Source organism: Pseudomonas sp. 313 (genome assembly GCF_000316965.1).
GTDB classification, from domain to species: Bacteria; Pseudomonadota; Gammaproteobacteria; order Pseudomonadales; family Pseudomonadaceae; genus Chryseomonas; species Chryseomonas benzopyrenica.
This window is the reverse complement of sequence record NZ_ANBZ01000071.1, coordinates 55,226-110,939: the sequence shown is the minus strand read 5'-3', so window position 1 is coordinate 110,939 and position 55,714 is coordinate 55,226. Positions and strand designations below refer to the sequence as shown.

53 protein-coding genes and 2 pseudogenes (2 of these 55 cut by a window edge) are annotated in these 55,714 nt (G+C 67.5%); 28 read left to right on the top strand and 27 right to left on the bottom strand.

Annotated elements, in window-relative coordinates; genetic code table 11:
* Positions 1-43, top strand: the end of a protein-coding gene (locus C722_RS0114950) for a UxaA family hydrolase (protein WP_017641276.1). It extends 1,514 nt beyond the left edge of the window; the window shows 43 of its 1,557 coding nt (coding positions 1,515-1,557); its start codon lies off the left edge, out of view; the stop codon is at positions 41-43.
* A gap of 167 nt (positions 44-210) precedes the next feature.
* On the opposite strand, the gene C722_RS0114945 is transcribed toward C722_RS0114950, so the two are convergent.
* Positions 211-756: a ProQ/FinO family protein gene (locus C722_RS0114945; RefSeq protein ID WP_017641275.1), complete on the bottom strand. Its 546-nt coding sequence runs from the start codon at positions 754-756 to the stop codon at positions 211-213.
* Between the two features lie 325 nt (positions 757-1,081).
* Positions 1,082-2,527 (bottom strand): aldehyde dehydrogenase family protein, encoded by a 1,446-nt coding sequence (locus C722_RS0114940; RefSeq protein WP_017641274.1) that lies wholly within the window; start codon positions 2,525-2,527, stop codon positions 1,082-1,084.
* 278 nt (positions 2,528-2,805) lie between these two features.
* Here C722_RS0114940 and C722_RS24985 point away from each other — a divergent pair.
* Positions 2,806-3,402: pseudogene (locus C722_RS24985) on the top strand (transferase); the annotation flags it as partial.
* A 34-nt stretch (positions 3,403-3,436) separates the two neighbouring features.
* Here C722_RS24985 and C722_RS0114930 read toward each other — a convergent pair.
* Positions 3,437-3,985 carry a cysteine hydrolase family protein gene (locus C722_RS0114930; protein WP_017641272.1) on the bottom strand — a complete coding sequence of 183 codons (549 nt, stop codon included), beginning with the start codon at positions 3,983-3,985 and terminating at the stop codon, positions 3,437-3,439.
* Positions 3,986-4,092: 107 nt separating this feature from the next.
* Between C722_RS0114930 and C722_RS0114925 the strand changes: the two genes are divergently transcribed.
* The 8 genes from C722_RS0114925 (at position 4,093) to C722_RS0114890 (ending at position 12,757) form a co-directional block, all read left to right on the top strand.
* Positions 4,093-5,079: a GlxA family transcriptional regulator gene (locus tag C722_RS0114925; protein WP_017641271.1), complete on the top strand. Its 987-nt coding sequence runs from the start codon at positions 4,093-4,095 to the stop codon at positions 5,077-5,079.
* 239 nt (positions 5,080-5,318) lie between these two features.
* Positions 5,319-6,545: an SfnB family sulfur acquisition oxidoreductase gene (locus C722_RS0114920; protein WP_017641270.1), complete on the top strand. Its 1,227-nt coding sequence runs from the start codon at positions 5,319-5,321 to the stop codon at positions 6,543-6,545.
* A gap of 4 nt (positions 6,546-6,549) precedes the next feature.
* Entirely contained in the window at positions 6,550-6,906 is a 357-nt protein-coding gene (locus tag C722_RS0114915) for a hypothetical protein (RefSeq protein ID WP_017641269.1), read from the top strand.
* 15 nt (positions 6,907-6,921) lie between these two features.
* Positions 6,922-7,887, top strand: coding sequence for a sugar ABC transporter substrate-binding protein (locus C722_RS0114910; protein ID WP_017641268.1), 966 nt, complete (start codon positions 6,922-6,924; stop codon positions 7,885-7,887).
* Positions 7,884-9,422, top strand: a complete 1,539-nt coding sequence (locus C722_RS0114905; protein WP_017641267.1) for a sugar ABC transporter ATP-binding protein — start codon at positions 7,884-7,886, stop codon at positions 9,420-9,422. The genes C722_RS0114910 and C722_RS0114905 overlap by 4 nt, the downstream gene beginning before the upstream one ends.
* On the top strand, positions 9,406-10,395 hold the full coding sequence (locus C722_RS0114900; protein WP_017641266.1) for an ABC transporter permease: 990 nt from the start codon (positions 9,406-9,408) through the stop codon (positions 10,393-10,395). Before C722_RS0114905 ends, C722_RS0114900 begins: the two co-directional genes overlap by 17 nt.
* Positions 10,392-11,345 carry an ABC transporter permease gene (locus tag C722_RS0114895; RefSeq protein WP_017641265.1) on the top strand — a complete coding sequence of 318 codons (954 nt, stop codon included), beginning with the start codon at positions 10,392-10,394 and terminating at the stop codon, positions 11,343-11,345. The genes C722_RS0114900 and C722_RS0114895 overlap by 4 nt, the downstream gene beginning before the upstream one ends.
* Before the next feature lie 8 nt (positions 11,346-11,353).
* The gene (locus C722_RS0114890) at positions 11,354-12,757 is read left to right on the top strand and encodes an LLM class flavin-dependent oxidoreductase (protein WP_017641264.1); all 1,404 of its coding nucleotides are present in this window, start codon (positions 11,354-11,356) and stop codon (positions 12,755-12,757) included.
* Between the two features lie 9 nt (positions 12,758-12,766).
* Here C722_RS0114890 and C722_RS0114885 read toward each other — a convergent pair whose 3' ends face one another.
* The 5 genes from C722_RS0114885 to C722_RS26740 form a co-directional block, all read right to left on the bottom strand.
* Positions 12,767-13,324: a histidine phosphatase family protein gene (locus tag C722_RS0114885; RefSeq protein ID WP_017641263.1), complete on the bottom strand. Its 558-nt coding sequence runs from the start codon at positions 13,322-13,324 to the stop codon at positions 12,767-12,769.
* A gap of 250 nt (positions 13,325-13,574) precedes the next feature.
* Positions 13,575-14,285 carry an SOS response-associated peptidase family protein gene (locus C722_RS0114880; RefSeq protein WP_017641262.1) on the bottom strand — a complete coding sequence of 237 codons (711 nt, stop codon included), beginning with the start codon at positions 14,283-14,285 and terminating at the stop codon, positions 13,575-13,577.
* Positions 14,286-14,442: 157 nt separating this feature from the next.
* Entirely contained in the window at positions 14,443-14,610 is a 168-nt protein-coding gene (locus C722_RS26565; RefSeq protein WP_218186739.1) for a hypothetical protein, read from the bottom strand.
* A 63-nt stretch (positions 14,611-14,673) separates the two neighbouring features.
* Positions 14,674-14,841 carry a hypothetical protein gene (locus tag C722_RS26560; protein WP_017641260.1) on the bottom strand — a complete coding sequence of 56 codons (168 nt, stop codon included), beginning with the start codon at positions 14,839-14,841 and terminating at the stop codon, positions 14,674-14,676.
* A 15-nt stretch (positions 14,842-14,856) separates the two neighbouring features.
* Positions 14,857-14,982, bottom strand: a complete 126-nt coding sequence (locus C722_RS26740) for a hypothetical protein (protein WP_017641259.1) — start codon at positions 14,980-14,982, stop codon at positions 14,857-14,859.
* A 190-nt stretch (positions 14,983-15,172) separates the two neighbouring features.
* Here C722_RS26740 and C722_RS0114860 point away from each other — a divergent pair, with 190 nt between their 5' ends.
* Positions 15,173-17,374 (top strand): OsmC domain/YcaO domain-containing protein, encoded by a 2,202-nt coding sequence (locus tag C722_RS0114860; protein ID WP_017641257.1) that lies wholly within the window; start codon positions 15,173-15,175, stop codon positions 17,372-17,374.
* Between the two features lie 40 nt (positions 17,375-17,414).
* Here C722_RS0114860 and C722_RS0114855 read toward each other — a convergent pair whose 3' ends face one another.
* The 12 genes from C722_RS0114855 to C722_RS0114800 form a co-directional block, all read right to left on the bottom strand.
* The gene (locus tag C722_RS0114855) at positions 17,415-19,031 is read right to left on the bottom strand and encodes a gamma-glutamyltransferase family protein (protein ID WP_017641256.1); all 1,617 of its coding nucleotides are present in this window, start codon (positions 19,029-19,031) and stop codon (positions 17,415-17,417) included.
* A gap of 16 nt (positions 19,032-19,047) precedes the next feature.
* A complete protein-coding gene (locus C722_RS0114850) occupies positions 19,048-20,136 on the bottom strand; it encodes a polyamine ABC transporter substrate-binding protein (protein ID WP_017641255.1) in 1,089 nt (362 codons plus the stop codon).
* 13 nt (positions 20,137-20,149) lie between these two features.
* The gene (locus C722_RS0114845; RefSeq protein WP_017641254.1) at positions 20,150-20,926 is read right to left on the bottom strand and encodes an amino acid ABC transporter ATP-binding protein; all 777 of its coding nucleotides are present in this window, start codon (positions 20,924-20,926) and stop codon (positions 20,150-20,152) included.
* Positions 20,927-20,928: 2 nt separating this feature from the next.
* Complete coding sequence (locus tag C722_RS0114840) at positions 20,929-21,696, bottom strand: amino acid ABC transporter permease (RefSeq protein WP_017641253.1); 768 nt, start codon at positions 21,694-21,696, stop codon at positions 20,929-20,931.
* Between the two features lie 12 nt (positions 21,697-21,708).
* Positions 21,709-22,515 (bottom strand): ABC transporter substrate-binding protein, encoded by an 807-nt coding sequence (locus tag C722_RS0114835; protein ID WP_017641252.1) that lies wholly within the window; start codon positions 22,513-22,515, stop codon positions 21,709-21,711.
* A 40-nt stretch (positions 22,516-22,555) separates the two neighbouring features.
* The gene (locus C722_RS24975; RefSeq protein ID WP_017641251.1) at positions 22,556-23,242 is read right to left on the bottom strand and encodes a GntR family transcriptional regulator; all 687 of its coding nucleotides are present in this window, start codon (positions 23,240-23,242) and stop codon (positions 22,556-22,558) included.
* Between the two features lie 179 nt (positions 23,243-23,421).
* Complete coding sequence (locus tag C722_RS0114825; RefSeq protein WP_017641250.1) at positions 23,422-24,249, bottom strand: phosphodiesterase; 828 nt, start codon at positions 24,247-24,249, stop codon at positions 23,422-23,424.
* 12 nt (positions 24,250-24,261) lie between these two features.
* Positions 24,262-25,293 (bottom strand): ABC transporter ATP-binding protein, encoded by a 1,032-nt coding sequence (locus C722_RS0114820; RefSeq protein ID WP_017641249.1) that lies wholly within the window; start codon positions 25,291-25,293, stop codon positions 24,262-24,264.
* Positions 25,290-26,084 carry an ABC transporter permease gene (locus C722_RS0114815; RefSeq protein ID WP_017641248.1) on the bottom strand — a complete coding sequence of 265 codons (795 nt, stop codon included), beginning with the start codon at positions 26,082-26,084 and terminating at the stop codon, positions 25,290-25,292. The genes C722_RS0114820 and C722_RS0114815 overlap by 4 nt, the downstream gene beginning before the upstream one ends.
* On the bottom strand, positions 26,081-26,938 hold the full coding sequence (locus tag C722_RS0114810) for an iron ABC transporter permease (protein WP_017641247.1): 858 nt from the start codon (positions 26,936-26,938) through the stop codon (positions 26,081-26,083). Before C722_RS0114810 ends, C722_RS0114815 begins: the two co-directional genes overlap by 4 nt.
* A gap of 1 nt (position 26,939) precedes the next feature.
* Positions 26,940-27,953 (bottom strand): ABC transporter substrate-binding protein, encoded by a 1,014-nt coding sequence (locus C722_RS0114805; protein WP_017641246.1) that lies wholly within the window; start codon positions 27,951-27,953, stop codon positions 26,940-26,942.
* On the bottom strand, positions 27,950-28,951 hold the full coding sequence (locus tag C722_RS0114800) for a LacI family DNA-binding transcriptional regulator (RefSeq protein ID WP_017641245.1): 1,002 nt from the start codon (positions 28,949-28,951) through the stop codon (positions 27,950-27,952). The genes C722_RS0114805 and C722_RS0114800 overlap by 4 nt, the downstream gene beginning before the upstream one ends.
* 271 nt (positions 28,952-29,222) lie before the next feature.
* Between C722_RS0114800 and C722_RS0114795 the strand changes: the two genes are divergently transcribed.
* The 7 genes and pseudogenes from C722_RS0114795 to C722_RS0114770 all read left to right on the top strand — a co-directional run bounded on the left by C722_RS0114795 (position 29,223) and on the right by C722_RS0114770 (position 37,270).
* Complete coding sequence (locus C722_RS0114795; RefSeq protein ID WP_017641244.1) at positions 29,223-30,977, top strand: ABC transporter permease subunit; 1,755 nt, start codon at positions 29,223-29,225, stop codon at positions 30,975-30,977.
* Between the two features lie 13 nt (positions 30,978-30,990).
* A complete protein-coding gene (locus C722_RS0114790) occupies positions 30,991-32,298 on the top strand; it encodes an AAA-associated domain-containing protein (RefSeq protein ID WP_017641243.1) in 1,308 nt (435 codons plus the stop codon).
* A gap of 96 nt (positions 32,299-32,394) precedes the next feature.
* The gene (locus C722_RS0114785; protein WP_017641242.1) at positions 32,395-33,453 is read left to right on the top strand and encodes a sensor histidine kinase; all 1,059 of its coding nucleotides are present in this window, start codon (positions 32,395-32,397) and stop codon (positions 33,451-33,453) included.
* Positions 33,450-34,091 (top strand): response regulator transcription factor, encoded by a 642-nt coding sequence (locus tag C722_RS0114780; protein ID WP_017641241.1) that lies wholly within the window; start codon positions 33,450-33,452, stop codon positions 34,089-34,091. Before C722_RS0114785 ends, C722_RS0114780 begins: the two co-directional genes overlap by 4 nt.
* A 140-nt stretch (positions 34,092-34,231) precedes the next feature.
* A pseudogene (locus tag C722_RS27095) lies at positions 34,232-35,002 on the top strand (MCP four helix bundle domain-containing protein); the annotation flags it as partial.
* Entirely contained in the window at positions 34,976-35,860 is an 885-nt protein-coding gene (locus C722_RS27090) for a methyl-accepting chemotaxis protein (protein WP_371099791.1), read from the top strand. The pseudogene C722_RS27095 and the gene C722_RS27090, both read left to right, overlap by 27 nt.
* 183 nt (positions 35,861-36,043) lie before the next feature.
* Positions 36,044-37,270, top strand: a complete 1,227-nt coding sequence (locus C722_RS0114770) for an HD-GYP domain-containing protein (protein WP_017641239.1) — start codon at positions 36,044-36,046, stop codon at positions 37,268-37,270.
* A 41-nt stretch (positions 37,271-37,311) separates the two neighbouring features.
* Here the strand turns inward: C722_RS0114770 and C722_RS0114765 are convergent, their stop codons facing one another.
* The 3 genes from C722_RS0114765 to C722_RS0114760 all read right to left on the bottom strand — a co-directional run bounded on the left by C722_RS0114765 (position 37,312) and on the right by C722_RS0114760 (position 39,664).
* Positions 37,312-37,935 carry a VOC family protein gene (locus C722_RS0114765; RefSeq protein WP_017641238.1) on the bottom strand — a complete coding sequence of 208 codons (624 nt, stop codon included), beginning with the start codon at positions 37,933-37,935 and terminating at the stop codon, positions 37,312-37,314.
* Between the two features lie 370 nt (positions 37,936-38,305).
* The gene (locus C722_RS26250; RefSeq protein ID WP_157225835.1) at positions 38,306-38,755 is read right to left on the bottom strand and encodes a hypothetical protein; all 450 of its coding nucleotides are present in this window, start codon (positions 38,753-38,755) and stop codon (positions 38,306-38,308) included.
* 75 nt (positions 38,756-38,830) lie between these two features.
* On the bottom strand, positions 38,831-39,664 hold the full coding sequence (locus C722_RS0114760) for an IclR family transcriptional regulator (protein ID WP_017641237.1): 834 nt from the start codon (positions 39,662-39,664) through the stop codon (positions 38,831-38,833).
* An 82-nt stretch (positions 39,665-39,746) separates the two neighbouring features.
* On the opposite strand from C722_RS0114760, the gene C722_RS0114755 reads away from it, so the two are divergent.
* From C722_RS0114755 to C722_RS0114720, 8 genes are all read left to right on the top strand, one after another.
* Positions 39,747-40,559 (top strand): enoyl-CoA hydratase/isomerase family protein, encoded by an 813-nt coding sequence (locus tag C722_RS0114755; protein WP_017641236.1) that lies wholly within the window; start codon positions 39,747-39,749, stop codon positions 40,557-40,559.
* Positions 40,556-42,643, top strand: a complete 2,088-nt coding sequence (locus tag C722_RS0114750; RefSeq protein WP_017641235.1) for an acetate--CoA ligase family protein — start codon at positions 40,556-40,558, stop codon at positions 42,641-42,643. The genes C722_RS0114755 and C722_RS0114750 overlap by 4 nt, the downstream gene beginning before the upstream one ends.
* 217 nt (positions 42,644-42,860) lie before the next feature.
* On the top strand, positions 42,861-43,688 hold the full coding sequence (locus C722_RS0114745) for an ABC transporter ATP-binding protein (RefSeq protein WP_017641234.1): 828 nt from the start codon (positions 42,861-42,863) through the stop codon (positions 43,686-43,688).
* 26 nt (positions 43,689-43,714) lie between these two features.
* The gene (locus tag C722_RS0114740) at positions 43,715-44,482 is read left to right on the top strand and encodes an ABC transporter permease (RefSeq protein ID WP_017641233.1); all 768 of its coding nucleotides are present in this window, start codon (positions 43,715-43,717) and stop codon (positions 44,480-44,482) included.
* Between the two features lie 42 nt (positions 44,483-44,524).
* Positions 44,525-45,523 (top strand): ABC transporter substrate-binding protein, encoded by a 999-nt coding sequence (locus tag C722_RS0114735; protein ID WP_017641232.1) that lies wholly within the window; start codon positions 44,525-44,527, stop codon positions 45,521-45,523.
* A gap of 64 nt (positions 45,524-45,587) precedes the next feature.
* Positions 45,588-46,838 (top strand): OprD family porin, encoded by a 1,251-nt coding sequence (locus tag C722_RS0114730; protein WP_017641231.1) that lies wholly within the window; start codon positions 45,588-45,590, stop codon positions 46,836-46,838.
* Between the two features lie 18 nt (positions 46,839-46,856).
* Positions 46,857-48,938, top strand: a complete 2,082-nt coding sequence (locus C722_RS0114725; RefSeq protein WP_017641230.1) for a 3-hydroxyacyl-CoA dehydrogenase NAD-binding domain-containing protein — start codon at positions 46,857-46,859, stop codon at positions 48,936-48,938.
* 148 nt (positions 48,939-49,086) lie between these two features.
* On the top strand, positions 49,087-50,412 hold the full coding sequence (locus tag C722_RS0114720; RefSeq protein WP_026083867.1) for a M20/M25/M40 family metallo-hydrolase: 1,326 nt from the start codon (positions 49,087-49,089) through the stop codon (positions 50,410-50,412).
* Positions 50,413-50,466: 54 nt separating this feature from the next.
* Here the strand turns inward: C722_RS0114720 and C722_RS0114715 are convergent, their stop codons facing one another.
* The gene (locus C722_RS0114715) at positions 50,467-51,591 is read right to left on the bottom strand and encodes an MFS transporter (RefSeq protein ID WP_017641228.1); all 1,125 of its coding nucleotides are present in this window, start codon (positions 51,589-51,591) and stop codon (positions 50,467-50,469) included.
* Between the two features lie 264 nt (positions 51,592-51,855).
* Here C722_RS0114715 and C722_RS0114710 point away from each other — a divergent pair, with 264 nt between their 5' ends.
* Positions 51,856-52,284, top strand: coding sequence for a DUF2231 domain-containing protein (locus tag C722_RS0114710; protein WP_017641227.1), 429 nt, complete (start codon positions 51,856-51,858; stop codon positions 52,282-52,284).
* Positions 52,281-53,576 (top strand): sorbosone dehydrogenase family protein, encoded by a 1,296-nt coding sequence (locus tag C722_RS0114705; protein ID WP_026083866.1) that lies wholly within the window; start codon positions 52,281-52,283, stop codon positions 53,574-53,576. The genes C722_RS0114710 and C722_RS0114705 overlap by 4 nt, the downstream gene beginning before the upstream one ends.
* A gap of 45 nt (positions 53,577-53,621) precedes the next feature.
* Here the strand turns inward: C722_RS0114705 and C722_RS0114700 are convergent, their stop codons facing one another.
* The 3 genes in view from C722_RS0114700 to C722_RS24970 are tightly spaced (each overlapping or abutting the next) and all read right to left on the bottom strand, a layout consistent with a single transcriptional unit that may run on beyond the window.
* Complete coding sequence (locus C722_RS0114700) at positions 53,622-53,930, bottom strand: cytochrome o ubiquinol/quinol oxidase subunit IV (protein ID WP_017641225.1); 309 nt, start codon at positions 53,928-53,930, stop codon at positions 53,622-53,624.
* Positions 53,927-54,556, bottom strand: coding sequence for a cytochrome (ubi)quinol oxidase subunit III (locus C722_RS0114695; RefSeq protein WP_026083865.1), 630 nt, complete (start codon positions 54,554-54,556; stop codon positions 53,927-53,929). The genes C722_RS0114700 and C722_RS0114695 overlap by 4 nt, the downstream gene beginning before the upstream one ends.
* Positions 54,553-55,714: the 3' portion of a cbb3-type cytochrome c oxidase subunit I gene (locus C722_RS24970; protein ID WP_017641223.1), read on the bottom strand. Its footprint extends 902 nt past the window's final position; 1,162 of the gene's 2,064 nt are visible here — the last part of the coding sequence; its start codon lies off the right edge, out of view — the gene reads right to left on this strand; its stop codon occupies positions 54,553-54,555. The genes C722_RS0114695 and C722_RS24970 overlap by 4 nt, the downstream gene beginning before the upstream one ends.

The following is a 55,714-nucleotide window of genomic DNA, read 5'->3' as shown; positions in this document are numbered from 1 at the left end:
GCAGAACGAGTTCGTGCCCTGGCAACTGGGTGCCACGACCTGAGAGCAGCCTATGGGGGCGGTGGTCACATCGACGTGACCCAGGTGCGGCTCGGGGCTGCACGGGTCAATCAGGCGAACGGCAACGGCCGCCCCGGTCCTGCTGACTGGGGCGCCTGTCAGGTCGCGCGCCGTCGGGAGCCGTGTCCCGGATCAGGCGCGGAGCTGCCGTCAGGCCGAGGCGTCATCCACCGGAGCGGCGACGGCTGCGGCCGCTTCACCCTCGGCGGGCGCGGCGGTTTCCGCCTTGGCCTTGGCCTGCTCACGGCGGGCCTGGGCGCGCTGGCGGCGTGCCTGCTGCTTGGCATAGACCGCCTGGGACGCGGTCACGGTGCCGGCCGGCTGGCCATCCAGATCCAGGCGCGGGGCATTTTCGGTCATGGCCGCCCAGTAGCGGGTGCCGCGACACCAGGTGGCGATCGACTGCTTGAGCTGGTCACCGGTGATGCCCAGGCGCTCCAGGTGCTGCTCGGCGTCCTTGAGGATGCCTTCCTTGAGCGGCACCTTGGGTGCGGGATTGACCGGGAAGGCCAGCGGGAAGTGCTTTTGCAGCCGGCGGATGCCTTCGACCACCGGATCCTGCTCGCGGGGCTTCTGCTCGCGGGGCTTGGCTTTCGGTGAAGGTCTCCGCGCCGGCCGCTCATTGCTCTCGGTCTTTACCTGCGCTTTTTCGGCCCGCAGGCGGTCGCGTAGTTCAGCTAGTTGCTCAAAGCCCATCGTTCAGCTCACCGCTCCAAATAGAATTCACGTGCAAGGGTAACCCATGCCGGGCTTGGACCGCGCCGATTGCAGATTGGCACGGCCAAGGCTGGCGGTCCGTCATTCTAAGGGGTGGTTCGCCACTCGTGCATCCTTGGAAGCGTCATTCCCGGCGGATGGTGTGCCCTGCTGGGCGTTTTCCGGGTCCTGTACGAAAGTCGCCGAGCGAAGGGGAGGCGAGGCGAAAAAGGCTGAGGAAGCGCAGTTTACGTGCGGTAAATGAGCATTTCGAAGCGTTTTTCAACGAAGCATCGCCAATGCGCAGGCACTTCTCGTACTGGGCCTAGCCGCCTCCGGTCAGGCGCGACACCCATTGCGCCAGCCGCAGCTTGAACGGCGAATAGGGCGGCAACAGCAGACGAACGGCCAGCAGCGGACCGGCGGCGAGCACGCTACGCTCGTGGGAAAAGGTGCGAAAACCCGCCTGGCCATGGGCGCTGCCGCTGCCGGAGTGATTGACACCGCCAAAGGGCAGGTGCAGCTGGGTGTACTGCTGCATGCACAGATTCAGGCCGACGCTACCGGAGCTGGTGCGGGCGACGACCCGCCGCTGCACCGCGCGATCGCGACTCCAGAGATAGAGCGCCAGGGGCTTGGGGCCGGCGTCGATGCGCTGCAGGACCTCCTCCAGATCGTCGTAGGCGATCACCGGCAAGAGCGGACCGAAGAGTTCCTGGCTGTCCAGGGGGCTGTCGATGGCCGAGCAGTCCAGCAGGGTCGGTGCGAGATAGCATCCTGCCGCATCGTGCGCGCCGCCGTGGATCAACCGCGCGCCGGCGGCCTGGGCCTGGTCGAGCAGCCCGATCAGCTGGCTGGCGTGGCGCTCGTGAATGAGCCGGGCGTAGTCGGGGCTGGCGGCGGCGTCCCTGCCGTAGCGCTGCACCAGCAGGGCGCGACAGCGCTCCTCGAACGCTGGCAGCAGGTGGCGGGCGACGAAGACATGATCCGGCGCGATGCAGGATTGGCCGGCATTGAGGAATTTGCCCCAGAGCAACAGCTCGGCGGCGGCGTTCAGGTCAGCACTGGCGTCGATGATCGCCGGCGACTTGCCGCCCAGTTCCAGGGTCACCGAGGCCAGGTGGCGGGCGGCAGCCTGCATCACCAGGCGGCCCACGGCCGTGGAGCCGGTAAAGAAAAAGTGATCGAAGGGCAGCGCCAAGAGCGCCTCGGCGGTGGCGACGTCACCTTCGCAAAAGGCCACGCTGTCCGGGGTGAAGGCCTCGGCCAGCAGGTCGCGCAGCACCGCATTGACCGCCGGGGTGAATTCCGAGGGCTTGAGCATCACGGTGTTGCCGGCCGCCAGCGCCGACACCAGCGGGCCGAGCAGGGTGGAGACCGGATAGTTCCAGGGGCCGATGATCAGGCAGCGCCCGCGCGGCTGGCTATGGATGTGCGCCGGGCAACCCAGGGAGGCCAGGGTCGGTCGCACCCGCCGTGGCTTCATCCAGCGCCGCAGGTGGCGCCGCGCGTGCTGGATCTCTTCCAGCACCGGCATGATCTCGGAAAGCTCCACTTCCACCTCGGGCTTGCCGAAATCCTGGCGAAAGGCCGCATAGAGCGCTCCGCGCCGGGCCACCAGGGCGCCATGCAGGCGGTGCAGCAAAGCCAGGCGCTCGGCGGCGGTGGAGTCGCGCAGAGCCAGGGCGCGCGGTCCCTGGGCGGTGAACAGCAGGTGCAGGGTGTCGATGTCGGCCTGGGCGGGAGCGGGATCGGGCAAAGGCGCGTTCATGGCGGCAGTCCGCAGGGGGCAGGGAGGGGGCGACTCGGAGACGACGGCAGTATTCAGCCTGGACGCGGCCAGCGCCAGCCGCACCGAGTTCGAGCAGGGCCAGCAAGGCGCTGGTCTGATCGCGGTGCCCTGCAACCAGAGCCTGCCGCACCCTGGCGGCCATGCTCAGCGGTCATCTGGGGCGCCTGCGCGACGGCTGAATCTTTCGCCGGCCGGTGCAGGCATCCGGCCATGGCCTGATTCAGAATCCAGGGCTTCCCGCCGCTGCCGAGGCCGTCATGCCTGACCTGGATATCAGTCGCTTTATCGCCGCCTGGCCCACTCTGGGCCTGGCGGCCATGCAGCCTTGGACGATCACTAGCGCCTGCGAGTACCACGTCCGGGCGCTGCTGGCGCGGCTCGGTCCCGGCTATCGCCGCGAGGGCGACAACGCCATCCACGAGACGGCGGTGGTGGAGCCCGGTGCCGTGCTCAAGGGGCCGGTCATCGTCGGTCCCGGCACCCTGGTGGCCACGGGCGCTTATCTGCGCGGGGGCGTCCACCTCGGCAGCCACTGCGTGGTAGGCCCGGCCTGCGAGCTGAAGAGCAGCCTGCTGCTGGACGACAGCAAGCTCGCCCACTTCAACTTCGTCGGGGATTCGCTGATCGGCAGCGGGGTGAATCTGGAGGCGGGTGCCATCGTCGCCAACTACCGCAACGAAAGTGACGGCGCGCTCATCCGCATCCGCCTCGGTGACCAGGTGATCGACACCGGGGTGGTCAAGTTCGGTGCCCTGATCGGCGACGGTTGTCGTCTAGGCGCCAATGCGGTCATCGCGCCGGGTGCCCTGCTGCTGCCAGGCACCCGGGTCGCGCGGCTGGAGCTGATCGACCAGGGGTGCCGGACGCCGCCGCGGACGCGGCGGCCTCTCAGTCGGCGAGATAGGCGTCGGTGGCTTCCAGGGTCGCATAGGCGAAGGCCAGCGCCGCCATCAGGGCGGCATGTACCTGGGCCGCCGGCACCCTGACGCCCCCGAACTCCAGATCCAGGGTGGCGCAGGCGTCGTGGATCACGATCACGGCGTACCCCATGTCGGCTGCGGCGCGCACGCCGGCATCGATACACATATGGCTCATGGCACCCACCACCACCAGCGACTCGATACCGCGTTGGTCCAGCAGTTGTTTCAGGTTGGTTTCGCGAAAGGCGTTGGGATAGTGCTTCACCACCACCGGCTCGCCGGCCTGGGGCACGACGGCGGCCTGGATCTCGATGCCGTCGCTGCCGGGCACGAAGATCGGCGCCTCGGCGCTGAGCGATTGATGCTGCACATGGATCACCGGAACGCCCTGGTCACGGGCGTGGGCGATGATCCGCGCGGCGTTGGCGACCGCGGCCTCGATACCACTGAGGGGCAGTTTGCCGGTAGGGAGGTATTCGTTCTGCAGATCGATGACGACGACGGCGTGCTTGCTCATGTCCAGCTCCTCGGAAGATGCTTCGGCTTTCAGGTCCGGCCATGATTGGCCAGCCCCGCCTGCCGGCGAAGGGGCGCGGCCGACAACTTCAGGGGTGCCAGCGACACATGCACGATCAACCGCCGATCGAACTCGGTCTGCTGCTCTATCCGGGTGTGCAACTGGCGACGGTGCACGGCCTCACCGATCTGTTCGAGATCGCCGGACGCTTCACGGGAACGGCGGAGGATGCCGAGCGGCCCCGCTTGCGGGTCAGCCACTGGCGGCTGGAGGAGGGCGACGCGGCGCCCAGGCGGGTGTACGACTCCTTGCCCGTAGCGAGCGGCTCATCCAACGTGCTGATCCTGCCGCCCAGTCTGGCGGAGCCGATCACACCGGCTGCGGCCGCGCCCTATCGTGACTGGCTGCGCCAGCAGCATGGCGCGGGCGTGCGTCTGGCCTCGATCTGCGCCGGCGCCTTTCTGCTGGCGGAAACCGGTCTGCTCGACGGCCGCACCGCCACCACCCACTGGCTCCATGTCGAGCGCTTCGCCGCCCGTTTCCCTAGGGTGAGTCTGGACGCTGATCAACTGCTCATCGATGGCGAGGACCTCGTCACCGCAGGCGGTCTCATGGCCTGGACCGACCTCGGCCTGCGCCTGGTCGATCGCTACCTGGGCGCCAAGCGCATGCTCGACACCGCGCGCATCCTGGTCATCGACCCGCCGGGGCGACAGCAGCGTTACTACAGCGCCTTTTCGCCGCGCCTGAGCCATGGCGACAGCGCCGTCCTCGCCGTGCAGGAGTGGCTGCAGGAAACCGGCGCCCAGGACCTCGGCCTGGACACCCTGGCCCAGCGCGCCGGACTCGAACCGCGCACCTTGCTGCGCCGCTTTCGCCAGGCCACCGGCATGACCACCACCGCTTACGGCCAGCAGGTGCGCGTCGGGCGCGCCCGGGAATTGCTGCAGACCAGCCGGCTGCCCCTCGAACGGGTCGCCTGGGAGGTGGGCTACAGCGATCCGGGGGCTTTCAGAAAGGTGTTCACCCGCGTCGTGGGGCTGAGCCCGGGAGATTATCGGCGGCGGTTCGGGGGTGTTGCGGGCGGGCGGTGAGGCCTGGGCATGTCATGCCGCCAAAAGAGGTGTGCGGTCTGGTCTCGTCGGTTGGATCCAGGAGAGACGTTCCAGCCACGCCTTCGGGCTGTCCCTCGGGCAACAGTTGTCTGCCGAGGTGTCTGGTCAGCGACTTCAAGATGCCCGGGTTTTAATATAAATCACTGATAAGTTTTGATTTTTCGCCGATGGCATAGCTCGTGCTCCAGCTCGGGGGTCACCTCCAAGGGAGTCCCTGCATGGCCGTCGCCACCTCGCACAATACCGTTCCCCGTGCCGTACCCGAACGTCCTGCCACGCGCTTGCGCGACGCCGCCGAGGCACTCGATGCCGCGGCTGCCCTGGCGGAGGATTTCGCTCGCGATGCGCTCAGTCGTGACCAGGAGCGACGCCTGCCCTGGGCCGAGATCGAGCGCTTCTCGGCCAGTGGTCTCTGGGCCATCACCGTACCGCGGTCGTTCGGCGGCGCGGGGGTGGGATTCGGCACCGTCGCCGAAGTCATCGCCCGTATCTCCGCGGCCGATCCCTCTCTGGGCCAGCTACCGCAGAATCATCTGGGCGTGGTCAACAACCTGCTGCTGACCGGCAGCCCGGACCAGCAGCGCCACTACCTCGGCCTGGTGCTCCAGGGCTATCGCTTCGGCAATGCCTTCTCCGAGGCGCGCAGCAAGACCGTCACCCAGTTCGAGACGCGTATCCGCTTCACTGGGGATACCGCCTGGATCGATGGGGAGAAGGCCTATTGCACCGGTGCCCTCTTTGCGCACGTGGTTCCCACGGTGGCACTGGACGAGGAGGGCCTGGCCCATCTCGCGCTGGTGCCGCGCGATGCCGGCGGCCTGACGGTGATCGACGACTGGGACGGCTTCGGCCAGCGAACCACCGCCAGCGGTCGGGTGCAGCTCAAGGGCGTCAGTGTCCGGCGCAGCGCGGTATTGCCCGCCTGGAAGGCGTTCGAGCGGCCGACGGCGGATGGTCCGGTCTCCCAGATCATCCAGGCGGCAGTGGACGTCGGCATCGCCCGCGGCGCCTTCGCTGCCGCCCTGGCCGCCACCCGGCTGGCGCGGCCGTGGACCGACAGCGGGCTCGCGCATAGCTGGCAAGACCCACTGAGCCAGGTGCTGATCGGTGACCTGAGCTGGCGTCTGGCCGCCGCCGAGGCCTTGCTGGAAGAAGCCGGCGTGGCCGTCGACCGGGCGCTGGCGGAGCCGTCCGCGGCCAGCGTCGCCGAGGCTTCGGTAGTGGTGGGACAGGCCAAGGTCGCCTCCACCGAGATCGCCCTGGCCGCCGCCAATCGCCTCTGCGAACTGGGCGGCACCCGCAGCGTCTCGGCGCGTTTCGGCCACGACCGCCACTGGCGCAATGCCCGCACCCACACGCTGCACGATCCGGTGCGCTGGAAGTACCACCTGATCGGCAACTATCTGCTCAACGGCGTCGAGCCGCCGCGTCACGCCTGGAACTGATGCCATGACCGATCTCGCCCTTGTCACCCACGAAGAACTGACCTTCGCCGAACACCTCCTCCAGCAACTGCGACACGAACTGCCGAAGGACTCGCGCGCCCAGGACCCGCTGGTGATCGCCGCGGTCGGCGATCTCCAGGTGCGCCTGGCCGCGGCGCGCGCCTTGCAACGTGCCAGCGCCGCCGAGGACGGACCGGTACGGCAGATCCAGGCCCGCCTGGCCGCCGACAGTGCCCGCCAGCTAGCCGCCGACCTGCAGCGGGAATGGCTGGCAGAAACCGTCGCGCACCGCTCAGCCGGCCCGGCCTCCCGTGACCTCAAGCGCCTCTTGGGCGAGCACCACCTGACCATCAGCGACTGAAAAGAAAGGATTCCCATGGCCCTTCGTACCCTGTTCCGTGCCCTCCTGCTGTTGCCGCTGTTGGCTACCACCGCCCTCGCGTTTGCGGATGAGGTGCCCTCGCTGGCCGGCAAGCGCATCGCCATCAGCATGACCGGCACCAGCCACTACTTCGATCTCAAGGCCTTCCAGGCCCAGGTGGAAGAGGTCAAGCGGCTGGGCGGCACGCCCATCACCCTGGACGCCGGCCGTAACGACAAGAACCTGGTGACCCAGCTGCAGACCCTGGTGACCCAGAAACCGGATGCGGTGATCCAGACCCTCGGTACCCTGAGCGTGATAGACCCCTGGCTGAAACGCATCCAGGCGGCCGGCATCCCGCTGTTCACCATCGATGCGCCGTCCCGGTACAGCCTCAACAACACCACCTCCGACAACGCCGCGGCCGGGCGTGAACTGGCCGAGCAACTGGCCAAGGACACCGGTGGCCAGGGCGACATCCTGGTCTTCAACGGCTTCCAGGGCGTGCCCGTGTGCGCCATCCGCTACGCCGAGCTGCGCAAGATGCTCGACGCCCATCCGGGGCTGAAGATCATCCAGCCCGAGCTGCGCGATGTGATCCCCAATACCGTGCAGGACGCCCGCGGCCAGATCGCCGCGTTGCTCAACAAGTACCCCAAGGGCCAGATCGCCGCCATCTGGTCGGCCTGGGACATTCCCCAGCTTGGCGCCAGTCAGGCGCTGATCGAGGCCGGGCGTACCGAGATCAAGACCTATGGCGTCGACGGCACGCCCGAGGTGCTGGAATTACTCAAGCGTGACGACAGCCCGGTGGGCGCGGTGGTCGCCCAGCAACCGGCGCTGATGGGCCGCACGGCGGTGCAGAACGTCGCCCGCTACCTCGCCGGCGCCCGTGATCTGCCCAAGGAGACCCACGTATCGACCCTGCTCACCACCAAGGCGAACCTGGGCCAGGTAGCGGCGCTACGGGGTGATCAATGAGCACGGCGGTGCTCGAACTACGGGGCATCGCCAAGCGCTACGGGGCGACCCAGGCGCTGGCGGGTGTCGACCTGACCCTGAGGGCTGGCGAGATCCATGGTCTGGTCGGCGAGAACGGCGCCGGCAAGTCCACCCTGATCAAGGTGCTCGGTGGCCTGGTGACCCCCGAGGCCGGTGAGCTGCGCCTGGATGGTCAGTCGCTGCCTGGCGCCGGACCGCGTGAGCTGGCCCGCCGCGGGGTGTCCATCATCCACCAGGAGCGGCTGTTGCCGCCCAACTTCACCCTGGCCGAGGCCCTGTTCTTCGGCCAGGAGCGGCGCCGCGGCCCGCTGCTGGATCGCCGTGGGCAGGAGCGGGCGGCGGAACGACTACTGGCCGAGCGCTTCGGCCTGCACTGCCGCGCGCGAACCCGGGTGGCGGACCTGAGCAGCGCTGAACAGCAACTGCTGCAAATCAGCCGGGCGCTGCTGGCTACACCCAAGGTGCTGGTGCTCGACGAACCCACCGTAGCCCTGGCCCATGGCGAGGTGGAGCGCCTGCTCAGGCTGCTGCGCGAGTTGCGTGACCAGGGCCTGGCCTTGCTCTATGTGTCCCACTACCTGCAGGAGGTCGAGCGCCTCTGTGACAGGGCCACGGTGCTGCGGGGCGGCCAGGTGGTGGCGGAAGTCGAACCCCGCGTTACGCCGGCGGCCGCCATGGCGCGGCTGATGATCAATCGCGAACTCGGCGAGGCCTATCCCAAGGCGCAGGCACAGCCTGGCGACGTCCTGTTGGAAGCCCGGCGTCTCGGCCGGCCGGGTGCGTTCGCCAAGGTCGACCTGCAGGTACGTCGGGGCGAGGTGGTCGGCGTGGCCGGCCTGGTGGGCTCGGGCGCCAAGGAGTTGCTGAAGACCCTGTTCGGCCTGCTGCCGGTGGCCGAGGGCGAGTTGCTGCTGGAGGGAAGTCCGCAGCGGTTCGCCCATCCGCGGGCCGCGGTGCGGGCGGGGCTGGCGCTGTTGCCGGAGAATCGCCGCCAGCAGGGCGTGGCCCTGGATCTCACCGTGACCGAGAATCTCACCCTGGCCGCCCTGGAGCGTTTCAGTTGGTTCGGTCTCCGTCGGCCAGGCGCCGAGCGCCAGGCCGCATTACGGCTACGCGAGGCGCTGGACATCCGTACCCCGGACCTGGAGACGCCGGTGCGTCATCTCAGTGGCGGCAACCAGCAGAAGGTCGCCCTGGGCAAATGGCTGGCCCGCGATGCGCGGCTCTATCTGCTGGACGAACCCAGCGTGGGCATCGACCTCGCCGCGCGGGCCGAACTCTATCGCCAGATCGCTCGGTTGGTGGAGCAGGGCGCGGGGGTGTTGATCCTGTCGGTGGACTTGCCCGAATTGCTCAACCTCTGTGACCGCATCCATGTGATGCATCGCGGACGGCTGCTGCGGGCGCGCCCGGCCAGGGAGCTGAGCGCCGAGGAATTGCTGGCCACCGCCACCGGCGCAGTGAGACCGGCTGCGGACGCGACGGGGAGGGCGGATCTTGGCCTCGCCTCCTGAACCTCTTGCGGCGCCCGCCCTGGGCGGGTGGCTGGATCTCTGGCGCCACGGGGCGCTGCTGGCCTTCGCGCTGATCGCCATTCTGTTCGCCTGGCGGGCGCCGGGGTTCCTGGGCGGCGGCAATCTCGCCAATATCCTCGCCCAGGCCGCCATCCCGGGCATCCTGGCGCTGGGCCTCACCCTGGTGATCGTCGGTGGGGGTGGCAACGTCCTGGCCGGGGGCCTGGATCTGTCGCTGGCGGCCAATCTCGGACTCTGCGCGGCGGTCCAGGCGACCCTGGTCAACGCGGGGTACGGTGCGTCGCTGGCCATCGGCCTGACCCTGGCCTGCGGCCTGGTGGTGGGGGCGGTCAACGGCCTGGCGGTGACCTTGCTGGGCCTGCCGCCGTTGCTCACGACCCTGGCCAGCCTCAATGTGGTGGCCGGCCTGGAACTGGTCTTGAGCGAAAATACCGTGCTACCGGCCAGCGCGCCCTGGCTGGATCTGCTCGGGATGGGCAGCCTGCTGGGCATCCCGGCAGCGGGTTGGGTACTGCTGGCGACCGCCCTGGTGCTGGCCCTGCTGCTTCAGCGTACGCGCTATGGCCTGCGGTTGGCCGCGGTGGGCGATCATCCCGAGGCAGCGCGCGCCGCCGGCCTGCCGGTACGTACGCTGGTGTTCTCCAGCTATCTGCTGGCCGGCGGCTGTGCGGGCCTGGCCGCGCTGCTGTCAGTCGCCTGGTTCAGCGGCAGTACGCCTGGGTCGGGCGAATTGCTCCTGCCGGTGGTGGCCATCGCCTTTCTCGGCACGGTGTTTTCCTGGCGCTCCCAGCCGAGCGTCGGTGGCACCCTGCTGGCGGCGCTGCTGGTGGGCATGCTCGGCAATGGCTTCCAGTTGCTCGGGGTGAGCAGCTTTCTGGTCAATGGCGTCCAGGGCACCTTGATCCTGCTGGTGGTGGCGGCGGCCAGCCTGCGGCAGGAGGGCAACCGATGAGTGCGACCCTTTCTCTCGGCCGCTCGGGCCTGCGCCTGGCGCTGCCGTTGCTGTTCCTGACGCTGATGGTGGTCTTCGCCCTGGCCGCGCCCGGCTTTCTCAGCCAGGGCAACCTGCTCAGCCTGCTGCTGAACAATGGCCTGGTGCCGGCGCTGGTGGCCCTGGGGCTGACCTACGCCATCGCCGCGGGCGGCATTGATCTTTCCGTGGGTATCGCCCTGGACCTGGCGGCCTTCGGTTGCATCGCCTTGCTCAACGCCGGCTGGCCGCTGGCCGTGGCGCTCGCCGGTGGCCTGGGCCTTGGGCTGCTGGTTGGCCTGGCCAATGCCCTGCTGGTGGCCGGCGTGGGGCTGTCGCCTTTCCTCGCCAGTCTGGGGCTGCTGTTCATCGGCACCAGCTTGCAACAACTGCTGTCCGAAGGCGGCCTGCCGCTGTATCTGAGACCCGAGGTCAGGCCCGCCGCGAGCAGCTGGCTCGGCATTCCGGCGGCGGTCTGGACCATGTTGCTGCTGGCCGTGCTCTACGGCTTGGTGCTGGCCCGTGGGCGCCTGGGCCGCGCCTTGCTGGCGCTGGGCAGTCAGCCATTGGTGGCACGTTACTCGGGGCTGGCGCTGCGGCGCCTGGCGCTCTGGACCTGCCTGGCCACCGCCCTGGCCGCAGCCGTGGCAGGCATCCTGCTGGCGCTGCGCATCGATGCCTATGTGCCGCTTTCGGGCAATGCCTATCTCATCAATGGCATCGGCGCTGTCTTCATCGGCGCCAGCCTCAATCGCCACGGCCGGCCCAATGTGCCCGGCACCCTGCTGGGCGTGCTGCTGCTGGCGGTGGCCGCCAACGGCCTGCTGCTGGTGGGCTGGAATTTCTACTGGCAACAGGTGGCCACCGGCCTGCTGATCCTCTTGGTGCTGACCCTCAATCAACTGGCCCGGCGCCGCGACGCCGCCTATTAGGAGCCCCCATGTCCCGTGAAATCCGCCTCAACGCCTTCGACATGAATTGCGTGGCCCACCAATCCCCCGGACTCTGGCGCCACCCGCGCGACCGCTCCTGGGAGTACAAGGATCTCGAATACTGGACGGAGCTGGCGCAACTGCTCGAACGCGGCCTGTTCGACGGCCTGTTCATCGCCGACGTCCTCGGCCTCTACGACGTCTACGGCGGCGGCCCTGAGGCTACCCTGCGCGAGGCGACCCAGGTGCCGGTCAACGATCCCCTGGCGCTGATCACCCCCATGGCGGCGGTGACCCGCCACCTGGGCTTCGGCCTGACCGCCTCCCTGAGTTTCGAGCATCCCTATCCGTTCGCGCGTCGGCTATCCACTCTGGATCACCTGACCAAGGGGCGCATCGGCTGGAACATCGTCACCTCCTACCTGGAGAGCGGCGCGCGCAATCTAGGCCAGTCCGCCCAGGCCGACCACGATGCTCGCTACGACTACGCCGAGGAATACCTGCAGGTGGTCTACAAGCTGCTGGAAGGCAGTTGGGAAGAGGGCGCGGTGCTGCGCGACCACGCGTCCGGTCGCTTCACCGATCCGGCCAAGGTGCATCCCATCGGCCACCATGGCCGGCACTTCCAGGTGCCCGGCTATCACCTCTGCGAGCCTTCGCCCCAACGCACGCCCGTGCTCTATCAGGCCGGCGCCAGCAGCCGTGGGCGGCAGTTCGCCGCCGAGCACGCCGAATGCGTCTTCGTCGCCGCCCCGTCGAAGACGGTGCTCAAGCAGACCGTGGCCGACATCCGCCGCCGGGCCGCCGAGGCCGGTCGCGATCCGCGCCAGGTGCTGATCTTCAACCTGCAGACGGTCATCGTCGGCGAGAGCGATGCCCAGGCCCGGGCCAAGTGGCAGGACTACAGGGGCTACGTGAGCTACGAAGGCGCCCTGACGCTGATCTCCGGCTGGACCGGCATCGACTTCGCCGCCTACCGCCCGGACCAGGTCCTCAAGCACCTGCACACCAATGCCATCCAGTCCGCGGTGGAAGCCTTCTCCACCGCCGATCCCGGCAAGCAATGGACGGTGCAGGAACTGGCCGACTGGGTCGGCATCGGCGGGTTCGGGCCGCTGCTGGTAGGCAGCCCGGCGACGGTGGCGGACGAGTTGCAGAGCTGGGTCGAAGAGACCGATGTGGATGGTTTCAACCTGGCCTACGCCGTGACCCACGAGACCTTTGCCGACGTGGTGGACTTGCTGGTTCCGGAGCTGCAGCGACGGGGTGTCTACAAGCAGGCTTACCAAGCCGGCACGCTACGCGAAAAACTCGGCGGCGCTGGCCCGCGACTGCCAGCGGAACACCCGGCTGCGAGTTATCGCGACCTGGCGCGGCAACGGGAGGAAAGCGCGATACGGGTGCTGGCCTAGTCCGCCCCGTTATTCCGCCTTTTCATAGACGGCAAAGCCCCAGTAGCCACTGCCGCTCTTGCTGACTTCTACCCAGCCTTGACGTAGCAACTGCCTGGCGATCAGTCGATTCATGAAGCCGTGGCCCAGCAGCAATACGCTGTCCCGGCCACTGGCCAAGGCGGCGAGCTTGTCTGCTGCCTGTCTCGACCGCCGTTTCGCCTGGGCATAGGACTCGGAGTCTTTCGTCACTCCGCACAGCCAGAGCAGACGAAAGACGAAGGCCCAGGTGAAGGGTGACAGGCGTAGGAGCGGAACGCGCACCACGGGTAGTGCCGCCTCGCGAAAGGTCGTGTCCTCGCTGGCTGGCGCCTTGCCCAATGCGGCGAGAGAAGTCAGGGCGCGCGGGGCAGAGCTGGTGGTGGCCAGGCCGATGTCCCTGACCGCGGCTATCGCTTCCTGAGTGGCGGCATCCGTGCCTATCTCGGACCGATCGTAGTCCGCGATCCAGTCGACCATGTCTCGCGCGGCGACGGCATGGTAGTTCTCCAGCGCCGGCTTGCCGTGGCGCATCAGTATGATTTTCATGGGACCTGGGTCGTTGCCGGAAGAAAAACGGTTGGAAATGAACGCTACCTGCAACTACGTCATGGCAAGGGCTATCCCGTGATTATAACGGCGACTTCCCAGCGTATCGTGCGCTGGGCACTCCAGCGTTGGCGGGCTGCGCCGGCCTTGCTCCGGGCGCTTTGCTGGTCAAGGTCGCCAAGGGCAGGAGGCCGCAGGGCCAGACCCACTGCGCCGCCGGCTGGATAACGAGGCCGACATGGGTCAGTGCCTACACCAGCGGCTCGGCGATCCGCTCCAGCAGTTCGGGCCCATCGTTCTTCACGCTGCCCACGGCCTTGCCGACCGGATACCAGTCGAAGGCCTCCACGGGCGTTCCTTCGATCTCACCAATCTCGGCGGCGCGTTCCATGGGCAGCTCGGGGTCCAGCCATTCGCGCGCTACGGCGGGTGGCAGGACCAGCGGGCGGCGGTCGTGGATATCGACCATGCCGGCGTCGGAGGCGGCGGTGACGATGACGAAGCCATCATCCTCGTGGGGTGCCTGGCCTGCCGGCCGGAAGTGGCCGATGGCGGCGAAGAACAGCGGCTCGCCGGATTTCAGCCGGATGAAGTAGGGCTGCTTGAGCTTGGGATCTGTAGGGTCCTTTTTCCACTCGTACCAGCCATCCGCAACCACCAGAGCACGGCCGTTCTTCCAGAGACCGCGAAACATCCGGCTGGTGGCCGCCGTTTCGACGCGTGCGTTGATCACCGGCGGACGCTTGGCCTGGCGCGCCCAGGCGGGCTGGTAGCCCCAGAGCACCGGGTCCAGGTGCAAGCCATCCTGCTGCTGGTGGAGCAGCTGGACGCGGGTGCCTGGCGCCACGTTGTAGCGACCCAGGGCGCGAGGTTCCAGGCCGGTGCGGACCTCTGCCGGCACGGCGCCCAGGGCGTCCAGGTAGTCGAGGGCATAGCGGTACTGGGCAAAGCGGCCACACATGGCGGACTCCTGGAAAGGCGTGCGGGCAGCCGAGGTATCCGGTCGGGCCCGGGCGGTTGAGGCGCGCCCAATGAGCGCGCTGCTTTCAGGATGGGACACTGCCGCTCGTGCAAAGTACCGGCTCCGGGCATTGTCCAGACGGCCAGAGCGGAGGCGCTCAGCCGACCAGCGCCCGGGCGAAGTCGCGATAGCCGTGCAGTGGGCGCCCCAGCATCTGCACCAGCCGCTCGCGGTCGCCGGATTGCGGCAGCATGCCGTCGCTGACGTAGCGCTCGGCGATGAGCCTCATCTCGTAGGCCATCCAGGCCGGCATCGCGGTCGCCATGCTCCGTTCGAAGCCCTGGGGATCGGCGCCGGCATAATGGATGGGGCGGCCCAGCAATTCGCGTCAGATCGCCGCGGCGCCTGCGCCGGTAAGGGTGTCCGGGCCGACCAGGTTGAGCGTCTCGCGGGGCGGCCTGCCTGGCGCCTGGTCGCGGTGGATGAGCTCAAGGGCGGCGACCTCGGCGATGTCCCGGGTGTCGACCATGGCCACGCCCTTACCGCCGAGGGGCATGGGGTAGATCCCGTGCTACAGGATGACGTCCTTGAGCCTGGCTTCGTTGTCGATGAAGTAGGTGGGCCGCAGGACGGTGGCGCCGAAGCCCATGGCCACGAGCATGCGTTCCGCGCCGAATTTCACCGCGAAGTGCGGCACGTTGACCGCGCTGCTGCCCAGAGCCCCAAGGTCAGGGCCTTCGTCGATTTCCTCTGCGCGCGCTATCCGGACGGGATCTTTCGGCTGGACTAGCGCGGTCCGTGGTCCACGAGACGACGGCCTGCGTATCACCCGCAGCCCTTTGTCCGGATAATGGCGGCCAATCTGTCTCCAAACCGGAATGCTGTGCATGGAAATCAAGGTCAATTTTCTCGACAACCTGAGGCTCGAGGCCAAGTTCGACGACTTCTCGGTGATCGCCGATCAGCCCATCCGCTACAAGGGTGACGGCTCCGCCCCGGGGCCCTTCGACTATTTCCTGGCGTCCTCGGCGCTCTGCGCGGCCTATTTCGTCAAGCTCTACTGCCAGACCCGCGACATCCCCACCGACAACATCCGCCTGGCGCAGAGCAACATCGTCGACCCGGAGAATCGCTACAAGCAGACCTTCAAGATTCAGGTCGAGCTGCCCGCGGATCTCTCCGACAAGGATCGCCAGGGCATCCTCAGATCCATCGACCGCTGCACGGTGAAGAAGGCGGTGCAGGCCGGTCCCGACTTCATCATCGAGGCGGTGGAGAGTCTGGACGCCGACGCCCAGGCCCTGCTGTTGCCCAGCGATACCGGCAGCGAGACCTACATTCCCGGGAAGGACCGACCGCTGGAAGAGACCATCGCCAAGCTCTCCGGCATCCTGGCCAACCTGGGCATGAAGGTGGAGATCGCCTCCTGGCGCAACATCGTGCCCAACGTCTGGTCGCTGCACCTGCGCGATGTGCAGTCGGCGCTGTGCTTCACCAACGGCAAGGGCGCGACCAAGGAAGCGGCCCTGGCCTCGGCCCTGGGTGAGTTCATCGAGCGCCTCAACTGCAACTTCTTCTACAACGACCAGTACTGGGGCGAAGACATCGGCAACGCGGCCTTCGTCCACCACCCCGACGAGCGCTGGTTCCAGCCGGGCCCCAAGGATGCGCTGCCCCGGGAAATCCTCGATCGCCATTGCCGCAAGATCTACGACCCGGAAGGCGAACTGCGCGCCTCGCACCTGCACGACACCAATTCCGGCAATGTGGCACGCGGCATCTGCGCGCTGCCCTTCGTGCGTCAGTCCGATGGCGAGGTGGTGTATTTCCCCTCGAACCTGATCGAGAACCTCTACCTCAGCAACGGCATGAGCGCGGGCAACACCCTGGCCGAAGCCCAGGTGCAGTGCCTGTCGGAAATCTTCGAGCGGGCGGTGAAGCGCGAGATCCTCGAAGGCGAACTGGCGTTGCCCGACGTGCCCGAGGCGGTGCTGGCGCGCTATCCCGCCATCGTCGAGGGCATCCGCGGTCTGGAGGCCCAGGGCTTTCCGGTGCTGGTCAAGGATGCCTCCCTAGGCGGCGAATTCCCGGTGATGTGCGTGACCCTGATGAACCCGCGCACCGGTGGGGTGTTCGCTTCCTTTGGCGCCCATCCACGCCTGGAGATCGCCTTGGAGCGCAGCCTCACCGAACTGTTGCAGGGGCGCAGCTTCGAGGGTCTCAACGACCTGCCACAGCCGACCTTCGAGAGCCAGGCGCTGATGGAGCCGAACAACTTCGTCGAGCACTTCATCGACTCCAGCGGCCTGGTCTCCTGGCGCTTCTTCAGCGCCAAGGCCGACCATGACTTCGTCGACTGGGATTTCTCCCACGAGGGCGAAGATTCCACCGCCCAGGAGGCCGCCACCCTGTTCGGCATCCTCGCCGAGCGCGATCTGGAAGCCTACATGGCGGTGTACGAGGAATTGGGCGCGCCGGCCTGTCGCATCTTGGTGCCGGGCTATTCGGAGATCTATCCGGTCGAGGACCTGATTTGGGACAACACCAACAAGGCCCTGCCGGTGCGCGAGGACATCCTCAACCTGCACCGCCTGGACGATGCGGCCTTGGAATCCCTGCTCGAACGCCTGGATGACACCCAAGTGGACGACTACACCCGCATCGCCACCCTGATCGGCGTGGAATTCGACGAGAACACCGTCTGGGGCCAGTTGACCGTGCTGGAGCTCAAGCTGCTCATCCACCTGGCGCTGCAGCACTTCGAAGAGGCCAAGGAAGAGGTCGAGACCTTCCTGCAATTCAACGACAACACCCTGGAGCGCGGCCTGTTCTACCAGGCGCTCAATGCGGTGCTGGAAGTCGAGCTGGACGAAGAACTGGAACTGGCCGACTTCGAAGTCAATTTCCGCCGGATGTTCGGCAACGAGCGCCTGGACGCTACCCTGGGCTCGGTCTCGGGCGAGGTACGCTTTCATGGCCTGACGCCCACCAGCCTCAAGCTGGAAGGCCTCGACAAGCACCTGCGGCTGATCGACAGCTATCGCAAGCTGCACGCGGCGCGGGCCAGGGCGGCTGGGATTACGCTCTAACGGGTAGCCCGCCCGGACCCGGGCGGGGCTTTCCTGGCGGTCAGCAGACCGCGATATGGGAATCTGCGCGCGGCTCGGTGCCGCCGCAGAGCACGCCGGTTTCCGGATCGCGGACGATGATCTGGCCGCGGCCGAAATCGGTGGAGTCGTGGGCGATCTCGATCTGGTGACCGCGCCGCGCCAGGCCGCTGGCCAGGGCTCGCGAAGCGGCCTGTTCGATGCCGACCTTCATGTCCCCCAGCCATTGCCAGCGCGGCGCGTCCAACGCCGCCTGGGGATTCAGGCCGAAGTCCACCAGGTTCATCACCATCTGCACGTGGCCCTGGGGCTGCATGTAGCCACCCATGACGCCAAAGGGGCCGATGGGCACGTCACCCTTGCTCAGGAAGCCCGGGATGATGGTGTGGAAGGTCTGCTTGCCCGGCGCCAGGGCGTTGGAGTGGCCGGCATCCAGGCTGAATTCCGAACCGCGATTCTGCAGGCCGATGCCGCTGTCGGGCAGCACCACGCCGGAGCCGAAGCCGTGGTAGGCGCTCTGGATGAAGGACACCATGTTGCCCTCGCCATCGGCGGTGGCGATGTAGACGGTGCCGCTGGCCTGGGGATCGCCATGCAGCGGCGGCTGGGCCTGGTCGGTGATCTCGGCGCGGCGGCGGTCGGCATAGGCGTCGTCCAGCAGGACGCTGGCGGCGACTCTCATGTGCTCGGGATCGGTGATGTAGTGCAGGCCGTCGGCATAGGCCTTCTTCATGGCTTCCAGCTGGCGGTGCCAGGTGAGCTGGCTGTCGCGCTGGTCGAAGTCGTAGCCCTTGAGGATGTTCAGGGTCATGAGGGCGATCAGGCCCTGGCCACTCGGCGGAATCTCCCACACCTGATAGCCGCGGTAGTCGACCTTGATCGGCTCCACCCAGCGCGGCTGGTAGCCGGCCAGGTCCGCTGCGCTCAGCTGGCCGCCGCTGGCCGCGGCATGCTCGGCCAAGCGCTTGGCTATGGCACCGCGGTAGAAGCTCTCGCAGCGAGTCTGTGCCAGTTCCTCCAGCGTGCGGGCCTGGGCGGGGTTGCGAAACAGCTGGCCGGCGACCGGCGCCTGGCCGTCGATGAGGAAGGTGTCGAACCAGGCTGCAAGCTCGGGCGCCTGGTCCCGGCTGGCCTGGTACTCGGCCTGGGCGATGCGCCACTGGTGGGCGACCACCGGCGACACCGGAAAGCCGTCGCGGGCCAGGGCGATGGCGGGTTCGAACAGGGTGGCGAAGGGCAGCTTGCCGAAGCGCCGCGACAACTCGGCCCAGGCCGCGGGGCAGCCCGGCACCGTGACCGGCAGCCAGCCGTGCACCGGCATGCGCTCGTGGCCGGCGGCCTTGACCGTGGCGATGTCGAGGCTGGCCGGGGCATGGCCGCTGGCGTCCAGGCCGTGCAGCTGGTCCTTGACCCAGACCAGGGCGAAGGCATCGCCGCCAATGGCGTTGCCGGTAGGTTCCACCACGGTCAGGGCCGCGGCGGTGGCGATGGCCGCATCGATGGCGTTGCCACCCTGGCGCAGCATGGTGATGCCGGCTTCGGCGGCCAGCGGCTGGGAGGTGGCGACCATGCCATTGCGCGCGAAGACGCTCTGGCGTTGCGAGGCGTAGGGGTAGTCGTGGGCAGAGAAATTCAGCATGGCAGGCTCTTCGGGGTCATTGTCCGGTCTTGATGCGGGTCCACTCGCGGGTTATCAGCCGCTGGATCTGCGGCGGCAGATCGGCGGAGACGTAGAGGCGCTCGGCGATGGCTGCGCTCGGGTAGATGCCCGGGTTGTCCCGCACCTTGGCATCGAGCAGAGCGGTGGCGTCGCGGTTGGGATTGGCGTAGCCGACATAGTCGCTGACCGGGGCGATCACCTCGGGGCGCAGCAGGTAGTCGATCAGCGCCAGGGCGCCCTTGGGGTTCTTGGCGTCCTTGGGGATGGCCAGCATGTCGAACCAGAGATTGGCACCTTCCCTGGGGATCACGTAGCGCACGTCGCTGGTCTTGCCGGCTTCCCTGGCGCGGCTCTGGGCCTGCAGGACATCACCCGAATAGCCCATGGCCACGCAGACGTCGCCGTTGGCCAGGTCGGTGATGTACTTGCTGGAGCTGAAATAGGTCACCGACGGCTTGAGCTGCTGCAGCAGCGCGGAGGCCTTGCGGTAGTCCTCGGGGTTCTGGCTGTTGGGGTCCAGGCCCAGGTAGTGCAGGGTCTGGGCGAAGACCTTTTGCGGCGCATCGAGCAGGGCCACGCCGCAGTCCTTGAGCCTGGCCAGGTTCTCCGGCTTGAACAGCAGGTCCCAGGAATCCACCGGGGCGCCATCGCCAAGGGCGGCGCGGACCTTGGCGGCGTTGTAGCCGATGCCCACGGTGCCCCAGAGGTAGGGCACGGCGTAGCGATTGCCGGGATCGGCCGCTTCCAGGCGCTGCATGAGCCGTGGATCCAAATGCTGCCAGTTGGACAGTCGGCTGCGATCCAGTGGCTGGTAGGCGCCCGCCTTGATCTGCTTGGTGAGGAACTGGTTGGACGGCACCACCAGGTCATAGCCGGAGTGGCCGGACAGCAGCTTGGCTTCGAGCATCTCGTTGGTGTCGAAGACGTCGTAGCGCACCTGGACGCCGCTGGCCTCGGTGAACTGCTTGAGGGTGTTTGGACCTATGTAGTCCGACCAGTTGTAGAAGCGCACCTCGGACTCGGCGGCCTGAGCCAGGGGCGTCAGGCAGAGGGCGAGGGCGGCCAGCAGGGGACGAACGGCCATGGAGGTCTCCGGTCTAGAGCACGCGGCTGAGGAATTCGCGGGTGCGTGGATGGGTGGGATTGCCGAACACCTGGGCCGGCGGGCCTTCTTCGATCAGCTCGCCCTGGTGCAACACCACCACGCGGTCGGCCACCTCGCGGGCGAAACCCATCTCGTGGGTCACCACCACCATGGTCATGCCGTCTTCGGCCAGCTCCTTCATCACCTGCAGCACCTCGCCCACGGTTTCCGGGTCGAGGGCGCTGGTGGGTTCGTCGAACAGCATGGCCTGGGGTTTCATGGCCAGGGCGCGGGCGATGGCGACACGCTGCTGCTGGCCGCCGGAGAGTTGCGCCGGATAGTGCTCGGCCTTGTCGGACAGCCGCACCCGGGCGAGCAGGGCGCGCGCCTGTTCCACGGCGGCGGCGCGCGCCACGCCCAGCACCTGGATCGGCGCCTCGATGATGTTTTCCAGCACCGTCATGTGCGGGAAGAGGTTGAACCTCTGGAACACCATGCCGATGTCGCGGCGGCGGCGGGCGATATTGCGCTCGGAGTCCCTGACTCTCGAGCCATCGGGGCGCTCGCGAAAGCCCATCAGCTCGCCGTTGACGCGGATGGTGCCGCCCTGGATGTCCTCCAGGTGGTTGAGGCAGCGGATGAAGGTGGTCTTGCCCGAGCCGGAGGCGCCGATCAGCACCACCACCTCGCCACGGCGCACCTCCAGGGTCACGCCCTTGAGGATCTCCAGCTCGCCGAAGGCCTTGTGCACCTCCAGCGCCTGGATCACGGATTCTTGCGTGGTCGTCATGGCTAGCGTCCCCGTAGCTTGAAGCCCTGCAGGCTGAACAGCCGGCCGGTGGCGGTGGGTCGCTGACCATCGGCCTTGCCGAAGCGCCGCTCCAGCCAGGCCTGGAAGAAGCCCCAGAGGGTGGTCAGGACCAGGAAGTAGATGGCCACCACCAGGTACAGCTCGAAGACGCGGAAGGTCGCCGAGGTGATCATCTGGGTGCTGAGCAGCAGCTCCTGCACCCCGATGACGCTGACCAGGGTGGTGTTCTTGAGCATCACGTTGAACTCGTTGCCGAGCGGCGGAATGATCACCCGCAGCGCCTGGGGCAGCACGATGCGGCGCATCAGCTTGGCCGGCGTCATGCCCAGGGAGCGCGCCGCCTCGTACTGGCCGCGATCCACCGCACCGATGCCAGCGCGGATGATCTCGGCCATGTAGGCGCCTTCGTTGAGGCCCAGGGCGATGATGGCCGCCTGGATGTTGCCCGGGATCACCAGGAAGCCCAGGTCCAGGTCCTCGAAGCGAAAGATGCCGCCGGCCGCCAGGGCCGTGTAGAGGAAGACGATCTGCACCAGCAGCGGCGTGCCGCGCATCAGCCACACATAGCCGCGCACCGGGTATTGCAGCGCCCGGTAGCGCGACAGTCGCGCCAGCGCCGCCAACAGGCCGAGCGCGCAGCCCAGCAGCATGGCGCCGATGGCGATGACGCAGGTCAGCCAGAGGCCGTAGAGGTAGACGTCGCTCGGGTGCAGCAGGTACTGCCAGAACACATCCCAGCTGAAGTTCATCGTGGCCTTCCCTTAATCGAGCTTGTCGCCTTCCAGGTGCCACTTGGCCATGAGGGTGGCGTAGCTACCATCGGCCTTCATGTCGGCGAGGATCTGGGTGAGGGCGCTGCTGAGCTGGCTGTCGTCCTTGCGCACGCCGATCCCGGTGAGGATGCGGGCGAAGGCCGGCACGCCGGTCTCGAACTGCCCGGGCGCCACGCCCTGGTAGTAGGCGGCGGTTTCCACGGTGGTGCCGTAGGCGTCGGTCTGGCCCAGGCGCAGGGCCTGGAAGGCGTCGGTGTCGCTGTTGTAGGCCACCAGCTTCATGGGCGCCTTGCCGGCCTTCTTCAGCTCTTCGTTGTGGGCGTCGAGCAGGGTGCGGATGGTGGAGCCATTGAGCACCGCCACCTTCTTGCCGGCGAGGTCGTCCAGGGTGTGGATGCCGGCCTTGTTGCCCGCCGGCACCACCACCGCCTGGCTGGAGTACATGTAGTTGACGATGTCGATCACCTGGCGCCGCTCGGGCTTGTCGAACAGCTGGTCGATGAGCAGATCGCACTGGCCGGCCAGCAGCGCCGGGATCAGGCCGGAGAAGGGCACCACGCGCCAGTCGACCTTCTTGTCGCCGAGCCGCTTGGCGATCTCGGCGCCGAGGTCGACGGTGAGGCCCTTGGGCTTCTGGGCTTCGTCGAAGAAGCCGATCGGCGGGGTATCGAGAGCGCCGCAATAGGTGATCTTGGACGCCTTGGCCAGGCGCTCGGGGATCTGCGGAGCGGCCTGGGTGAAGCCGGCGACGAGGGTCAGGGCGAGCAGACTGCAGGAAAGCCGGTGGCGGGTCATGGTCTTCTCCGGAAGGACGGGGGTGGGCAGGGCGGATGGCTCAACGCGGGGGCTCAGGTCGGGTCTGGTCGCCCGATCGTTCGATGAAGGTCAGCAGGTCGGGCACCGTGCCCTCGATGTGCTCGCGCAACACCCGCTCGGCTTCGGCGGCATCGCCGGCGCGCAGGGCGGCGAGGATGGGCGCGTGCTCGTCGCGGGCCGACTGGGGGCGATCGACGTGCAGCCAGAGCTGCATGTGCGGCTCGATCAGGGCATAGAGGCCATTGATCTGGCGCAGCAGCCGCGGCCGACCGGCCAGGCTGCACAGGTATTCGTGGAAGGCGCGGTGCTGGGCGACCCAGGCGCCGGGCTCCTGCTCGTCGTCCAGGTCTTCCAGCAGGCGTTCCAGGCGCGTCATCTCGCGAGGGCCGACATGGGGCGTGGCCAGACGGATGGCCAGGCCTTCGAGGGCGCTGCGCATCTCGAACACCTCGCGCATGTCCTCCAGATCCAGACCGCTGACCACCGCGCCGCGATGCGGCCGGAGGATCACCAGGCCTTCGGCGGCGAGGCGCTGGAAGGCGCTGCGCACCGGCATGCGGCTCATGCCCAGGGTGGTGGCGATGTCCTCGGCGATCAGCCGCTCGCCATTGCGATAGTGACCGGCGCAGATGGCCTGCAGCAGATGGCGATAGGCCTCTTCTTCGGCGCTCAGGGCAGTGGAGCGGGACAGGGCGGAGAGCGGCATGAACTGGCTTCCTGGATTTTTGTATCCAATCTGCCAAGGCAAGGCTCATGCCAGTGAGCCTAGTGCTTGCCAGCGCTGGGCCGCAGGTCAGCGCCGTCAGGCGTTGGCGTTACCTTTTGCACCACCCTGGGTCGCAGCAGTGGCCGCTCTGCTACCTCAGGACCCGAAACGGGGCGGTGTCAGTCCAGCAACTGGCCGTCGGCGGTGAAGAAGGGGTAGGGCCCGGGATAGTTGCCCAGCGGCAGATGGTGGGTCACCAGGGCCGCGTCCGCCCAGCGATGCAGCAGCAGCCCCGGCGGCTCCAGGCGGAAGCGCGACGGCGCCGCCTCGCGCAGGTCCAGCTCGACCTGGTGCGACACGCCGGGACAGACGCAGGCCAGGGTGCCGCCGAAGCGGCGCTGGATCAGCCGGTGCAGATGACCGCAAAGCAGCCGCTCCACCTGGGGATGGCGGCGGATCACGGCTTCCAGTTCGGCGCCGCCGTCCAGGCCGATGCGATCCATATGGCCGATGCCGACCGGGAACGGCGGATGGTGCAGGAGCACCAGGGTCGGCTGGTCGAATGCCTGGCTGAGCTGGGCGTCGAGCCAGGCCAGTTGCGCGGCGTCGAGACGCCCTCCGTGCTCGCCGGGGATATGGGTATCCAGCCCGATCAGCCGCAGCGGTCCGCAGTCCTGCCGCCAGTCCAGGGTGCCCTGGGCCGGCAGATAGGGGTGGTCGGCGAAGGCGGCGCGCAGGGCGGCGCGGTCGTCGTGATTGCCGGGGATGACGAAGAAGGGCATGGCAAGGTCGGCCAGCACCTCGCGCAGGGTGGCGTATTCCTCGGGGGTGCCGAAGTCCACCAGGTCGCCGGTGATGACCAGGGCGTCCGGGCGCGGTTGCAGGGCATTGAGGCGGTCCACCGCCAGGCGCAGGGCGCCGAGGGTATCGACCACCCCGTAGGACAGCCGGCCGCCGGCCTTGATGTGCAGGTCGCTGAGCTGGGCCAGCAGGAAGGGCGCGTGCATGAGGGTCTCCAGTCAGCAAGCCAGGGTGAAGAGGGCGTCGGGGCGCACGTTCAGGTGCAGCAGGTCGCCGGGCTGGGCCTGGACGTGCTGGGCGGTGTCCACCAGCAGCGGCTGGCCGGTGCCCACCTCCACCAGCAATCGCGAATGGGCGCCCTGGAAGAACTGGCCAACCAAGATGCCGGTGAGGTGCGCGGGCGTCGTGCTCGGCTCCAGGTGTTCCGGGCGACAGAACAGGGTGCTGGCAGCGCCGGTCCAAGGCAGCCGTCCGCCGGCGACCGCCACCTCGGCGCCGCTGTGGCCGCGCACCTCGAAGCGGTTGAGCTGGCCGACGAAACCAGCGACGAAGCGACTGGCCGGGCGCTGGTAGATCTGCGTCGGGGTGCCGATCTGGGCGATGCGGCCTTCGCCCATCACCACGATGCGATCGCCCAGGGCCAGGGCTTCCTGCTGGTCGTGGGTGACATAGACCGCGGTGGTGCCGAGTTCGCGCAGCAGGGCGCCGATGTCGGCCCGCAACTGCTCGCGCAGCTGGGCGTCCAGCGCGGCCAGGGGTTCGTCGAACAGGAGCACCCGTGGTCGTGGCGCCAGGGCCCGGGCCAGGGCCACGCGCTGGCGCTGGCCGCCGGACAGCTGCTGGATGCGCCGGTCGGCCAGGGCCTCCAGCTGCATCATGGCCAGCAATTCGGCGACCCGGGCATCGCGCTCGGCGCGCGGCAGGCCGCGGATCTTCAGGCCGTAGGCGATGTTGCCGGCCACGTCCAGGTTGGGGAACAGGGCGTAGTTCTGGAACACCATGCCGACGTCGCGCCGCTCGATGGGCAGGCCGGTGACGTCACGGTCGTCGAACAGCACCTGGCCGCCGGCATCGGGCTGCTCCAGGCCGGCGATCAGGCGCAGGGTGGTGGTCTTGCCACAGCCGGACGGACCAAGGAACACCAGGGTCTCGCCCGGGTGGATGTCGAGGTCCAGGGGCTGCAGCACCTGGCGGCCTCCGGCAAAGGTCTTGGCGCAGTGGCGCAGGCGAACGGCGGTACCTTGGGTCATCGCAGGGCTCCACGGGAGAGACGGGCGCTGAGGGCCTGGAGGGCGACCAGCAGGGGCACGATCAGCAAGAGGAAGATCAGGGTGTAGGCGGAGCCCACTTCCAGCCGCGCCGAGGCGTAGCTGTCGGCCAGACCCACCGGCAGGGTCTTGGTCAGGGGCGTGTGCAGCATCCAGGTGAGGTTGAATTCCCCCAGCGAGAGGGTGATCACCATGAGGCTGCCGGCCAGGATGCCGGCGCGGGCATTGGGCACCACCACACCGAAGAAGCGCCGCCAGGGACCGGCGCCCAGGCTGGCTGCGGCTTCCTCCAGCTGCGGCAGCTGGCTGCGCCTGAGCACCGCCATCACCGGGCGGATCAGGAAGGGCAGGGTGAATAGCAGATGGCCCACCAGGATGATCGCCGGGCTGCGGCGAAAGCCGCCAAGGTGCCCGTAGGTCAGCAGCAGCGCCAGGGCCGAGGCGAAGCCGGGCATGGCCACCGGCAGCACCAACAATTCCTCGAAGGCGCGGGCGAAGCGGTTGTCCAGCCGGACCAGGGCATAGGCCGCGGGGACACCGAGCACGACCGCGAGGGCCGCCGTGCCCAGCGCCAGTTGCAGCGACAGCCAGACGGTGGGGGCATAGGCCTGCCAGACCTGGATCACCCAGTCGAGGGTCAGGCCGCTGGCGAGGCCCTGGAAGTAGTTGCGAGTGAGGCCGGCCAGCACCGAGAGCAGCACCGGCACCAGCAGGAAGGCCGCCACCAGCAGGGTGAACAGCAGTTGCAGCCAGAAACGCAGGGGGCGATTCATCGCAGGTCTCCCTGGACACCGCCGAGGCGCCGGGCCAGCAGCAGGACCAGCCAGGTGACGAGGCCGAGCACCACCGAGAGCGCCGCGGCGACGCCGAAGTTGGCGAAGTTGGTGAAGGTGTCGTAGATGGCGATGGGCGTTACCGCCAGGCGCGTGCCGAGGGTGAAGGCGGTGCCAAAGGCGCCCATGGCGGTGGCGAAGCACAGCGCGCCGCTGGACAGCAGCGCCGGGGTCAATCCGGGGATCAGCACATCACGCACCACGGCGAAGAGCCCGGCACCCAGGGAGCGGGCGGCTTCTTCCAGACTGGTGTCGAGGGTCTCGCACGCCGCCATCACCGTGAGGATCACCCGCGGAATGGAGAAATAGAGATAGCCGAGAAACAGCCCGAACAGCGAATAGGCGAACACCCAGGGCTCACCGAAGAGACTGCGGCCGAGGCCGGCGAACAGGCCCTGGCGGCCACCCAGCAGGATGATCAAAAAGCCCACCACCACGCCGGGAAAAGCCAGCGGAAAGGTCAGCAGCGCCACCAGCAGGCTACGCCCAGGGAAAGCATGGCGCGCCAGAAAGCAACCGGCGATGCCGGCCACCACCAGGGTGGCCAGGGTGGTAACGGCGGCGAGGGCCACCGTCTGGGCCAGTCCGGACAGATAGCCGGCGCTGGTCAGCACCTGCCAGTAGCCGGAGCTGCCGGCGGCGTCCGGGCGGGCGCCGAGCACCAGCAGCTGCGCCAGCGGCAGCAGCCAGAACGCCAGCAAAAAGGCGCTCGCCGGTGCCAGGGCGACGAGCACCGGCCAGGGCAGCCGGCGCGGCACCCGGCGGCGCCCGAGAGAAACGGCGAGGCCCTGCATCTCAGCGCACCTCGGCCTGGTAACGCTTGGCGAAGGCTTCCTGGACCGCGGCCATGTGACCGTAGTCGACGGTGCCGGCACGAGCATAGTCGGCGGCGGGCAGGAAGCGCGCCTTGACCTCGTCCGGCAGCGGCACGTCCCGCACTGGGCGCAGGTAGGCCTGGGCCCAGAGCGCCTGGCCCTTGTCCGACAGCACATAGTCCAGCACCTTCTCGCCGTTGGCGCGGTGCGGCGCGCCCTTCACCAGGCTCATGGTGTAGGGCACCGTCAGGCTGCCTTCCTGGGGAATGACGAAGGCCACCGGCGCCTGGTCCTTGTAGCGGGCGCGATAGGCGTTGAAGTCGTAGTCCACCAGAATCGGGATCTCGCCGGAGAGCAGGCGGGCATAGGCGGTCTGCTTGGGCACGATGGGATCGTTGGCGGCTAATTTCTTGAAGAAGGCCATGGCCGGGCCGAAGTCGTCGAGCGTGCCGCCCAGGGCCTGGTTCACCGCCACGGCGGTGACGTAGCCGACGAAGGCGCTGGAGGGATCCAGGTAGCCGACCAGGCCGCGGTACTCGGGCTTGAGTAGATCGCTCCAGCGCTGCGGCACCGGCTTGCCGCCCAGGGCCTGGGTGTTGACCATGAAGCCGAGGGTGCCGGAATGGATGGCGGTCCATTCACCCTTGGGGTCCTTGAGGCCGGTCGGGACCTGGTCCCAGTGCTTGGGCTGGTAGGGCTGCAGCACCCCGGCCTTGTCGGCCTGGATGCCAAAGGTCACCCCGTAGTAGACGACGTCGGCCACCGGGGCTTCGCGTTCGGCCACCAGCTGGGCCAGGGACTGGCCGGAGTTCTTGTTGTCCTGGGGCACCTGGATGCCGGTATCGGCGGCGATGGCCTTGAGCTGGGCGCCCCAGTCGGCCCACTCCAGCGGGCAGTTGTAGCAGATGGCGGTTTCGGCGGCCTGGGCACTGGCCAGCCCGCAGGCCAGGGCGACGCCGGCCAGGAGACGACGCAAGGGGAAACGGGATTTCATCGGCAAGGCTCCTTCAAGGGACCGGCACTGGTGCCGGGACGGACGAGGCAGGGCAGACACTGTTGGTGGGTGGCACTGCCGGCGATCAGCGCCAGCAATTCGGTGACGAGCACGGCGCCCAGGCTCTGCAAGGGCTGCATGACGCTGCACAGGCTGGGTTCGAGGCGGGCGCCCATGGCGATGCCATCGAAGCCCACTACCGAGAGTTGATCAGGCACGGGCACCCCGTGGCGCTGCAGTTCGGCGATGACGCTGATGGCCAGCAGGTCGTTGGTGCAGAGCAGGGCGGTCGGGGCGTGACACTCCAGCAGCGGCGCCAGCTCCGCCCAGTCGGCGTCGGTGTGACTGGCCAGCTCCAGGCGCGGCAGTGTCGGCAGGCCGGCGGCGGCCATCGCCTGGCAATAGCCGGCGAAGCGGCGCTCGCTGCGATCCGATTGCTGGGCCGGCCCCGAGACCAGGGCGATGCGGCCGTGCCCCAGGCCGAGCAGGTGCTCGGTGGCCATGGCCATGCCCTGGCGGTTGTCCACCGCCACCGCCGCATAGGGGCGCTGGGGTTCGTGATAGGCCAGGATGAAGGGCGTCTGCTCCTGGCTCAGCTCGGCCAGCACCTCGCTACGGTCGGCATCGGCCACCGTCAGTACCAGGCCGGCGACGCGCTGGCGCAGTAGCTCCTCCACCACCGCCGCTTCGCGCTCGGGCTGGTAGTCGGTGGTAGCAATCACCAGGGAATAGCCCTGGCTGCGCGCGGTGCGTTCCATGGCCTGCAGCTGCTCGGCGAACACCGGGTTGAGCAGGCTGGGCACCACCACGCCGATCAGCCGGGTGCTCTGCTGACGCAGCTGGCGACCCAGCAGATTGGGGCGGAAATTGAGACTGCGCGCGGCGTCCAGCACCCGCTGCCGGGTGCTCTCGCGCACCTGCTCGGGGTTGGCGAAGGCGCGCGCCGCCGTGGCCCGGGAGACCCCCGCCTGTTGCGCTACCTGTTTCAGATCGGTCATGCCGGCCTCGTTTGAGATCGATCTCATTGGGGGCAGACAATGCCGGCGGCAGATGTCGGGACGATGACAGCGCGATGAAGCTTCTGCTCTGGAGACGGGCTCCGGCGCGCAGGGCAGCAGGCGAGGGCGGGGCGGGATATACCTTGGTATAGCCAAACGTCCTTCGTTTCAATGGCTTGGACGGGGTGGCGAGCCTAGATTAGCCCGGTGTCCGGACCCTGCGCGGCAGGGTCGGCCGCTCTCCCCAGGCCCCTATCCAAAGAGGTACGCCATGAAGACCCTTCCTGGCCTCTACACCCCTGCCGTGGCGCCGCGCCCGCTGCGGCAACGTCCCACCTCCCTGTGGGCCGATGCCCTCTGCCTGGCACTCGGGCTGATCGCCCTGGCGCTGGTTTGGCACGGCGTCGCCGAGATGCGCGCGCCCCTGGCCGTGCTCGACGCCGATCCCATGACCCTGGACCTGGCGCGACTGCCCGAGTACGCCCTGCGCACCACCCTGCGCATGTTCATCGCCCTGGGCGCCTCGCTGCTGTTCACCTTTGTCTTCGCCACCCTGGCGGCCAAGAGTCGCAAGGCGGAGCTGCTGATCCTGCCGGCCATCGACATCCTGCAGTCGGTGCCCATCCTCGGCTTCCTGACCTTTACCGTCAGTTTCTTCCTGGGGCTCTTTCCCGGTCGCCAGCTGGGCGCCGAGTGCGCGGCCATCTTCGCCATCTTCACCAGCCAGGCCTGGAACATGGCGTTCGGCTTCTACCAGTCGCTGCGCACCGTGCCCGAGGATCTGCAGCAGGTGAGTCGCCAGTTCGGGCTGTCGCCCTGGCGGCGGTTCTTCCGCCTCGAGCTGCCGTTCGCCATCCCCGGCCTGGTGTGGAACACCATGATGTCCATGTCCGGCGGCTGGTTCTTCGTGGTGGCCTCGGAAGCCATCACCGTGGGTGACAACACCATTAACCTGCCCGGCATCGGCTCCTGGCTGGCCCTGGCCATCGCCCGGCAGGACATCGCCGCCATCGGCTGGGCGGTGCTGGCCATGGGGCTGGTGATCCTGGTCTACGACCAGCTGTTCTTCCGCCCGGTGGTGGCCTGGGCCGACCGCTTCCGCGTCGAGCAGACCGCCAGCCAGCAGGTGCCGCGCTCCTGGGTCTACGACCTGGTCCGGCGCGCGCGCCTGGGCCGCATGCTGGGTGGCTTCGGCAGTTTCTGCACCCAGCTCGCCACCCCGCGGATCCGCCGCGCCTGGCCACACTGGCACCTGGCGCCGCAGGGCCGCGCCTGGCTGCAACGCGGGCTGGACGTGCTCTGGTACGGCGCGCTGCTGCTGGTGCTGCCCTATGGCGTCTATGCGCTGTATCGCTTCATCGCCGCCGACGTCTACTGGGTGGAAGCGGTCTCGGTGCTCGGCCTGGGGCTGCTGACCATGGCCCGGGTGCTGCTGCTGATCGCCGTCGCCAGCCTGATCTGGGTGCCCATCGGTGTCTGGATCGGCCTGCGCCCGGGCTGGTCGCAGCGCTTGCAGGCGGTGGCCCAGTTCCTCGCCGCCTTTCCGGCCAACGTGCTGTTCCCGGTGGCGGTGGTGGGCATCGTCAGCTTCCACCTCAATCCGGACATCTGGCTGTCGCCGCTGATGGTGCTGGGCACCCAGTGGTACATCCTGTTCAACGTCATCGCCGGCGCCAGCGTGCTGCCCAACGACCTGCGCGAAGCGGCCCGGCTGTTCGGTCTCAAGCGCTGGCAGTGGTGGCGGCAGCTGGCCCTGCCGGCGATCTTTCCCTACTACGTCACCGGCGCCCTGACCGCCGCGGGCGGCTCCTGGAACGCCAGCATCGTCGCCGAGGTAGTGAGTTGGGGCAACGAACGCCTGCAGGCCCATGGCCTGGGCGCCTACATCGCGCAGATGACCACCGCCGGCGACTTCCCGCGGGTCGCCCTGGGCATTGTGGTGATGTCGATCTTCGTACTCGGATTCAACCGGCTGCTCTGGCGGCCCCTGTATGCCTACGCCGAGCGGCGCCTGCGGCTCGATTGAGAGGAGACCTGCCATGAACCTGCCTACCTTGAACCCGCGTCCCCTCATCGACGTGCAGAACGTCCGCCAGCTGTACGGCAACGCCGGTGGCCCGGCCCGGGTCGTGCTGGACGAAGTGTCCCTGACCCTGCACGAAAACGAGATCGTCGGCCTGCTGGGTCGCTCCGGCTCGGGCAAGTCGACCCTGCTCAGATCCATCGCCGGGCTGCTCACCCCCAGTGGCGGCAGCGTCGCTTTCCCGCCCAAGGACGACGGCCAGCGCGCCCGGGTCAGCATGGTATTCCAGAGCTTCGCGCTGTTTCCCTGGCTCACTGTGCTGCAGAACGTCGAGATCGGCCTGGAAGCCCTGCACGTGCCGCTGGACGAGCGCCGTCGCCGCGCCCTGGCCGCCATCGACCTGATCGGCCTGGACGGCTTCGAGAGTGCCTATCCCAAGGAGCTCTCCGGCGGCATGCGCCAGCGCGTCGGCCTGGCCCGTGCCCTGGTGGTGCACCCGGACGTGCTGCTGATGGACGAACCCTTCTCGGCGCTGGACGTGCTCACCGCCGAGACCCTGCGCACCGACCTGCTCGACCTCTGGGTCGAAGGGCGCATGCCGATCCGCTCGATCCTCATGGTCACCCACAACATCGCCGAGGCGGTGCTGCTCTGCGATCGGGTGCTGATCTTCTCCAGCAATCCCGGCCGCGTCGCCAGCGAGATCCGTATCGACTTGCCGCAGCCGCGCAATCGCCATGATCCGGCTTTCCGCGAACTGGTGGAGGAAATCTATGTGCGCATGACCGGCGAGACCACGCCGGCGCCCCACGAAGGGGGCGTTCCCGGCAACGGCCTGGGCATGCGGCTGCCGACCGTGTCCACCAACGCCCTGGCCGGTCTGCTGGAAGCGGTCCAGGCCGCGCCCTACGACGGTCGCGCCGACCTGCCGGAACTGGCCGGCGGCCTGGGCTATGCACTGGACGAGCTCTTTCCCCTGGCCGAGGTGCTGCAGCTGCTGCGCCTGGCGGTCCTCGAAGGTGGCGATCTGCGCCTGCTGCCGGCCGGCCGCGCCTATGTCGAGGCGGGGGTGGACGTGCGCAAGCAGCTGTTCGCCCGCCAGTTGCTCAACTTCGTGCCCCTGGTGGCCCATATCCGCCGGGTACTGGACGATCGCCAGGGTCACACGGCGCCGGCGCGGCGTTTCCGTGACGAGCTGGAGGACTTCATGGACGAAGCCGACGCCGCGCGCACCCTCGGCAGCGTCATCCAGTGGGGGCGCTATGGTGAACTCTTCGCCTATGATCAGGCGGCCGATATGTTCAGCCTGGAAAATCCGGGCTAAGAGCGACTAACAAAACGACTGCGCGTCAGCCAGACGGGCACTCCGTTTTATTAGCCGTTCCAAGATGTGCGCACGCCTTCGAACGAGAGACTGGCCATGGATCGACGACCCTTCGCCACCACCACCCACTGGCTGCGGCTCGGGGGCCTCTGCGCCCTGGCGCTGGGCATTGCCTTGCTGGATACCCTGACCGATCGGGAGATCGCCATTGGTGTCTTCCAGGTGGTCGTGGTGCTCCTGGCCGCGGGTTTCCTGTCCACCCGCGGGGTCACGGTCACGGCGCTGGGTTGCGCGGGGCTGGTGCTCTGCAGCTACCTGGCCACCCGTACCGGCGACCGCGAGGCCGGGCTGGTCAACTGCATCATCAGCCTCCTGGCCATCGTCGCGGTCGCGGCGCTGTCGCTGCGCCTGGAGGCGGCCAAGCGCGCCGCCGATGCGGCCCGCGCCCGGCTGGTCCAGGCCGGACGCCTGAGCCAGCTGGGTGAACTGGCCGCTTCCATCGCCCATGAGGTGAATCAGCCGCTCACCGCCATCGCCGCCAGTGGCAATGCCTGCCAGCGCTGGTTGAGCAATCAGCCGCCCCAGGTGGAGCGCGCCGTGCAGGCCGCGCAACGGGTCATCGACGACGCCCATCGCGCCAGCGCGGTGATCGCCCGGGTGCGCAGCCTGGTGCGCCAGGCGCAGGTGGCCAAGGATTGGCTCAACCTCGCCGCTACCGTGGAGAAGGTGCTGGATTTCGTCCGCGCCGAACTGGCACAGCGTCAGGTCGCCGTGGAGGTCCGCCTGCAGGAGGGCCTGCCGCCGCTGCTGGCCGACGAGAGCCAGTTGCAGCAGGTCATCCTCAATCTGCTGCTCAATGCCCTGGATGCCCTCGAAGGAGTCGCTCCCGAGCAGCGCCGGCTGGTCATCCAGGTGGGGCAGGACACCGCTGGCGCCATCCGCCTGGGCGTAGAGGACAGCGGTCGCGGCTTGACGCCCGGCGCGCGTGAGCAGATGTTCGAGGCCTTCTACACCACCAAGGCGCAGGGCATGGGTCTGGGGCTGGCGCTCAGTCGCTCCATCGTCGAGGCCCATGGCGGCCGGATCTGGGCCACCTCGCTGCCGGAAGGCGGCACCGGGGTCTATTGCAGCCTGCCCAAGGATCCACAACCATGACCTCAGCAAGCACGACCGATCAGATCCAGCCCGCGCGGGTCCACTTGGTGGACGACGACGCCTCGGTCCGCGCCGCCTTGGAGGATCTCCTGGCGTCCGTGGGGCTCAGCACCCACAGCTATGTCTCGGCCGCCGACTTTCTCGACCGTGCCCGACTGGAGGAGCCGGGCTGCCTGGTGCTAGATGTGCGCATGCCCGGCATGAACGGCCTGGACCTGCAGCAGGAATTGCAGCGCAGGGGACTCGCGCTGCCGATCATCTTCATCACCGGCCATGGCGACATCCCCATGTCGGTCCGGGCGATGAAGCAGGGCGCCCTGGAATTCCTCACCAAGCCGTTTCGTGACCAGGACCTGCTCGATGCCATCGGCCAGGCGCTGCGCAAGGCACAGGACGCCCATGCCCAGCGCCGGCACTTGCAGGAGCTGCAGGCCCGCCTCGACACCCTCAACGACGGCGAACGCGCGGTACTGGCGCGGGTGGTGACCGGCCTGCTCAACAAGCAGATCGCCGCTCAGCTGGGGGTCAGCGAGATCACCGTCAAGGTGCGTCGCGCGGCCCTCATGCGCAAGCTGCAGGCCGGCTCCCTGGCGGAGCTGGTCAAGATGGTCGAGCGACTGGGGGCGTCACGCGGCTAGGCCGTTGCGACGCGCCATACAGCCGCTGGACAACCTCCACAGCTTTCTTGTCGCGCCAATCGCTGACGCGCTAAAGAAAGAAATTAGTCAGTCGATACGGGCGTTAGAGGATCGCCTTCCGCCGATCCAAGGAGCCCGTCTTGAACCTTCGTCAGCTACGCATCGCCCCCCGCGCCATCCTGTGCTTTGGCACAGTCACCCTGTTCGTGATGCTGCTCGGCGCCTTCGCCCTGGTCCAGCTCAAGGCCCTGCGCGCCACCGAGCAGGCGATGGAGGCCGAATGGCTGGCGAGCGTCCAGACCACCGATGACATCCAGGTCGCGCTGCTGCACACCCGCCTCGAAAGCATCCGGCTGCTGGCCAGCGAGGACAGTGCCGCCATGGCCCTCGCCACCCGGCAGATCCATGTGAATCGCGATCTGATGAACGCCCGGACGGCCTATTATCGTGACCACCTGATTTCCACCGCCGAGGAACGCAGCAACTTCGACCAGGCCGCGCTGCAGATGAAAGGCTATCTGGACGGACTGGATCGGGTCGTGACCCTGGCCGCCAGCGATCGCGCCGAGGCCCTCAAACTGGCCAATGGCGAGCAGCGCCAGCGAGCCGAAGGCTATCAGGAACAACTGACCCGGCTGCGCGAGTTCAACAGCGAAGGCGCCCGTCAGGCAGGTGCAGCAGCCACCGGCATCTATGACCGCAGCGTCAGCATTGTCGTCGGTATCATGCTGCTGGCCGTGCTGGTGACCCTGCTGCTGGCCTGGCGCCTGACTCGCAGTCTGGCCCAGCCGATCGGGGCTTCCCTGGCCGTGGCCGATGCCATCGCCCAAGGCGAGCTGACCGGCAAGATCGATCCCAGCGGCAGGGACGAAGCCGCCGGCCTGATGCGCGCCCTGGCGCAGATGCAGGACAACCTCAAGGACACCCTGCATGGCATCTCCGGTTCGTCCAACCGCCTGAGCGACACCGCGCGCACCATGCACGCCGTCACCGACCAGGCCAGTCGGGCCCTGGCGAGCCAGAACGCCGAGATCGACCAGGCCGCCACCGCGGTCACCGAGATGAGCGCCGCGGTGGAAGAGGTGGCCCGCAATGCGTCCTCCACCTCCCAGGCTGCGCGGGAATCCAGTGCGGCGGCGGAAAACGGCAATGCCAAGGTCGGCCAGGCCCTCGACGCCATGCAGCGCCTCACGCAGCAGGTGCAGTCCACCTCGGTGCAGGTCGAAGGCTTGGCTGGCCAGGCCCAGGACATCAGCCAGGTGCTCAGCGTGATCGGCTCCATCGCCGAGCAGACCAATCTGCTGGCGCTCAACGCGGCCATCGAGGCTGCGCGGGCGGGCGAACAGGGTCGCGGTTTCGCCGTGGTCGCCGACGAGGTCCGCGCCCTGGCGCATCGCACCCAGACCTCCACCCGCGAGATCGAGCAGATGATCCAGGCGATCCAGAAGGGCTCGGCCGAAGCCGTGGATTCCATGCAGCTCAGCACCACCCAGGCCCAGGCCACCTATGCGGTGGCTCAGGAAGCCGGCGCGGCGCTGAGCGACATCCTCCAGGCCGTGCGCCTGATCGACGAGCGCAACCTGCAGATCGCCACCGCCTCCGAAGAACAGGCCCATGTCTCCCGCGAGGTCGACCGCAACCTCATCAGCATCCGCGATCTCTCGGTGCAGACCAGCGACGGCAACCGCGAAACCGTGGGTGCCAGCGAACAGCTGTCCGAACTGGCTGGCGAACTGCAGACGCTGGTGCGACGCTTCAAGCTGGCCTGAGGGGAGGGCGCGCCGTCTGGTATTGCGCGCCCCGAAGTTACAAACAGTTACCTCTGACCACTGTTTTTTGCCAGCTCATCGGCGCGGGCAGGCTGGATGCTTCCCTGGGTGGTGGCATTTTGGTATCAATGGTTATTGTAATACCTATTAGACCCCGCCCACTGACGTGCTTGCCGAGAAGCCATGGCGCTGCCCCAATACAGCATCAGAGTGCCCGTGTCTCAGTTGCAGCTGGGCATGTACGTCTGCGAACTGGATCGGCCCTGGGAAGGCACGCCCTTCCTGTTCCAGGGATTCCCCATCCAGAGCGTGCAGGACCTCCGCACCCTGCAGGACACCTGCGAGTTCGTCTGGGTGGACCGGCGGCAGAGTCCTGCCGTAACGCCGCTATCGGCTAACCTGTCCGCCAACCTGGCGGCCAGCGCTCAGGCCAAGACCTATGCCATCGACTACCGGGATGAGGTCAAGACCACCGAACCGGTGTGGCGCGAGGCACGCGCCGTATCGATGCGGATGCTCGACGCCGTCAGATTCGGCAAGGAACTCAACGTCAGCGAAGTCCGGCGGGCGGTCGGCGAGTGCGTCGAGAGCGTGCTCAAACACCCCGCGGCCAGCCTCTGGCTGGCGCGCATCAAGCAGCGTGACCACTACACCGCGGAACACTGCCTTCGCGTCTCGCTCTATGCCATCGCCGTGGGCAAGGCGCTGGGCATGCTGCCCCTCGAACTGGAAGAACTCGGGGTGTGCGGCATGCTGCACGACGTCGGCAAGATCAAGGTGCCCGACGAGATCCTCAACAAGCCAGGCCGCCTGACCGAGGAAGAATTCCGCATCATGCAGGCCCATACCACCTACGGCTATCAGTTGCTGATGGCCAACAGCGAGGTGCCGCCCGCCGCCGTTGACGTCGCCCATACCCACCACGAACGCATGGATGGCAAGGGCTACCCCCGCCAGCTGCCGGCGCAGCGCATCCCCTTCAAGGCCAAGATCATCGCCGTGGTGGATGCCTACGACGCCATCACCAGCGATCGCCCCTACAGCGAGGGCCGTTCTAGCCTGGAAGCCTTGCGCGTCCTCTTCGAAGCACGGGGCACGCAATTCGACGAAGTCGTCGTCCTGGCCTTCATCCAGCTGATCGGCGTCTATCCGCCCGGTGAGATCGTCGAGCTGAGCACGGGGGAGGTTGGGATCATCATCGGCTTCGACGCCGGCAGCAAATTGAAGCCGCGGGTCCTTGTCGTGCTGGACGCGGACAAGCAGCCGCGGCCAGAGCGGGTGCTGGACCTGGCGCGCAATCCGCTCGATAGCCAGGGGCGCCTCATCAGCGTCCGCGCGGTGAAGCCCTCGGGTGCCTATGGCATCGATATCGATGCCTATCGTGCCCAGGGGCTGGTGGTGCCGGTCTGAGCGGGCGAGCGGGTCAGCCGTCAGCCGTCAGCGGTTGGCCATCAAAGGGTCTTCAGACCCGTTGGCGTCTCCAGATAGGCCAGCAAGCCGGGTCTCTCGCCAGGCATCACCGCGACGGGGCCGGAAAAGCCGATCGCCTCCAGCTGTTGCCCGAGCACTGCGGCATCGGGATGCCTGAGCTCCAGGCGCTGCAGGCGGCAGCCCTGATCGATCAGCGCAGCCGCGGGGTGCCGGGCGTCGCCCCAATCGATCAGGCTGGGCAGGACACCGCTCAGCGGTAGCTGCCCATCGGCGTGGATCGAGATCTGCCAGGCCAGCGTGCCGCGGCTCATCGACTCGATGCGGCCGAAGGTCTGCATGAGGCGCGCATCCGCCTCAGCCAATCCCCGGGTCCTGGCCACCCAGTGCGCCAGGCGGGGCTCGGCATCGGGCTCCAGCTCATCCAGCCCGAACCAGCGCGGTCTGGTCGGCGGTGGAGCGTCGAGGTCCGGGGCTATGACTTCCAGGTAGCAGTCGCCCAGGCGCAGCAGGAGGTTGTGGGTGCCCATGCGCGCGTGTTTGCCGCCGGGCTGCAGCGCCACGCCCAGGCGCTGCTCGACATGCAGAGCGCCCGCGGCGAGGGTCGGGGCCACGATGACCAGATGATCCAGGCTGGAAGCTCTCATAAGCGCGACTCCTGATATGGAAAGATTCGATGTCGGGTATTAAGTGTAGCGCTCGTAGTCTGCTAAGAACTTCAACGCACAAAGATTGGGATGGCTTAACCTGCCAGTTCATACGCCCTCGGGATCGCCCATAGCTATCGCAACATCACCTTCCTTTAACTCGCCTTTTAATAGATGTAGCCGTGAGCCTTCTGTTGAAGGCGTAGAGGACCATTTTGCACGGCCGCCTGAGTTGGTAGAGAGATCATCATGGCATTGCAAGATCAGTGGTTTGAAACAGTAGTGCAAGAATTTTTTAGTTTTGCATAACGCAAATGGGTATTCGTCAGTAAGACGTGGCTGGTGTAGCGGAGCCAATCATGTTGCTGAATCAGGGGGTAGATATTATCTTATCGAGGAACGCCTTTGTGTTATCACTTTTGAGATCGCTTACGTACCAGTTGCCAGTGGCTCTTCTGAAGCCAACAACTAGGCCGGCTACTTCTCCATCATCCCTTTCTACAATATAAGCTCTCGAGTCAAATATTTGTGCTTTTTCTACGGATTCGACTTTATACACATCAAAGACTTTCCTTCCGTCAAGCCAGTTTTGCCAATGTTTCTCTCCTTCAATCAATACTGGCTTTTCTTTTTCTTTTAACCATGGAACTATCTTTCCCTGGAAGGTTTGCAGCCAGCAGCTTTTTGAAAAATTTGATTTGATACAGTCGAGGAGCCGAGCCTCGACGCTGTCTCTTATGTCAGGTGACTGTTCAGTGGCATAGATTGAGAAGGGTGTAGAACAAAGCAGAGCTAAAATTGTAATTTTCAAATGGCCCAAGTTTTATACCCTAGTAATTGGCTTTAATAGGTGGCTGGCTATGCCGGCCATTATAGTTCTTCAAGGAAATGGCCGTCATCCAGCCACCACCCCACACGCCGCCCTGATCTTCCCGGCCAATTCCAGCAGCACCCCGGCATAGCGCTCCTCGATCTCCGCCTCCGACAGCGGGGTGGCCAGGCTGATGTTGAGGGCATGGGTGCGATAGCCGGGGAGGCCGAGGGGGGTGGCGATGGCGACCACTTCGGGTTGCCAGGCAGCCAGGCAGTAGCCCTTGCTGCGGACGCTGGCGAGCGCGGCGCGGATCTCCTGTTCCAGTGGCGCCCGGCGTGCCTCGCAGCGGCGGGCGCAGAAGGTGGCGATCAGCGTCTCGCGTTGGGCTTCGCCCAGGCCGGCGAGGCAGGCGCGGCCCAGGGAGGTGATGTCCATCGGCAGGCGCTGGCCGACCAGGACGTTGCGCGGGGTCTTGCGTTGACTCAGGCGAATCGACTCCAGGTAGATCATCTCGTCGCGGTCCGCCGCCGCCAGACTGACGTTGACCTGGTGCTCCCGCGCCACCTTGATCATCAGCGGCGAGGCGGCCTGCAGGAGGCTGCTGCCCTGGTGCATGGCATGGGCCAGGCCGAGAAAGGTCGGCGCCAGGCGATAGGCGCTGCGGCCGCCGTCGTAGTCCAGAAAGCCGGTACGCACCAGGGTCTGGGTCAGGCGGCTGACGGTGGACTTGGCCAGGCCGAGGAGGTCGCTGAGTTCGCCATTGGTGAGGTATTCGGTGCCCGGACGAAAGGCGCGCAGGACATCCAGGCCACGCTCCAGCGAGCGGTTGGCCGGTGCCTTGCCCTGGCCAGGCATGTCGGCGGCGTTCGGCTCGTCGACGGCGTGTTCCACCTGGTGGAATGGCTGCGTTGTCATGACAGGTCTCCTCGCGCAGATTGATTTCAAGCCTGGCGCAGATCCGGGCAGCCAATCAACCCAAGAATAAGAGAGGCCTCCCATGACGACAGCTCCCGAATCCTCGACCCCCATCGAGCTGACGGTGACCCAGGGCATCGCCACCCTGACGCTCAACCGCCCCGAAGCGCGCAATGCCATCAGCGACGACATGCGCACCCTGCTGATCGAGCACCTGGAGCGCATCGCCGCCGACAGCGCGATCAAGGCGCTGATCCTGACCGGTACCGGCAAGGGCTTCTGCGCCGGCGGCGACATCAAGGGCATGCAGGCGCGCATGAGTGCGCCGGCCGGTTCGGTGGCCTTCAACGGCTGGAAGCGCCAGCAACGGGTTCACCATGCCGTTTCGCTGCTGCACAACCTGCCCAAGCCGACCATCGCCGCGGTCAACGGCGCCGCCACCGGGCTGGGCTGCGACATGGCGCTGAGCTGCGACTTCATCATCGCGTCCGAGCAGGCGTCCTTCGCCATGAGCTACATCGCCCGCGGCCTCATCCCCGACGGTGGTGGCCTCTACTTCCTGCCACGGCGGGTCGGCCTGAGCCGGGCCAAGGAGCTGATCTTCACCGGTCGCACCGTCGCGCCGGGCGAAGCCGAGCGCATCAACATGATCGACCGGGTGGTGCCCCACGATGCGCTGCTGCCAGCGGCCCAGGACTGGGCGCTGCAACTGTCCGCCGGTTCCGCCACGGCGCTGGGGCTGAGCAAGTCGATCCTCAACAATACCTTCGAACTGACCCAGGGCCAGATCTCGGCCATGGGCAGCCAGGCCCAGGGCATCTGCTACACCTCCAGCGAACACCAGGAGTCGGTCGCCGCCTTCCTGGCACGCAAGAGCGCGGGTGGCCAACGATGAGCGCCCTCGACCGTCTGCTCAGTCCGGCCAGCGTCGCCGTCATCGGCGCCTCGGGCGACGCCCGCAAGACCTCCGGCCGGCCCATCGCCTTCCTGCGCAAGCATGGCTTCCAGGGACGCCTCTATCCGGTCAATCCGCGCTACGAGGAGATCGACGGCCTGCGCTGCTATCCCTCTATCGCCGAGTTGCCCGAGGTGCCGGACGTGGCGGTCATCCTGCTGGGTGCCGAACGCGCCAATCAGGCGGTGGCCGAACTGGCGGCGCTCGGCTGTGCGGCGGCCATCGTGCTGGCCGGCGGCTATGGCGAAACGGGGGAGAGCGGCATCCGCCGCCAGGCGGAACTCCAGGCCGCGCGCGGCGGCATGCGTATCCTCGGCCCCAATACCATCGGCCTGGTCAACGTCAGCGAGCGCATCACCCTGTCCGCGAGTGGCGCCCTGGACATGGACGCCCTGCTGCCGGGCAAGGTGGCCTTGGTCTCCCAGAGCGGCGGCATCCTCGGCGCCTTGCTCTCCCGTGGCGTAGCGGCCGGCATCGGCTTTTCCAAACTGATCTCCACCAGCAACGAGGTGGATCTGGACGTCGCCGACTTCGTCGACCATCTGGCCGGCGATCCGGCCACCGCGGTGATCGCCCTCTACCTCGAAGGGCTGCGCGACACCGCCAGGTTCACCCGCGCCGTGGGCCGGGCCCGCGCCGCCGGCAAGCCGGTGGTGGTGTTCAAGGTCGGCCGCTCGGAAGCCGGCGCCAGCGCCGCGGCCTCCCATACCGGCGCCCTGGCTGGCTCCGACGGTCTCTATTCGGCCTATTTCCGCCAGCTCGGGGTGATCCGCGCCGAGACCTTCGCCGATCTGCTGGACATTCCCTTCGCCCTGGCCAGTGGCCGGGTGATGCAGGGCACCCGGGTAGCCATCCTGACCTCTACCGGTGGCGCCGGCACCCTGATCGCCGACAACCTGGGCGTCAACGGCTTCCAGACCCCGCCGCCCGGCGCGGAGACGGCGGCGCGACTGCGCGCCCTAGACGTCGGCGACCAGGCAGTGCTCGACCGCAACCCCATCGACCTGACCCTGGCGGGCCTGCAACCGGAGGTGATGCGTGGCGCCATCAGCATCCTGCTGGACAGCCCCGACTATGACGCGGTGATCAGCGTGGTGGGTTCCTCCGGGGTGGCCCAGCCGCACCTGATGGCCGATGCCATCCGCGACAGCCTGGCCAATTCGGAGAAGCCGGTGCTGGCCTATATCAGTCCCCATGCGCCGGCGGCGGCGCAGCGCATCAACGGTTCGGGCGGGGTGGCCTTCAGCGCCCCCGAAAGTTGTGCCGGAGCGCTCAAGGCGCTGGCCTTGCAAGGCAGCTATGCAAGGCAGCGGCCGGGGCAGCTCGGCGCCGCCCCCTCGGCCGAGCCGGTGGCTCTGGCGGACCTGCAACCCGGTCCGCTGGACGAGGCGCGCAGCAAGCAGCTCTACGAGACCTTCGGCATTCCAGTGACCCGCGAGCGGGTAGTGGGCGATGCGCGTCAGGCCGAGGCGGCGGCCCGTGAACTGGGCGGCGAGGTGGTACTCAAGGTGCTCTCGGCGCGCATCCCGCACAAGAGCGAGGTGGGCGGCGTGGCCCTGCGGCAGCGACCCGAGGGCATCGGTGCACGTCTGGAGCGGATGCGCGACGAGGTGACCACCCAGGTTGGCTTCGATCCCGAGGCCTTCCTGGTGCAGGAAATGGTCAGCGGCGGCGAGGAGCTGATCCTCGGCTTCACCCGTGATCCGCAACTGGGCCCGGCGCTGCTGCTCGGCATGGGCGGGGTGACGGCCGAACTGTTCCAGGACACCACGCTGCGCCTGCTGCCGGTGACCCTGGAGGATGCCCGGGAAATGCTCGCCGAATTGCGTACCTACCCCTTGCTGGACGGCTATCGCGGCCGACCCAGGGCCGACGTCGAGGCGGCGGCGCACTGCATCGTGGCGTTCTCCGACATGGCCCTGCGTCTGGGCGAGCGCCTGCAGGAAGCCGAGATCAATCCGCTGCTGGTCAGGCCGCAAGGGCAGGGCGTGGTCGCCCTCGACGGTCTCACGGTGCTGAGCTGAAGCGTCGCTGTTCCACAGGGTGGAACAGCGCCATTGCCGCTCAGGTTCACCCTTGCATAATCCAAGAACGCTTCATTTCTGACTCATAACAATAAGTAGGTCACTATGAACAGCTTCCAGATCAACCTCCCATGGTGTGCATTCCTACCGTCAGGCGCCGTCGCGTCGTTCATGAGTCCTGAACCCGACGCCACGTCCTCGAACCGGGAGTAATGCCATGTCCGCCGTACTGAAGAACGCCAGCCCTCGCGAGCCGATCGGTGGCATCGCCCCGGCGCCCACCGTGATTTCCTTTCGCAACGTCGCCAAGGCCTTTACCGTCAAGGGCGTGGCGAAGCAGGCTTCGCACAGCATCACTGTCGACATCCAGCAGGGCCAGGTGGTGACCATCGTCGGTCCTTCCGGTTGCGGCAAGTCGACCCTGCTCAACATGGTGGCCGGCCTGTTCGCGCCCACCGAAGGCCAGGTGCTCTACGGTGGCCAGCCGGTGAAGGGCATCAACGGCCGCACGGGCTACATGACCCAGAGCGATCACCTGCTGCCCTGGCGCGACGTGGCCGGCAACATCGCCGTGCCCCTGGAGATCCGCGGGGTGGGCAAGGCCGAACGTCAGGCACGCATCCGCGACCTGCTGGCCCTGGTCGGCCTGGAAGGGCACGAGAAGGCCTATCCCAGCCAGCTTTCCGGGGGCATGCGCAAGCGTGCCGCCCTGGCCCGGCTGCTGGCCTACGATCCCGAGACCCTGCTGATGGACGAGCCCTTCGCGGCGCTCGATGCCCAGCTGCGCATGCGCATGCAGACCGAGTTGTTCAAGCTCAGTCGCCAGCTGAAGAAGACCGTGCTGTTCGTCACCCACGACCTGGACGAGGCGGTGGCCCTGGGCGATCGCTGCCTGATCTTCTCCGGTCGCCCCGGCACCATCGTCCGCGACGTGCCCATCCCCCTGGGCGACGAGCGCAACATCCTGCAGCTGCGCAAGGACCCGCGTTACCACCAGCTCTGCGGTGACCTCTGGGAATTTATCACCCCGAGCCAAGACGCCTGAGCGGCCCACCCCTGGAGAATCCTGCTATGAACATCTTTCTCGGCCGCGTCGCCATCTTCGCCGTCATCCTGCTGTCCTGGCAGTTCGCCTCGGGACCGCTGGTGGATCCCTTCTTCGTCAGCTCGCCCAGCGAGATCGGCGGCCGCTTCGTCGAGCTGGTCGCCAGCGGGCGGCTGTTCGCCCATGGCTGGATCACCGTCGTCGAGACCCTGGCCGGCTTCTTCTGCGGCGCCTGCGCCGGGATCAGCGTCGGCCTGCTGCTGGGCCGCAACGAGACCCTGGCCAAGCTGCTCGATCCCATCCTGATCTCCATCTACAGCCTGCCCAAGGTGGCCCTGGCGCCGCTGTTCATCATGTGGTTCGGCATCGGCATCGAGATGAAGATCATCCTGACCGCCACCATCGTGTTCTTCCTGGTGTTCCTCAACACCTACAGCGGCGTGCGCGCGGTGGAGCGCGAGCAGCTGGAGATCCTGCGGCTGATGGGCGCCAAAGAACATCACCTGATCGGCAAGGTGGTGCTGCCCTCGGCCATCCAGTGGGTGTTCACCGGGCTCAAGCTGTCGGTGCCCTATGCGCTGATCGGCGCCATCGTCGGCGAGATCATGGCGGCCAACCGCGGCCTGGGCTACCTGCTGCAGGACGCCGCCGGCCAGCTGGACACCGCCGGGGTCTTCGCCGCGCTGCTGGCGATCATCTTCCTGGCGCTGCTGCTGCAGGCGGCGGTGCGCAAGCTGGAAACCGCGCTGATGCCCTGGAAGAAGGAACAGGACGCCCGCGAACTCTCGATCTGAATGCTCCCACTACCCATTACAAGAAGAAGAGAGGTCTTTGCCATGTCGTTCAAGCGTCTGTTTTCCGCCCTTGGCCTGAGTGCCGCGCTGCTGACCACCACCCCCGCCGTGCAGGCCGATGAAGCGGTCAAGGTGGCCATAGGTACCGAAGGCTTCGTGCACATGCCGCTGTTCGTGGCGCTGGATGCCGGGCTGTTCAAGAAGCACGGGCTGGACGTCAGCCTGGTCAAGTTCAAGGGTGGCGGCGCCGCCGCCTCCGGGCTGGTCAGCCGCTCGGTGGAGTTCTGTTCCTGCGCCATCCAGAACGCCATCAACGCCAAGGTGAAGGGCGCCGACGTGACCCTGCTGGGGCGCATGGTAGGCCAGTATGCGAGCAACGTGGTGATCCGCCAGGAGGTGGCCGACCGCCTGGGGCTGAACGCCAACTCCACCGTCGAGCAGCGCCTGGCCGCCTTCAGGGGGCTGCGCCTGGCGGTCAGCGGTACTGGCGGCAGCGCCGACTTCCTGGTGCGCTTCCTCGGTCAGGAAGCCAAGCTGCAGTCGGAGAAGGATTTCACCCTGCTGTACCTGAACAATGGCGGCGCCATGCTGGCCGCCTTCGCCCAGGGCCGCATCGACGGCTTCGCGCTGTCGTCGCCGGCGTCGGACAGCGCGGTGATCGAGCAGCAGGGCTTCACCCTGCTGGACATGTCCGAGGGCCAGGTAAAGGCCCTGGACGGCTATCCTTCCATCGCCCTGAGCGCTCGCCGCGAGTGGTCGCAGGAGCATCCGGACACGGTCAAGGCGTTCCTCGCGGCGCTCAACGACGCCACCCAGCTGATCAGCCAGCATCCGGACGAGGCCGCCAAGGCCGTGCGCACCCGCTTCGAGGGCGTCAACGACGAGGTCTATGCCGCCGCCTGGAAGAACAACCGCAAGTCCTTCCCCGCGACGCCCTATCTCACCGATGAGGACGTCCAGCGCGCCATTACCTTCCTGGGCCAGATCCAGAACACCCAGATCCCCGGTACCGCCGCCGATTACCTGACGCAGGTGCGCTGAGCCGCACGCTTCCTTCCATTCCCCTGGTACGCCGCGGGTGGCCAGGGTTCGGTAGAGACCTCCTATGCACAGGCATCATGACAAGCCGATCCTGGCGGCAGGGCTGGGTATTGCCCTGCTGTCGCCCCTGACCTATGCCGAGGGCTTCCTCAAAGACAGCAAGGCCACCCTGGAACTACGCAACTTCTATATGAATCGCGACTTCCGCGACGGCAGCGGCCAGTCCAAGCGTGAGGAGTGGGGCCAGGGCTTCATCCTCAAGTACGAATCCGGCTTTACCCAGGGCACCCTTGGCTTCGGCCTGGACGCCCTGGGCCTGGTGGGGTTGAAGCTCGATTCGGGCCGTGGCCGCACCGGCACCGGTCTGTTGCCGGTAGACGACGAGGGCCGCGCGCCCGGCGAATACGCCAAGGCCGGGGCGACCTTCAAGGCGCGCCTCTCCAGGAGCGAATTGCGGATCGGCACCCTGCTACCGCGTTGGCCGACCCTGGTCACCAACAATGGCCGCCTGCTGCCCCAGACCTTCGAGGGCAGCCAGTTCGAATTCAAGGAGATCAAGGGTCTGACCCTGACCGGCGCCAACATCCAGCGCACGGTCTATCGCGACAGCTCCGGAGCCGACGGCCTTTCGCTGAACAACAAGAATCGCCGTTTCAGCGGCTCCCTCGAGGGGAGCGATTTCAATGTCGTCGGCGCCCTCTACCGCTTCGGTACCACCACTGACCTGAGTGTTCAGTACGCCGTGCTGGAAGATGTCTATCGCCAGCGCTTTCTTGGTCTGACTGACCGCCGCAAGGGCGACTGGGGCGTCTTCCTCACCGAGGTGCGGCTGTTCGACAGCGACGACGAGGGCAACGCCCGCGGCGGACGCATCGACAACCGCGCCTTCAGCGCCCTGGGTACCTACAAGCGCGCCGGCCATTCCCTGGGCCTGGGCTATCAGAAGATGTCGGGCTCGACGGCCTTTCCCTACGTCAATGGCACCGACCCCTATCTGGTCAACTTCGTCCAGGTGGGCGACTTCGCCGAGACCAACGAGCGCTCCTGGCAGGCGCGCTACGACTATGACCTCGGCCAGCTGGGTATCCCCGGCCTGAACTTCATGACGCGCTTCGTACGCGGCAGCCAGGCCGAACTGCGCGGCGGCGCGTCCGGCGGCGAACGGGAACTGGATGTGGAGCTGCAATACGTGCTGCAGGGCGGCTCGCTCAAGGGCCTGAATCTGCGCCTGCGCAGCGCCACCTACCGTTCCGATTTCTCGCGGGACGCCAATGACGTCCGCGTCATCGCCAGCTATCCGCTGTCGCTGCTCTGACCCTTCGGGAGACCCTACATGACCATCGTAACCCTGCAACGGATCGACGCCCTGGGCGTCATCACCCTGGACCATCCACCGGTCAATGCCCTGTCCCGCGAGGTGCGTGCGGGGCTCCTGGCTCGGCTGCAGGAGGCCCTGGCCGATGACGGGATCCAGACGCTGGTGATCACCTGCGCCGGGCGGACCTTCGTCGCCGGCGCCGACCTCCGCGAATTCGACCTGCCGCTGCAGGAGCCCCAGCTGCCGGCTGTGCTGGCGGCCTTCGAAGCCTCGCCCAAGCCGGTGATCGCCGCGCTGCATGGCACGGTATTGGGCGGCGGGCTGGAGCTGGCGCTGGCCTGTCATTACCGGGTCGCGGCGACCGCTACCACCTTCGCCTTGCCGGAAGTCAGCCTGGGCCTGATCCCGGGCGCGGGCGGCACCCAGCGCCTGCCGCGCCTGGTTGGCGCACCCCTGGCGCTGGATATGATCGTGGGCGGCACGCGCATGGATGCCAGTGCGGCGCTTGGCGCGGGGCTGATCAATGGTCTGGGCGAAGGTGAACCTCTGGCCCTGGCCCAGGATTTTCTGCGTGATCATCCCTCCTTGTCGCCACGGCCGACGGCGGCGCAGACAGTATCTCCGTTCGACCCCGATTCCTTCGAGGCCCAGGCCCGCGGGCTGCTGCGCAAGTTTCCGGGCCAGGAGGCACCGGTGCTGGCGCTGGACGCCTTGCGCGGTGCCTGGCAGCTGCCGCTGTCCGCCGCCCTGCAGCGCGAGCGTGAGCTGTTCGTTGCCCGGCGCGAGTCCGCTCAGGCCCGGGCCATGCGCCAGGTGTTCTTCGCCGAGCGCGCCCTGGCGGGTCGTAATCGCGCCCTGGCCACGGCGGCGCCTCTCGTAGCGTTGCGGCAGGTGGCGGTGATCGGCGCGGGGCTGATGGGCAGCGGTATCGCCCTCTGCCTGGCCAACGCCGGCCTGGCCACCGTCCTGATCGATACCCAGCCCCAGGCCCTGGAACGAGGCCGCGCCACGATCGACGGCTACTTCTCCGGAGCCCTAGCCAAGGGCCGCCTGACGGCGGATCAGGCCAGCGCGCGCGCCGCCCTGATCCGCTGTGAAGCGACCCTGGACGCGGTAGCCGACGCCGATCTGATCATCGAGGCGGTGTTCGAGGATCTGGCGGTCAAGCAGGAGGTCTTTCGTCAGCTCGATCGTCTGGCCAAGCCTGGCGCCATCCTGGCCACCAACACCTCCTATCTGGACATCGATGCCATCGCCGGGGTGACCGGCCGGCCCGAAGCGGTGATCGGCATGCACTTCTTCAGTCCGGCCCAGGTGATGAAGCTGCTGGAGGTGGTTCGCACCCGCGCGGTCGCGCCTGCTGTCCTGGCCACTGCCCTGCAGCTGGGCGAGCGCCTGGGCAAGACCACGGTGGCGGTGGGCAACTGCCATGGCTTCGTCGGCAATCGCCTGCTGGCGGTGCGCGAACGCGAGGCGACCCTGCTGGTGGAAGAGGGCGCAGCACCCGAACAGGTCGACCGGGTGCTGCGTGAATTCGGCTTTCCCATGGGCCCCTTCGAGCTGCGCGACCTGGCCGGGATCGACATCGCCTGGCGCAATCGCCAGGGGCGGGGTGAATCCCTCAGCCCAGCCGAGCGGGCCTGCGACCTGATCGAGCAGCTCCACGCCCGCGGCCGTCTTGGCCAGAAGTCCGGCGCCGGCTACTACCGCTATGGGCTGGGTCAGCGCCAGGGCCAGGCGGATCCCCTAGTCGCCGAGTTGCTCGCCACCCACCGTCAGCGCCGGGGTCTCACCCCGCGCAGCCACAGTGATACGGAGATCCTCGAACGCTGCCTGTTCGTGATGATCAACGAGGCAGCCTGGCTGTTGGAGGAGGGCATCGTCGAACAGCCGGTCGACATCGATCTGGTCTGGCTGCACGGCTACGGCTTTCCGCGCTATCGCGGCGGGCTGCTGTACCACGCCGACCAGTGCGGGCTGGAGCGAATCGTCAGCATCCTGGAAGGCTGGTCGGCCGCCCTGGCCGAGCGCGGGACGCGAATCTCTCCGCGGCTCAGGCAGCTGGCGGCCGAGGGGCGGAGGTTTCTGGACTCCTGAGTCGCGAGGAGCACCCTGAACGACGCTGCATATCCGAGAACGCCGGGTTCTTTGACCTTTCGTTCGCGGGGACCTAGGGTCAGGCGGGGCGCATTCGTCAGACGATTGCGCCCGATCGGAATACCAATTCAGGCAATGGGAGTGTCAGATGTCTTTTGCTCGTTCGGCTTTGGCCAATCGCTTTTCCGCTCTAGTGCTTACCGCAGCGACCGCCACCCTGGCGCTGCCCCTGGCCGCCGCGCCGGGTGTCGAGAGTTCCCTCTCCGCCGTGCAGGGCGATGCCCGGGTCGCCAAGGCCCTGGACGCGCTGCGCGCCGATGATGGCCGCACCTTCACGGAACAGAAGCACATCGCCCAGATTCCTGCGCCGCCGTTCAAGGAAAAGGTGCGCGCCGAGTATTACCTCAAACGCTTCCAGGAGCTGGGCCTCAAGGACGCCAGCATCGCTCCGGAAGGCTATGTGATCGCCACCCGCAAGGGCAGCGGCCAGGGTCCGCAGCTGGTGGTCTCGGCGCACCTGGATACGGTGTTCCCCGAGGGCACCGACCTGACCCTCAAGGAACAGGACGGCAAGACCTATGGCCCCGGCATCGGCGATGACGCCCGGGGCCTGGCGGCGCTGTTGTCGGTGATCGACGCCCTGAACAAGAGCGGCATCGAGACGGTGGGTGACCTGATCTTCGTCGGCACCGTGGGCGAGGAGGAGCTGGGCAACCTGCGCGGGGTGAAGGCCCTGTTCAAGGATCGCCAGGGCATCGACGGCTTCATCTCGGTGGATGGCATCGACGTGCGGCGGATTGTCAATCGCGGCACCGGCAGCCACCGCTACGAGATGACCTTCAAGGGTCCGGGTGGCCACAGCTTCGCCGAATTCGGGCGACCCAGCGCCATCCACGCCATGGGCCGTGCCATCGCCAAGATCGCCGAGGTGCGGCCGCCCAAGGAGCCCAAGACCACCTTTACCGTGGGCACGGTGCAGGGCGGCACCTCGGTCAACGCCATCGCCGGCGAAGCGCGCCTGACCCTGGACATGAGATCCAACGAGGAGGCCGCGCTGCTGGCCGAAGAGAAGGAGATCCTGGCCCTGGTGCAGGACGCGGTGAAGGAGGAGAACAAGCGCTGGGACACCGATCAGATTTCGGTCGACATCAAGCTGATCGGTGATCGTCCGGCCGGTGGCACGGCGGAGGATTCGCCCATGGTACAGACGGCGCAGCGCTCCATCGCCGCCGTCACCAACGGCGCCAAGGTCACCCTGAGCGGTGGCAGCACCGACTCCAACACCGCCATGTCCCTGGGCGTGCCGGCCATGACCATCAGCGGCGGCGGGGAGGGCGGCAGTGCCCACTCGCTGGCGGAATGGTACAAGCCGGTGGACGCCTACCAGGGCCCGCAGAACGTGCTGCTGACCAGCCTGACCCTGGTCGGCGTCAAGGGCGTCAGCGAGCCGGTGCTGCAGGCGAAAGGCAAGTAGCACCAGGCTCCCCTGGCACCCGTCCGCTAGGGCGGGATGCCAGGGCCGGCGGGCTCACTCGCGCGCCGGCTTCACGCCCAGGCACGCCAGGGAGCTGACCAGGATGGCCAGGCCGGACAGCGGGTACAGCAGGGTCGAAGGCACCAGCGGGATGAGCACGCCCGCCAGCAGCGGCCCCACGCTGGCACCCACGTCGCGCCACATGGCGTTGGAGGCCAGCGCCGGCAGCCGGGCCTGACCGGGATGGCGGGTGGCGACCAGGGTCACCACCAGGGGGATCTGCAGGGCGCGCAGGATCAGTACTCCGCCGGCACCGAGGATCAGCCAGTGGAAGCCGAAGGCGATCAGGAACAGCGCGGTCAGCGTCGAGCAGACCACCAGCATGGGTGCCGCGCCATAGCGATCCGCCGCCCGACCGCCGAGGGGGCTGAGCAGCATGTCGGACACATAGCGCAGCGCCATCAGCAAGCCGGCCACCAGTACCGCGTCGCCGCCCAGCACCGCCTGGGAAAAGGCCGACAGGCCAAAGATGAACAGGCCATCCAGGGTCACGCCTTCGATGAAGGACCAGGTGACGATGCGATCCGGCCAGCGCAGGCGCCGCCCGGGCGCCGGCAATTCGTGACCGGCGCGCGGCAGTCCCAGGGCCAGCAGCAGCCCGATCAGGCAGAGACCGCTGCTCAGCAGCAGCACCGCTCGCGGCCCGTATTGCAGGGTGAGCCAGGCCCCGGCGGAGAGGGCGAGCATGGGGCCGATGGCGATCAGCGCCCGGGAGGTGCCGGTGCGCCGGGCGGCGCCGGCCGGGTCGGCGGTGGCCAGGACCTGGGTGGACAGGTTGAAGGTGGCGAAACTCAGGCCCCAGGCCAGGCGTAGCCCCAGCAGCGCCCAGAAACCCGAGAGGTTGGCGTTGCCCAGGGCGCAGAGCGCGGCCACCGCGGCGGCCACCACCAGGCTGCGCCGATCGCCGCAGCGGGCATAGAGCTGCACCACATAGCGATAGCCGACGATGCGGATCACCCGGTTGGCGGCCAGCAGGATGCCGGCCTCGATCAGGGTGATGCCGAAGACCGGGGCGTACATGGGCAGGACGAGGTAGAGCAGCACGTCGCTGGGCAGGCAGAAGGCGAGGACGATGGCCGCGCGCCGGGAGGCCTGGTCGACGGACCGGGAAGAGGTCATGCGCGAAAGATTCCTGTGGACGAGGTGACGTCCAGCCCTTCGGTCGGCAGCTGGACAGCGGGTTGCACCGGCGGCATTGCCGGACAGGCGCCTGGCAGAGGCCGTGGCTGCAACGAGACTGTCATTATCTCTTCTTTTGCAAGAGGTGTCCGCCAGGCGAAGCGGCTGAACTAACCCCGGGCGCGCGCAATCCTTTTCAGTGCGTCTTGCGTTGCGCAGTGGCTGCCCGGCCCTGCCACGTCCCGTCATGAAAAGGAGTCGTCAGTGACCGTAGCTGCCCACCATTACCATCCTGTCCGGCCCGGCCCGCTGCACGCGCTGCTGCTGGCCGGCTCCGTCCCGCTGTTCATCGGCGGCCTGCTCAGCGATATCGCCTACTACCAGACGATGCAGATCCAGTGGGCCAACTTTGCCGCCTGGCTGATCGCCGGCGCCCTGTTGCTGTCCGGGCTGGCCCTGCTGTTCGCCCTCGGCAATCTGTTCGGTGCGCGCTTCCGCGGTCGCCGGCCGGCGGCCTATTTCCTCCTGCTGCTGCTGGCCTGGGCGCTGGGGCTGGTCAATGCCTTCGAACACGCCAAGGATGCCTGGGCGGTGATGCCCGCCGGGCTGATCCTCTCGGTGGTTGTTTCGGTGCTGAGCCTGGTGGCCGCCTGGATCGCCCTCTCTAACCTGCGTTCGGAGGTGGTTCGATGAGCACTCCAAGAGCCTTGAGCGTCCTTGGTCTGGCCGTGCTGCTGGCCGCCTGCGGCAACGAAGGCGGTGCCGACACCCAGGCACGCGGGCCCGATCCCAAGCTGCCCGAACCCCAGCGCGGCCTCCTGCCGAGCATGAAGATCGCCGAGCCGGCCCCCTGGGGCGATCGCACGCCCACCGTGCCCCAGGGCTACACCATTACCGCCATCGCCACTGACCTGCGCATTCCGCGGCAGATGCTGGTGCTGCCCAATGGCGACATCCTGGTGGCCGAGGGCCGCGGCGGCAACGCGCCGAAGCTGAAACCCAAGGACGTCATCGCCGGCTACATCAAGGCCAAGGGCAACACCCAGGTGAAGGGTGGCAATCGCTTGACCCTGCTGCGCGATGCCGACGGCGATGGCAAATACGAACTCAAGACGGTGTTCGCCGAGAATCTCAACGCGCCCTATGGCCTGGCCTTCGCCAATGGGCGGATCTATGTGGCCAACCAGGACGCCCTGGTCAGCTTTCCCTACCAGGACGGCCAGACCCAGGCCAGCGGCGCGCCGGACAAGCTGGTGGATCTGCCGGCGGCGATCAATCACCACTGGACCAAGTCCCTCGCCGCGAGCGCCGATGGTCGCTACCTCTATGTGGGCATCGGCTCCAACAGCAACGTCGGCGAGCGCGGCATGGATGTCGAGGTGGATCGCGCGGTGATCTGGCAGATCGATGCCCAGAGCGGCGCGCACAAGAACTATGCCACTGGGGTGCGCAATCCCACCGCCCTGGCCATCCAGCCCGACAGCGGCCAGCTGTGGGCGGTGGCCAACGAGCGCGACGAGATCGGCCCGGACCTGGTGCCGGACTACCTGACCTCCATCCGCGAGGGCGGGTTCTATGGCTGGCCCTACAGCTATTGGGGGCAGAACGTCGATACCCGCGCCCAGCCGCAGGATCCGGCCAAGGTCGCCGCCGCCATCAAGCCCGACTACAGCCTGGGCTCCCATGTCGCCGCCTTGGGGGTGACCTTTGCCACCGCGGCGGTGGGTGGGCAATTCACCGATGGCGTCTTCGTTGGCGAACACGGCAGCTGGAACCGCGACAAGCCGGTGGGCTACCGCGTGGTCTTCGTGCCCTTCCAGCAGGGCCGTCCGGCCGGCGAGCCCATCGACTTCGCTACCGGGTTCTACGGCGACGACGGCAAGACCCGCGGCCGACCGGTCGGGGTGGCGGTGGATCAGCGCGGTGGCGTCCTCATCGCCGACGACCTGGCCAACACCGTCTGGCGCGTGACGCGTACCCAGTAAGGTGCGAGAAGGATCGGCTTGCCGCGCAGTCGGGCGGCAAGCCGATCAATGCATGCGGTGCTGCAGATCGCCGAGCACCACCAGGCTGCCCACCACCATCAGCACCAGGATCAGGCTGGTGAACAAGAGCAGATAGAGGTCGTGGCGGTGCGAGCGGCCCAGGCTGATATGCAGGAAGCAGCGCAGGTGCACCAGGATCTGCAGCAGACCCAGGCCGAAGATGACCCCCAGGGTGGTGCCGCGCGGCCAGCTCGGGAAGAGCACCAGACCGATGGGGATCAGGCTCAGCGTCACCGCCAGCAGCAGGCCGATCACGTAGCTCGTCAGCTCCCGACGATAGTCATCTCTCTTCATGGCAGCAGCCCCTGCAGGTAGACCACCGAGAGGATGGCTACCCAGACGATATCGAGAAAATGCCAGAACAGGCCCAGCCGCATCAGCCGGGTCTTCACCGGCGTATCCAGGCCGAACACCCTGAGTTGCACCAGCATCACCACCAGCCACAGACAGCCACTGGCGACGTGCACCCCGTGCATGCCCACCAGGGCGAAGAAGGCCGAGAGAAAGGCGCTGCGCTGGGGCAGGGCGCCCTTGTCCGCCATGCTGAGGAAGTCGTGCACCTCCAGGCCCAGAAAGACCAGGCCCAGCGCCAGGGTCACCAGCAGCCAGGTCACCAGGGGCCGCAGGCGACCCTCGTGGTACTTCATGGCCAGGGACGCCAGGCCATAGGTGAAGCTGCTGGCCAGCAGCACCAGGGTCTGCAGGGTGACACTGCCGATCTCGAAGACGTCCCGGGCGACCGGGCCCCCGGCGGTGGCGTGCTGCAGCGTCGCGTAGATGGCGAACAGCAGCGCGAACACCAGGGCGTCGCTCATCAGGAAGATCCAGAAGCCGAACAGCGAGTATTCGGCCTCGGCGTGGGTCGCGTGATCGGTGTGACCGACGTTGAGGCCGGCGTGGTTCATATCACGCGAACTCATGGCCCCATCTCCGCCAGGCCACGATTGCCCGGCCCGGTTTCCTCGTCGCGCGTGACGGGGCGGGTCGCGGCGACCTCATCCAGCCAGGCCTCATGTTCGCGCCGAACGTCCGCCGCCGAGATCAGTCGCTCGGTATCGCGCTGGAAACTGCGGGCGATCACCGCCCCCCAGGCCACCAGCAGCCCCAGTACCGCCATCCAACCGATGTGCCAGACCAGGCCGAAGGCGCAGGCGAAGCCCGCCGCGCCGACGATGACCGGGACGGCACTGTTCTTGGGAAGCACCAGATCGGCATAGGTCCGCGGCCGGTCGTAGGCCAGGCCCTGTTCCTTGAGCCAGGTGAAGGGATCCCGGTCGTTGATCGGCAGCGGCACGGCGAAGTTGTATTCCGGCGGCGGCGCGGCCACGGCCCATTCCAGGGTGCGGCCATTCCAGGGATCGCCCACCGGCACCCGCGTACTGTCGCGCCGGCGGATGCTCACCACCAGCTGGATCACCAGGCTGGCCAGGGCGGCGAGCAGGATCACCGCGCCCAGCTCGGCGACCCACAGCAGCGGGGCGAAATCGGGATTGTGGATCGCCTGGCTGCGCCGCGGCAGGCCGGAGACGCCCAGCACGTACAGCGGCATGAAGGCGAGCAGGAAGCCCAGGCCGAAATTCAGGGCGGCGATGCGGCCCCAGCGCTCGTCGAGGCGAAAGCCGAAGGCCTTGGGAAACCAGAAGTGATAGCCGGCCAGCATGCCGAACAGCATTCCGGGGATCAGCATGTTGTGGAAGTGGGCGACCAGGTACACGGTGTTGTGCACCTGATAGTCCACCGGCGGTGTGGCCAGGGTGATGCCGGTAAGGCCGCCGATGACGAACAGCATGATGAACATTACCGCGTAGATCAGCGGCGTGGTCAGGCGGATGCGACCGCGGAACATGGTTGCCATCCAGTCGTAGATCTTCACCCCGGTGGGAATGCCGATGAGCATGGTGGCGATGCCGAAGGCGGCGTTGATCTTGGGGCTCTGGCCCATGGTGAAGAAGTGGTGCAGCCAGACGGTAAAGGACAACACGGCGATCACCAGGGTGGCCCAGACCAGCGAGTGATAGCCATAGAGACGCTTGGTGGAAAAGGTGGCGAAGACCTCGGAAAACACCCCGAAGGCCGGC

Bases quoted from the DNA above. Each gene is read 5' to 3' on its own strand.
- C722_RS0114745 (WP_017641234.1), top strand. From the start codon at position 42,861: ATGTCCGCCGTACTGAAGAACGCCAGCCCTCGCGAGCCGATCGGTGGC.
- C722_RS0114920 (WP_017641270.1), top strand. From the start codon at position 5,319: ATGGCCGTCGCCACCTCGCACAATACCGTTCCCCGTGCCGTACCCGAA.
- C722_RS0114815 (WP_017641248.1), bottom strand. From the start codon at position 26,084: ATGAATCGCCCCCTGCGTTTCTGGCTGCAACTGCTGTTCACCCTGCTG.
- C722_RS0114795 (WP_017641244.1), top strand. From the start codon at position 29,223: ATGAAGACCCTTCCTGGCCTCTACACCCCTGCCGTGGCGCCGCGCCCG.
- C722_RS0114695 (WP_026083865.1), bottom strand. From the start codon at position 54,556: ATGAGTTCGCGTGATATGAACCACGCCGGCCTCAACGTCGGTCACACC.
- C722_RS0114840 (WP_017641253.1), bottom strand. From the start codon at position 21,696: ATGAACTTCAGCTGGGATGTGTTCTGGCAGTACCTGCTGCACCCGAGC.
- C722_RS0114720 (WP_026083867.1), top strand. From the start codon at position 49,087: ATGTCTTTTGCTCGTTCGGCTTTGGCCAATCGCTTTTCCGCTCTAGTG.
- C722_RS0114910 (WP_017641268.1), top strand. From the start codon at position 6,922: ATGGCCCTTCGTACCCTGTTCCGTGCCCTCCTGCTGTTGCCGCTGTTG.
- C722_RS0114855 (WP_017641256.1), bottom strand. From the start codon at position 19,031: ATGCTGAATTTCTCTGCCCACGACTACCCCTACGCCTCGCAACGCCAG.
- C722_RS0114760 (WP_017641237.1), bottom strand. From the start codon at position 39,664: ATGACAACGCAGCCATTCCACCAGGTGGAACACGCCGTCGACGAGCCG.
- C722_RS0114725 (WP_017641230.1), top strand. From the start codon at position 46,857: ATGACCATCGTAACCCTGCAACGGATCGACGCCCTGGGCGTCATCACC.
- C722_RS0114820 (WP_017641249.1), bottom strand. From the start codon at position 25,293: ATGACCCAAGGTACCGCCGTTCGCCTGCGCCACTGCGCCAAGACCTTT.
- C722_RS0114790 (WP_017641243.1), top strand. From the start codon at position 30,991: ATGAACCTGCCTACCTTGAACCCGCGTCCCCTCATCGACGTGCAGAAC.
- C722_RS0114730 (WP_017641231.1), top strand. From the start codon at position 45,588: ATGCACAGGCATCATGACAAGCCGATCCTGGCGGCAGGGCTGGGTATT.
- C722_RS0114705 (WP_026083866.1), top strand. From the start codon at position 52,281: ATGAGCACTCCAAGAGCCTTGAGCGTCCTTGGTCTGGCCGTGCTGCTG.
- C722_RS0114845 (WP_017641254.1), bottom strand. From the start codon at position 20,926: ATGACGACCACGCAAGAATCCGTGATCCAGGCGCTGGAGGTGCACAAG.
- C722_RS26565 (WP_218186739.1), bottom strand. From the start codon at position 14,610: ATGGCGACCGCGATGCCGGCCTGGATGGCCTACGAGATGAGGCTCATC.
- C722_RS0114885 (WP_017641263.1), bottom strand. From the start codon at position 13,324: ATGAAAATCATACTGATGCGCCACGGCAAGCCGGCGCTGGAGAACTAC.
- C722_RS0114770 (WP_017641239.1), top strand. From the start codon at position 36,044: ATGGCGCTGCCCCAATACAGCATCAGAGTGCCCGTGTCTCAGTTGCAG.
- C722_RS0114805 (WP_017641246.1), bottom strand. From the start codon at position 27,953: ATGAAATCCCGTTTCCCCTTGCGTCGTCTCCTGGCCGGCGTCGCCCTG.
- C722_RS0114765 (WP_017641238.1), bottom strand. From the start codon at position 37,935: ATGAGAGCTTCCAGCCTGGATCATCTGGTCATCGTGGCCCCGACCCTC.
- C722_RS0114860 (WP_017641257.1), top strand. From the start codon at position 15,173: ATGGAAATCAAGGTCAATTTTCTCGACAACCTGAGGCTCGAGGCCAAG.
- C722_RS27090 (WP_371099791.1), top strand. From the start codon at position 34,976: ATGCGCGCCCTGGCGCAGATGCAGGACAACCTCAAGGACACCCTGCAT.
- C722_RS0114850 (WP_017641255.1), bottom strand. From the start codon at position 20,136: ATGGCCGTTCGTCCCCTGCTGGCCGCCCTCGCCCTCTGCCTGACGCCC.
- C722_RS0114925 (WP_017641271.1), top strand. From the start codon at position 4,093: ATGCACGATCAACCGCCGATCGAACTCGGTCTGCTGCTCTATCCGGGT.
- C722_RS0114930 (WP_017641272.1), bottom strand. From the start codon at position 3,985: ATGAGCAAGCACGCCGTCGTCGTCATCGATCTGCAGAACGAATACCTC.
- C722_RS0114940 (WP_017641274.1), bottom strand. From the start codon at position 2,527: ATGAACGCGCCTTTGCCCGATCCCGCTCCCGCCCAGGCCGACATCGAC.
- C722_RS0114800 (WP_017641245.1), bottom strand. From the start codon at position 28,951: ATGACCGATCTGAAACAGGTAGCGCAACAGGCGGGGGTCTCCCGGGCC.
- C722_RS0114780 (WP_017641241.1), top strand. From the start codon at position 33,450: ATGACCTCAGCAAGCACGACCGATCAGATCCAGCCCGCGCGGGTCCAC.
- C722_RS0114755 (WP_017641236.1), top strand. From the start codon at position 39,747: ATGACGACAGCTCCCGAATCCTCGACCCCCATCGAGCTGACGGTGACC.
- C722_RS24975 (WP_017641251.1), bottom strand. From the start codon at position 23,242: ATGCCGCTCTCCGCCCTGTCCCGCTCCACTGCCCTGAGCGCCGAAGAA.
- C722_RS0114895 (WP_017641265.1), top strand. From the start codon at position 10,392: ATGAGTGCGACCCTTTCTCTCGGCCGCTCGGGCCTGCGCCTGGCGCTG.
- C722_RS0114905 (WP_017641267.1), top strand. From the start codon at position 7,884: ATGAGCACGGCGGTGCTCGAACTACGGGGCATCGCCAAGCGCTACGGG.
- C722_RS0114810 (WP_017641247.1), bottom strand. From the start codon at position 26,938: ATGCAGGGCCTCGCCGTTTCTCTCGGGCGCCGCCGGGTGCCGCGCCGG.
- C722_RS0114890 (WP_017641264.1), top strand. From the start codon at position 11,354: ATGTCCCGTGAAATCCGCCTCAACGCCTTCGACATGAATTGCGTGGCC.
- C722_RS0114785 (WP_017641242.1), top strand. From the start codon at position 32,395: ATGGATCGACGACCCTTCGCCACCACCACCCACTGGCTGCGGCTCGGG.
- C722_RS0114750 (WP_017641235.1), top strand. From the start codon at position 40,556: ATGAGCGCCCTCGACCGTCTGCTCAGTCCGGCCAGCGTCGCCGTCATC.
- C722_RS0114835 (WP_017641252.1), bottom strand. From the start codon at position 22,515: ATGACCCGCCACCGGCTTTCCTGCAGTCTGCTCGCCCTGACCCTCGTC.
- C722_RS26560 (WP_017641260.1), bottom strand. From the start codon at position 14,841: ATGCCCCTCGGCGGTAAGGGCGTGGCCATGGTCGACACCCGGGACATC.
- C722_RS0114915 (WP_017641269.1), top strand. From the start codon at position 6,550: ATGACCGATCTCGCCCTTGTCACCCACGAAGAACTGACCTTCGCCGAA.
- C722_RS0114715 (WP_017641228.1), bottom strand. From the start codon at position 51,591: ATGACCTCTTCCCGGTCCGTCGACCAGGCCTCCCGGCGCGCGGCCATC.
- C722_RS0114740 (WP_017641233.1), top strand. From the start codon at position 43,715: ATGAACATCTTTCTCGGCCGCGTCGCCATCTTCGCCGTCATCCTGCTG.
- C722_RS0114825 (WP_017641250.1), bottom strand. From the start codon at position 24,249: ATGCACGCGCCCTTCCTGCTGGCCCAGCTCAGCGACCTGCACATCAAG.
- C722_RS0114945 (WP_017641275.1), bottom strand. From the start codon at position 756: ATGGGCTTTGAGCAACTAGCTGAACTACGCGACCGCCTGCGGGCCGAA.
- C722_RS0114880 (WP_017641262.1), bottom strand. From the start codon at position 14,285: ATGTGTGGCCGCTTTGCCCAGTACCGCTATGCCCTCGACTACCTGGAC.
- C722_RS0114735 (WP_017641232.1), top strand. From the start codon at position 44,525: ATGTCGTTCAAGCGTCTGTTTTCCGCCCTTGGCCTGAGTGCCGCGCTG.
- C722_RS0114700 (WP_017641225.1), bottom strand. From the start codon at position 53,930: ATGAAGAGAGATGACTATCGTCGGGAGCTGACGAGCTACGTGATCGGC.